At 67.1% G+C, this 52,314-nt stretch carries 47 protein-coding genes (2 of these 47 running past the window's edge); 35 read left to right on the top strand and 12 right to left on the bottom strand.

What is annotated here, in order from left to right; genetic code table 11:
• The 4 genes from AB4059_RS06845 to AB4059_RS06830 form a co-directional block, all read left to right on the top strand.
• Positions 1-1,467, top strand: a 1,467-nt coding sequence (locus tag AB4059_RS06845; RefSeq protein ID WP_498977782.1) for a hypothetical protein, incomplete at its 5' end; no start/stop codon positions are given.
• Positions 1,468-1,640: 173 nt separating this feature from the next.
• Positions 1,641-3,500: a ZirU family protein gene (locus tag AB4059_RS06840; protein ID WP_498977781.1), complete on the top strand. Its 1,860-nt coding sequence runs from the start codon at positions 1,641-1,643 to the stop codon at positions 3,498-3,500.
• 401 nt (positions 3,501-3,901) lie between these two features.
• Positions 3,902-4,657: a ZirU family protein gene (locus AB4059_RS06835; protein ID WP_498977779.1), complete on the top strand. Its 756-nt coding sequence runs from the start codon at positions 3,902-3,904 to the stop codon at positions 4,655-4,657.
• Between the two features lie 148 nt (positions 4,658-4,805).
• Positions 4,806-7,511 carry a hypothetical protein gene (locus AB4059_RS06830; protein ID WP_498977777.1) on the top strand — a complete coding sequence of 902 codons (2,706 nt, stop codon included), beginning with the start codon at positions 4,806-4,808 and terminating at the stop codon, positions 7,509-7,511.
• A 4-nt stretch (positions 7,512-7,515) separates the two neighbouring features.
• On the opposite strand, the gene AB4059_RS06825 is transcribed toward AB4059_RS06830, so the two are convergent.
• From AB4059_RS06825 to AB4059_RS06805, 5 genes are read right to left on the bottom strand one after another with little or no spacing between them, the layout of a single operon-like run.
• Positions 7,516-8,136: an ATP-binding cassette domain-containing protein gene (locus AB4059_RS06825; protein WP_498977882.1), complete on the bottom strand. Its 621-nt coding sequence runs from the start codon at positions 8,134-8,136 to the stop codon at positions 7,516-7,518.
• A gap of 8 nt (positions 8,137-8,144) precedes the next feature.
• On the bottom strand, positions 8,145-8,834 hold the full coding sequence (modB, locus tag AB4059_RS06820) for a molybdate ABC transporter permease subunit (protein ID WP_498977775.1): 690 nt from the start codon (positions 8,832-8,834) through the stop codon (positions 8,145-8,147).
• A 3-nt stretch (positions 8,835-8,837) separates the two neighbouring features.
• A complete protein-coding gene (gene modA / locus AB4059_RS06815) occupies positions 8,838-9,605 on the bottom strand; it encodes a molybdate ABC transporter substrate-binding protein (protein ID WP_498977773.1) in 768 nt (255 codons plus the stop codon).
• Between the two features lie 3 nt (positions 9,606-9,608).
• A complete protein-coding gene (locus AB4059_RS06810) occupies positions 9,609-10,472 on the bottom strand; it encodes an MBL fold metallo-hydrolase (protein WP_498977771.1) in 864 nt (287 codons plus the stop codon).
• 19 nt (positions 10,473-10,491) lie between these two features.
• Positions 10,492-11,379 carry a S1/P1 nuclease gene (locus AB4059_RS06805; RefSeq protein WP_498977769.1) on the bottom strand — a complete coding sequence of 296 codons (888 nt, stop codon included), beginning with the start codon at positions 11,377-11,379 and terminating at the stop codon, positions 10,492-10,494.
• A 95-nt stretch (positions 11,380-11,474) separates the two neighbouring features.
• On the opposite strand from AB4059_RS06805, the gene gap reads away from it, so the two are divergent.
• The 3 genes from gap to AB4059_RS06790 all read left to right on the top strand — a co-directional run bounded on the left by gap (position 11,475) and on the right by AB4059_RS06790 (position 15,620).
• Entirely contained in the window at positions 11,475-12,479 is a 1,005-nt protein-coding gene (gene gap / locus AB4059_RS06800; RefSeq protein WP_498977767.1) for a type I glyceraldehyde-3-phosphate dehydrogenase, read from the top strand.
• Positions 12,480-12,634: 155 nt separating this feature from the next.
• Entirely contained in the window at positions 12,635-14,368 is a 1,734-nt protein-coding gene (locus AB4059_RS06795) for a sensor domain-containing diguanylate cyclase (RefSeq protein WP_498977765.1), read from the top strand.
• Between the two features lie 55 nt (positions 14,369-14,423).
• Positions 14,424-15,620: a phosphoglycerate kinase gene (locus AB4059_RS06790; protein WP_498977763.1), complete on the top strand. Its 1,197-nt coding sequence runs from the start codon at positions 14,424-14,426 to the stop codon at positions 15,618-15,620.
• Here AB4059_RS06790 and AB4059_RS06785 read toward each other — a convergent pair.
• Entirely contained in the window at positions 15,599-16,108 is a 510-nt protein-coding gene (locus tag AB4059_RS06785) for a GNAT family N-acetyltransferase (protein WP_498977758.1), read from the bottom strand. The genes AB4059_RS06790 and AB4059_RS06785 overlap by 22 nt on opposite strands.
• Before the next feature lie 33 nt (positions 16,109-16,141).
• On the opposite strand from AB4059_RS06785, the gene pyk reads away from it, so the two are divergent.
• From pyk to AB4059_RS06770, 3 genes are all read left to right on the top strand, one after another.
• On the top strand, positions 16,142-17,614 hold the full coding sequence (gene pyk, locus AB4059_RS06780) for a pyruvate kinase (RefSeq protein WP_498977756.1): 1,473 nt from the start codon (positions 16,142-16,144) through the stop codon (positions 17,612-17,614).
• 135 nt (positions 17,615-17,749) lie between these two features.
• The gene (locus AB4059_RS06775) at positions 17,750-18,301 is read left to right on the top strand and encodes an energy transducer TonB (RefSeq protein WP_498977754.1); all 552 of its coding nucleotides are present in this window, start codon (positions 17,750-17,752) and stop codon (positions 18,299-18,301) included.
• Positions 18,302-18,380: 79 nt separating this feature from the next.
• Complete coding sequence (locus tag AB4059_RS06770) at positions 18,381-19,394, top strand: class I fructose-bisphosphate aldolase (protein WP_498977752.1); 1,014 nt, start codon at positions 18,381-18,383, stop codon at positions 19,392-19,394.
• Between the two features lie 45 nt (positions 19,395-19,439).
• Here the strand turns inward: AB4059_RS06770 and AB4059_RS06765 are convergent, their stop codons facing one another.
• Both AB4059_RS06765 and AB4059_RS06760 read right to left on the bottom strand, forming a co-directional pair.
• On the bottom strand, positions 19,440-20,069 hold the full coding sequence (locus tag AB4059_RS06765; protein WP_498977750.1) for a DUF6498-containing protein: 630 nt from the start codon (positions 20,067-20,069) through the stop codon (positions 19,440-19,442).
• Positions 20,066-20,584, bottom strand: coding sequence for an O-acetyl-ADP-ribose deacetylase (locus tag AB4059_RS06760; RefSeq protein ID WP_498977748.1), 519 nt, complete (start codon positions 20,582-20,584; stop codon positions 20,066-20,068). Before AB4059_RS06760 ends, AB4059_RS06765 begins: the two co-directional genes overlap by 4 nt.
• A 179-nt stretch (positions 20,585-20,763) precedes the next feature.
• Here AB4059_RS06760 and AB4059_RS06755 point away from each other — a divergent pair, with 179 nt between their 5' ends.
• Positions 20,764-21,306 (top strand): hypothetical protein, encoded by a 543-nt coding sequence (locus AB4059_RS06755; protein ID WP_498977746.1) that lies wholly within the window; start codon positions 20,764-20,766, stop codon positions 21,304-21,306.
• A gap of 14 nt (positions 21,307-21,320) precedes the next feature.
• Here the strand turns inward: AB4059_RS06755 and cysK are convergent, their stop codons facing one another.
• Entirely contained in the window at positions 21,321-22,274 is a 954-nt protein-coding gene (gene cysK / locus AB4059_RS06750) for a cysteine synthase A (RefSeq protein ID WP_498977880.1), read from the bottom strand.
• Positions 22,275-22,494: 220 nt separating this feature from the next.
• Here cysK and AB4059_RS06745 point away from each other — a divergent pair, with 220 nt between their 5' ends.
• The 6 genes from AB4059_RS06745 (at position 22,495) to AB4059_RS06720 (ending at position 31,050) form a co-directional block, all read left to right on the top strand.
• Positions 22,495-23,571, top strand: coding sequence for an efflux RND transporter periplasmic adaptor subunit (locus tag AB4059_RS06745; protein WP_498977744.1), 1,077 nt, complete (start codon positions 22,495-22,497; stop codon positions 23,569-23,571).
• 1 nt (position 23,572) lies between these two features.
• Positions 23,573-26,713, top strand: coding sequence for an efflux RND transporter permease subunit (locus tag AB4059_RS06740; protein WP_498977742.1), 3,141 nt, complete (start codon positions 23,573-23,575; stop codon positions 26,711-26,713).
• Complete coding sequence (locus tag AB4059_RS06735; protein WP_498977740.1) at positions 26,710-27,615, top strand: TrmH family RNA methyltransferase; 906 nt, start codon at positions 26,710-26,712, stop codon at positions 27,613-27,615. The genes AB4059_RS06740 and AB4059_RS06735 overlap by 4 nt, the downstream gene beginning before the upstream one ends.
• A gap of 182 nt (positions 27,616-27,797) precedes the next feature.
• Entirely contained in the window at positions 27,798-28,046 is a 249-nt protein-coding gene (locus tag AB4059_RS06730) for an XAC0095 family protein (RefSeq protein ID WP_498977738.1), read from the top strand.
• A 286-nt stretch (positions 28,047-28,332) separates the two neighbouring features.
• Positions 28,333-29,397 carry a DNA topoisomerase IB gene (locus AB4059_RS06725; RefSeq protein WP_498977736.1) on the top strand — a complete coding sequence of 355 codons (1,065 nt, stop codon included), beginning with the start codon at positions 28,333-28,335 and terminating at the stop codon, positions 29,395-29,397.
• A gap of 9 nt (positions 29,398-29,406) precedes the next feature.
• The gene (locus AB4059_RS06720; RefSeq protein WP_498977734.1) at positions 29,407-31,050 is read left to right on the top strand and encodes an NAD+ synthase; all 1,644 of its coding nucleotides are present in this window, start codon (positions 29,407-29,409) and stop codon (positions 31,048-31,050) included.
• A gap of 51 nt (positions 31,051-31,101) precedes the next feature.
• On the opposite strand, the gene AB4059_RS06715 is transcribed toward AB4059_RS06720, so the two are convergent.
• Positions 31,102-31,965 (bottom strand): outer membrane protein assembly factor BamD, encoded by an 864-nt coding sequence (locus AB4059_RS06715; RefSeq protein ID WP_498977732.1) that lies wholly within the window; start codon positions 31,963-31,965, stop codon positions 31,102-31,104.
• A gap of 129 nt (positions 31,966-32,094) precedes the next feature.
• Between AB4059_RS06715 and rluD the strand changes: the two genes are divergently transcribed.
• Both rluD and pgeF read left to right on the top strand, forming a co-directional pair.
• Positions 32,095-33,084: a 23S rRNA pseudouridine(1911/1915/1917) synthase RluD gene (gene rluD / locus AB4059_RS06710; protein WP_498977730.1), complete on the top strand. Its 990-nt coding sequence runs from the start codon at positions 32,095-32,097 to the stop codon at positions 33,082-33,084.
• The gene (gene pgeF, locus AB4059_RS06705) at positions 33,081-33,806 is read left to right on the top strand and encodes a peptidoglycan editing factor PgeF (RefSeq protein ID WP_498977728.1); all 726 of its coding nucleotides are present in this window, start codon (positions 33,081-33,083) and stop codon (positions 33,804-33,806) included. The genes rluD and pgeF overlap by 4 nt, the downstream gene beginning before the upstream one ends.
• A gap of 121 nt (positions 33,807-33,927) precedes the next feature.
• Here pgeF and AB4059_RS06700 read toward each other — a convergent pair whose 3' ends face one another.
• A complete protein-coding gene (locus AB4059_RS06700; RefSeq protein WP_498977726.1) occupies positions 33,928-34,656 on the bottom strand; it encodes a lysophospholipid acyltransferase family protein in 729 nt (242 codons plus the stop codon).
• 136 nt (positions 34,657-34,792) lie between these two features.
• On the opposite strand from AB4059_RS06700, the gene clpB reads away from it, so the two are divergent.
• From clpB to AB4059_RS06685, 3 genes are read left to right on the top strand one after another with little or no spacing between them, the layout of a single operon-like run.
• Complete coding sequence (gene clpB / locus AB4059_RS06695) at positions 34,793-37,375, top strand: ATP-dependent chaperone ClpB (protein WP_498977724.1); 2,583 nt, start codon at positions 34,793-34,795, stop codon at positions 37,373-37,375.
• A 31-nt stretch (positions 37,376-37,406) separates the two neighbouring features.
• Positions 37,407-39,260: an ABC-F family ATP-binding cassette domain-containing protein gene (locus AB4059_RS06690; protein ID WP_498977722.1), complete on the top strand. Its 1,854-nt coding sequence runs from the start codon at positions 37,407-37,409 to the stop codon at positions 39,258-39,260.
• A 29-nt stretch (positions 39,261-39,289) separates the two neighbouring features.
• Entirely contained in the window at positions 39,290-39,565 is a 276-nt protein-coding gene (locus AB4059_RS06685; RefSeq protein ID WP_498977720.1) for an FmdB family zinc ribbon protein, read from the top strand.
• Between the two features lie 10 nt (positions 39,566-39,575).
• On the opposite strand, the gene AB4059_RS06680 is transcribed toward AB4059_RS06685, so the two are convergent.
• Positions 39,576-40,646: a GGDEF domain-containing protein gene (locus AB4059_RS06680; protein ID WP_498977718.1), complete on the bottom strand. Its 1,071-nt coding sequence runs from the start codon at positions 40,644-40,646 to the stop codon at positions 39,576-39,578.
• Between the two features lie 117 nt (positions 40,647-40,763).
• Here AB4059_RS06680 and aspS point away from each other — a divergent pair, with 117 nt between their 5' ends.
• On the top strand, positions 40,764-42,542 hold the full coding sequence (aspS, locus tag AB4059_RS06675; protein WP_498977716.1) for an aspartate--tRNA ligase: 1,779 nt from the start codon (positions 40,764-40,766) through the stop codon (positions 42,540-42,542).
• The gene (locus AB4059_RS06670; protein ID WP_498977714.1) at positions 42,539-43,066 is read left to right on the top strand and encodes a GNAT family N-acetyltransferase; all 528 of its coding nucleotides are present in this window, start codon (positions 42,539-42,541) and stop codon (positions 43,064-43,066) included. Before aspS ends, AB4059_RS06670 begins: the two co-directional genes overlap by 4 nt.
• Positions 43,063-43,728 (top strand): alpha/beta fold hydrolase, encoded by a 666-nt coding sequence (locus AB4059_RS06665; RefSeq protein ID WP_498977712.1) that lies wholly within the window; start codon positions 43,063-43,065, stop codon positions 43,726-43,728. The genes AB4059_RS06670 and AB4059_RS06665 overlap by 4 nt, the downstream gene beginning before the upstream one ends.
• A gap of 9 nt (positions 43,729-43,737) precedes the next feature.
• Positions 43,738-44,457, top strand: coding sequence for a YebC/PmpR family DNA-binding transcriptional regulator (locus tag AB4059_RS06660; protein ID WP_498977710.1), 720 nt, complete (start codon positions 43,738-43,740; stop codon positions 44,455-44,457).
• A 21-nt stretch (positions 44,458-44,478) separates the two neighbouring features.
• A complete protein-coding gene (gene ruvC, locus AB4059_RS06655) occupies positions 44,479-45,003 on the top strand; it encodes a crossover junction endodeoxyribonuclease RuvC (RefSeq protein ID WP_498977708.1) in 525 nt (174 codons plus the stop codon).
• A gap of 37 nt (positions 45,004-45,040) precedes the next feature.
• The gene (gene ruvA / locus AB4059_RS06650; protein WP_498960992.1) at positions 45,041-45,631 is read left to right on the top strand and encodes a Holliday junction branch migration protein RuvA; all 591 of its coding nucleotides are present in this window, start codon (positions 45,041-45,043) and stop codon (positions 45,629-45,631) included.
• A gap of 13 nt (positions 45,632-45,644) precedes the next feature.
• Entirely contained in the window at positions 45,645-47,573 is a 1,929-nt protein-coding gene (locus AB4059_RS06645; RefSeq protein ID WP_498977706.1) for a potassium transporter Kup, read from the top strand.
• Positions 47,574-47,650: 77 nt separating this feature from the next.
• Complete coding sequence (locus tag AB4059_RS06640; protein ID WP_498977704.1) at positions 47,651-49,147, top strand: glycosyltransferase; 1,497 nt, start codon at positions 47,651-47,653, stop codon at positions 49,145-49,147.
• Positions 49,144-50,025: a Gfo/Idh/MocA family protein gene (locus AB4059_RS06635; RefSeq protein WP_498977702.1), complete on the top strand. Its 882-nt coding sequence runs from the start codon at positions 49,144-49,146 to the stop codon at positions 50,023-50,025. The genes AB4059_RS06640 and AB4059_RS06635 overlap by 4 nt, the downstream gene beginning before the upstream one ends.
• Positions 50,026-50,205: 180 nt before the next feature.
• A complete protein-coding gene (locus tag AB4059_RS06630) occupies positions 50,206-50,766 on the top strand; it encodes a hypothetical protein (protein WP_498977700.1) in 561 nt (186 codons plus the stop codon).
• 73 nt (positions 50,767-50,839) lie between these two features.
• A complete protein-coding gene (gene ruvB / locus AB4059_RS06625; RefSeq protein ID WP_498977698.1) occupies positions 50,840-51,901 on the top strand; it encodes a Holliday junction branch migration DNA helicase RuvB in 1,062 nt (353 codons plus the stop codon).
• Positions 51,885-52,314, top strand: partial view of a tol-pal system-associated acyl-CoA thioesterase gene (gene ybgC / locus AB4059_RS06620; protein WP_498977696.1) — the 5' portion only. Its footprint extends 2 nt past the window's final position; only the first 430 of its 432 coding nucleotides appear in the window; its start codon is at positions 51,885-51,887; only part of the stop codon is in view: it crosses the right edge, with 1 base visible at position 52,314. The genes ruvB and ybgC overlap by 17 nt, the downstream gene beginning before the upstream one ends.
• Positions 52,313-52,314 carry a 2-nt sliver of a protein TolQ gene (tolQ, locus tag AB4059_RS06615; protein ID WP_498960976.1) on the top strand. It continues 790 nt past the right edge of the window, so just 2 of its 792 coding nucleotides fall inside the window; the start codon is cut by the window's right edge — 2 of its three bases fall inside, at positions 52,313-52,314; its stop codon lies beyond the right edge, outside the window. The genes ybgC and tolQ overlap by 4 nt, the downstream gene beginning before the upstream one ends.

Here is a 52,314-nt window from a genome sequence, read left to right as displayed (position 1 = left end):
GTCGGCAGCAACCGCCGCGTGTGGTTCACTGTCGAGAAGGCCGCCACGCTGACCGGCGTGCCGAAGGAACGCCTGCGTCCGACCAGTCCGGAAGGCCAATGGCAGGCTGCGCGCCAGGGTGTGATCGAAGGCCGCGCGCCGACGATGACGCAGCCGCTGATCAACGGCGCCGTCGCCGTGGGCCAGACCTTGACCGCCGTGCCGCAGGGCTTCAACGACCTCGATGGCGACGCGCAAGGCACGCACTTGTACGCATGGTTCCAGGTCGACAATGCTGCGGGCGACAATCCGGTCGCAATCACGACCGCCACGAGCGCGACGTATAGCGTTGCAACAGCCGACCAGGCGAAGTTCCTGATGGTGCGCGTGACGCCGGTCAGTGCGACGGGCACGCCAAACACGGGCAACGCGGTCACAAAGGTCACTGCAATCGCGGTGCCGGGCACGGCACCGAACATCGAAAACGTGGCGATCAGCGGCGAGTGGAAGGAGGGCGGCGTCATCAATGCGACCTTCAACCTGGTCGATGCCGAAAACGATCAGATCGACGAAGCCAACATGCAGTACCAGTGGTTGGTCAGCAACGCAACGACGGGTGCGCCGACTGTCGTGCCAGGCGCCAACAGCCGCTCGCTCACGCTGCGCGCCGAAGACGTCGGCGCCAATCGCACGGTCTGGTTCAGTGTCGAAAAGGCGGCAACGCTGACCGGCGTCCCGAAGGAGCGTTTGCGTCCGACAAGCCCGGCGGGCATGTGGCAGACCAGCCGCAGCGGTGCCATCGCGCCGGCGAACGCAGCGCCCACCGCGACACAACTCAGCATCTCCGGCGAACTCGCCAAGGATCAGACCGTCGAGGCCATCTGGACTTATACGGATGCCGACAACGACAGTCATGGCACGCATACCTACCAGTGGTTTGTCGCAGACAACGCAACCGGGTCGAGCAACAAGGTCACGATCCCCAGTGCAACCGCGAAGACGTATGTCGTGCCGGCGGCGTATGAGGGCAAACACCTCGGTTTCTCGGTGACTCCGCGAGATTCCAGGGGCGGCGTGGGTACCACCGAGACGTTCTTCTCCAGCAATCAGATCAATTATCGCGTGTCCGGCAGTTGGGCCGTCAATGGCGGTAGGGACGCGACGCCAACCTATATTCCGATCAGCATTTCAAACCGTACCGGAAATGCGACCGCCAATCTGAAAGTAGGCGTATCGCGCTCGCCGTACTACATGAATGTGTTTTGGCAATACTACCGGCCGATTTGCACATTGATCGCGCCGAACGGTACGCGCTTCCCCATCACTTGCCCGATTTACGGCTCTACCGATATCACGACAATCAATGCTTCTGCAGTGCCTGCGAATGGAACCTGGACGCTCGAAGCGACATGGTCGAGAGATGATATGTCTTATACGGTAAAGGCGCATGCGTACATCACGAGCATCACCCTGGATTTCACTCCATGAGATTCGGTTGATATCCACTTCACGGCCCCCCGAATTTCGGGGGGTTTTTTTTCGCACCCCAAACCCCACGCAGACCTTTCCCGCAGTTCGAACCGACATCTTCCCCTGTCGAGCGCGGCGCCAGACCAGAACAATGCGCGCCACTTTGATGACCGTCGTAGGGGGCGCATCCGATGGCTGCGCAATTGCTCAAGCAACACCGCTCCAACCGCCTGGCGAAATCGATCGCCATGACACTCATGTTCTCGTTCGGCAGTCCGGTGGCGCTCGCCACCGAGGACAAGAAGCAGAGTGCGCAGGCCGCCAATGATGCGGCCACGGTCGAGGCCAAGACACGCACGCAGACGAAGAAGGCGCAGGCCAACCTGCCCGACATCGGCGGCGGCGCGTCGCCCGGCCCGAACCAGGCGAAGGAAACCACCGACGCGCTGACCGGCAAGCTGATCGCCGCGGCGCAATCGGCCGCCAGTACATCGGCCAACAACACCAGCGCCAGCAGCACCAGTGCGACCGACCAGTTCAAGGCCGACGTGGCGAACGCCGCGGTCGCCTCCGGCATCGGCGCGCTCAAGCAATCGGAGCATTCCTTCCTCCAGCGCATCGAGGGCGGCCTGACCTTCGGCACGGAAGGCGGCATCGACGTCGACCTGCGCACGATCGGCACGATCGTCGGCGGCGAAGACAAGCACCACTACCTGCTCACGCAGTTCGGCGTGCACAACGAGGGCGAACGCGCCACCGCGAACGTCGGCCTGGTCTATCGCTGGATCGCGCCGGAAGATGCCTGGTTGTTCGGCGCCAACGTCTTCTACGACCACGACTTCGACAACGGCGCGCATCGCGTCGGCCTCGGTGTCGAGGCCGCGACGCCGACGCTGCGCTACTTCGCCAATACCTATGCGCCGGCCTCCGATTCGTGGAAAACGATCGACGACCGGCCCGACTTCGAAGAACGCGCGGCCAGCGGTTACGACCTGGGCATGACGTGGAGCCCGCTCAAGGCGCCCGGCCTGGATCTCACGATCAAGGGCACGCGCTGGAAGGGCGACCAGGTCGACGTCTTCGCCAGCGGCCAGACGTACAAGAACCCCTTCGTGCTGACGAGCAAGATCAGCTATTCGCCGGTGCCGCTGTTCGACATCGCGCTCGAGCACGACAGCGCGATGGGCACCGGCACGCGCGATACGCGCCTGTCCTTCAACTTCAAGTACCAGCTCAACGAGACGCTGGGTGCGCAGAAGGCGCGGAAGAACGTCGCCCAGCGCAACGACATCCGCCAGCGCGCGACCGACTTCGTCGAACGCGAAGACAAGATCGTCACCGAGATCCGCGAGAAGGTCATTCCGCTCGCGTTCGTCGGCCCCGCGGTGGTCAACGACACCGTGATGTCCGATGCGATCTACAGCTACACGCTGCAGGTGACCGGTGCGCGCGATCCGTATTCCTTCACCCTCACCGGTCCGGATGCGGCGCTGTTCACGCTCGTGGGCAACGAACTGCGACTGGATCCGACGAAGATGACCTCCGCCGAACTGGCGAAGGACAACCGCTTCGAAGTGACCGTCACCGTCGTCGACCGCGGTCGCATCGCGCACAAGCAATTCATCATCGACGTGATCGACATCGATCCCGATAGCGACGGCCTGTCCAACGAGCAGGAAGAACACCACGGCACGGATCCGAACAACCCGGACACCGACGCCGACGGCATCGACGACAAGACCGAAGTCGATAACGGCAACAACCCGCTGGATCCGAACGATCCGGGCACCGGCAACGCGCCCACGGGCGTGGAAGTGCACTTCAACGGTGGCCCGTTGGCCGGATCGCCGATGGTGGGCTCGGTGCTCAACGCATCGGTGACGTGCAACGGCGACGGCAAGTGCCCGACCACGCTGACCTATCAGTGGCAGATCGAAAGTGCGGTGGGTTCGCGCACCTACGTCGACATCGGCGGCGCCACCGGCGCGACGTACACCGTGCAGGGCGGCGATCAGAAGCGTCGCATCCGCGTGCTCGTCACCAAGCCCTGACCGACTCCCCGGGCGTACCTGCCCTACCAGGTGCGCGCGTGGGGCGCCGGGCGTGGACGCAGGGTCCACGCCCGGCAATCGGGGATGGGTCGTGAGTCTCTGATCTCGCAACCGGATGTGCTCCTGCGACATATGTCGTGGCGGACGCATATCAGGGCAAGTACATCGGGGTCGCGCCGCTTCCTCCCCCTCGCAGAGTTTTCCTGAAGGTCAAAGAGGCATTTGCTTCTGTCGTGCTTCGCGCGCGCCACGAACAATGCGCGCCACTTCGATGCGCGTCATGGGGAGACGCATCTGCTGCTCCGCATCGAGTTTGTCCTGGAACCCCAATCCATTCCTGCGCTTGTTCTGCAAGCGCGTTCTTTGCAAGCCCCGCAATCTTCCAACCGGAGATCCCCCTGATGCAACGCAACAAAACTTCCAACAACACGCTGCGCAGGACGCTGCTCGCGACCTTCCTCGGCCTGTCGTTGTCGGGCCTGGCATTCGCGCAGACCGTCGTCACTTCGCCGGAGACCGATTCGGTCAAGGGTCGCGCGCCGGTCGTCGCCACGGCGACGATCACCGCGACGGGCTCGGGCGCCGGTGGCCAGATCCTCGCCGGTGACTTGCTCACCGCGAACTTCACCGTGACCGACCCCGACAGCGACACGATCGATACGGCCGCCACCAACGCGACCATCCAGTGGACCGTCGACGGCGCGAATGTCGGTGCAGCGGGCAGCCCGACCTACACCGTGCAGGCCTCCGACGCCGGCAAGGTCATCACCTACACCCTGATCCCGCACACCGATCCGGGCGTCACCGATCCCTACCAGGGCGTGCTGACGATCGCGGCCAACGTCGGTGCGGACGGCAGCGGTGGCAACGGCGGCGGTGGCGGCCCCGGCGACGGCGGCGAAATCAACCCGGCCGATCCGAACGCGCTGCTCTCGGTTGCGGTCACGCCGACCGGCAACCCGCTTGTGGGCACGGTGCTCACCGCGACCCCGACCTGCGTCTCGAGCTGCGGCGCCGGCATCACCTACCAGTGGCAGATCGAAACGGCCTCGGGCTCGGCCACGTACACCGATATCTCCGGTGCCACGGGTACGACGTACACGCCGGTCAAGGGCGATCAGAAGCGGAAGATCAAGGTCGTCGCAAGCCAGCCGTAAGGCCGCAAACGGCGCGTCGGTTTCCGGCGCGTCGATGCAACAACGCCGGGCGTGGAGATCCTCCGCGCCCGGCACGCAACCGGGCCTGCATGTCAGGCCCGCGTCGCGTTTCGCAGTTTTCTACTCAATCGAACAAAAGGTTGTGCGCATGGCGACTTCATCCCGCTCGTTCAAGTGGTCTCGCTCGCTGCTCGCGGGCTTGTTCATCGTCGCCTTGCTGTCGGTCGCCTCCGCGCAATCGGTGGCGCCACGCCTGGTGCAGGTGGACGCGATCACGCAGACGGTGATCGGCCGTGCGCCGGTGGTCACGGTCGCCGTCGAGAACACGACACGGCCGGGTGAAGCGCCCATCGTCGGCGACGCGCTGCGCGCGACCGCGAGTACGACCGACCCCGACGGCGACACGATCACCGCGACCAGTTACCGATGGTTGCGAGCCGGCACCGAAATCGCCAGCACCAATACCTACACCGTGGTCGAAGCCGACCGCGGTTTGACGCTTTCCGTCGAGGCGATCGCGACGACGGATTCGGCGATCACCGATCCTGCGAGCGGCACGGGCAGCACGAGCACGGCAATCGCGAACAATACCGCGCCCAGGGCGACGCCGACGATCACCGGTACGGTCGCGGTGGGCACGCAACTCACCGGCCACCCTGGCTACAGCGACGCCGAAGGTGATCCGGAAGGCACGCACCTCTATCAGTGGTATCGCTCGGACAACGCCAGCGGCACGCCGCGCACGCCGATCGCGAACGCGACCTCGGCGACGTACACGCCATTCACCATCGACCAAACCAAATATCTCGTGTTGGGCGTCATTCCCGTCAGCACGGTGGCGCCGACAACGGGCGAGGAAGCCTTCGTGGTCTCCGCAGTCGTGCCGGGCACGGCGCCGAACATCATCAACGTGACCGTCAGTGGCGACTGGCGCGTGGGCGGCGTCATCGAGGGCACGTTCAACCTGGTGGACGCCGAAGGCGATCAGATCGACGAAGCCAACATGCAGTACCAGTGGATGGTGAGCTCGTCGCCGACGGGCGGCGGCCCGGTGCTCGTGCCTGGCGCGAACGGTCGCACGTTCACGCTGCGCGCTGAAGACATCGGCAGCAACCGCCGCGTGTGGTTCAGCGTCGAAAAGGCCGCAACGCTGACCGGCGTGCCGAAGGAACGCCTGCGTCCGACCAACCCGGCCGGCCAGTGGCAGGCTTCGCGCCAAGGCGTGATCGAAGGCCACGCGCCGACGATGACCGAGCCGCTGATCAACGGCACCGTTGCCGTGGGCCAGACGCTGACGGCCGTGCCGCAGGGTTACGACGACCTCGACGGCGATGCGCAAGGCACGCACCTGTACGCGTGGTTCCACGTCGACAACGCAGCGGGTGCCAACCCGGTGGCGATCAGTGGTGCCACTACATCGACCCACGTTGTCGCGGCGACCGACCAGGCGAAGTTCCTGATGGTGCGCATCACCCCGGTCAGTGCGACCGGCACGCCGAACACCGGCAATGCGGTGTCGAAGGTGACTGCAATTGCAGTGCCCGGCACGGCACCGACGGTGACCAACGTGCGCATCACGGGCACGTTCGAGGCGGGTCAGTTCGTCACCGGCGAGTACGACGTGAACGATGCCGAAGGCGACCTGGAAGACCGCAGCGCAGGCGAGTACATGTGGTTCATCAACGACACCTTCGGCTTCCCGGTGCATATCCCGGGTGAGACCTCACGCACCTACCGCTTGCGCGCAGGAGACGAGGGCAACCGCACATTGTGGTTCCGGGTGACGAAGATCAAGACGTTGACCGGCACGCCGAACGAAGCCACGCGTCCGGGCAGCCCGAACACGGCCTGGCAGGTCGAGCAGCGGGTGACGATCAATGGCCGCGCGCCGACGATGACTGCGCCGTTGATCAATGGCACCGTCGGCGTGGGCCGGACGCTGACGGCCGTGCCGCAGGGCTATGAGGATCTGGACCTTGATGCAGAAGGCACGCACCTGTACCAGTGGTTCCAGGTGGACAACACGGCCGGCGACAACCCGGTCCAGATCGCGACGGCCACCAGCGCGACCTTTATCGTTCGAGTGGCCGACAAGGGCAAGTTCCTGATGGTGCGCATCACGCCAGTCAGTGCCACGGGCTCGCCGAATACAGGCCCGGCAGTGACGACGGTCACCGCGACTGCCGTGCCGACCGGCAACGTCGCGCCAACCGCGACGCAACTCAGCATCTCCGGTGCGGTCGACAGGGACCAGACGCTCGAGGCGATCTGGACCTATGCCGACGCCGAGAACGACGCCCAGGGAACGCACAGTTACCAGTGGTACGTCGCAGACGACGTGTTGGGCACGGTCAACAAGACCGCGATTCCCGGCGCAACTTCCAAGACCTATGTCGTGGCAGCGGCCTACCAGGGCAAGCACATCGGGTTCTCCGTGACGCCCAGGGACGTCAATGGCGGCGTCGGTGACATCGAAACAATCTTCTCCGACAAGGAAGCGCGCTATCGCGTCACGGGAACGTTCAACGTCAACGGGGTGGGCGTCACGCAGATCCCCCTCACCATTTCGAACCGTTCCGGAAATGGCCCGGCGAACCTGCGGGTGGGCGTGTGGCGGTCCAACTTCTTCCGCAACGGCAAGCAAACCTATCGCGTGAACTGCACGTTGAACGCGCCGGACGGCACGCGCTTCACGATTCTTTGCCCGCTATACGGCTCTGCCGAAATGACGACAATCGATGCTTCCGGTGTTCCGGTGAATGGCGTCTGGCGGCTCGATGCCGACATGAGCCAGGACGGCCAGAACGTCAAACAAGCGGAGATCACTCACTTCACCCTGGAGTTCACTCCATGACTTTTCACTCGAGCCGATGCACCGCATCGGCCAACCGCGCCGTGTCCTCCTGCGAATGACTGACCCACACCATCGGCAACGCGACTTCGTCGCGTAGCCGCTGCAGCCACGGCAACAACTCGTCTTTGCGTTCGGGGTCGAGCATCGACAGTGGCTCGTCGAGGAGCAGCAATTCGGGTTGCGAGAGCAGCGCGCGGCCGATGGCCACGCGTTGCGCCTCGCCGCCGGAGAGGCCGTCAATGTGGCGTCCGAGCAAGTCTCCGATGCCCAGCAGTTCGACGATGTGGTCGAACACGAAGCGCATTTCGCCGCCGCGTCCGCGCGGCGCGCCGAAGCGCAGGTTTTCGCGGACATCCAGGTGCGGAAACAGGCGCGCATCCTGGAAGACATAGCCGATGCGACGGTGATGCGCCGGCTCGTCCACGCGCGTCGACGAATCGAACAGGCATCGTCCACCGATCGCGATGCGGCCGCGTGCGGGCCGCACAAGCCCCGCGATCGCGTGGAGCAACGACGTCTTCCCCGCGCCGGAACGACCGACGAGCGCGATCACGCGCCGCGTACTTTCGAATCGCACGTTGCGCTTGAACGCGCCGCGCACCAGGTCGACGTCGATGGAAAACATCGGCGCGCTCATTCCGAAACTCCGCGCCGCTGCCGTTGTACAAGCCATTCCGAGCAGAACACCGCCGCGAAGGAAATCGCGACGGCCACCAGGCACAATCGCCACACGCTCGCTTCGCCGCCGGGCACTTGCATCAGTCCGTACATCGCCGACGACAGGGTTTGCGTTTCACCGGGAATGCTCGAAACGAAAGTGATCGTCGCGCCGAATTCGCCCAGGGCTTTCGCGAAGGCCAGCACCGCGCCGGCGACGATCCCCGGCCACGCGAGCGGGACGGTCACGGTGAAGAACACACGCCACGGTGGCGCACCGAGCGTCGATGCCGCTTGCTCCAAGCGCGCATCCACGGTTTCGATCGCGATGCGGATCGCGCGCACCATCAACGGAAACCCCATGATCGCGCAGGCGAGTGCGGCGCCGGTCCAACGGAACGCGAGCACGATGCCGAAGGTGTCGCGCAGGAACATGCCGATGGGGCCGCGCGCGCCGAAGGCCATCAACAACACGAAGCCCGTCACGACCGGCGGCAACACCAAGGGCATCACCAGGAGGGTGTCGAGCGCCAACTTGCCGGGGAAGCGCTTGCGCGCGAGCAGCCATCCCAACGCGATGCCGAACGGCAGGCTGCACGCGACCGCCGTCGCCGCCACCTTGAGGCTGAGCGCGATCGCGGCGGTTTCGGCGGGCGTGATTTGCACGTGTCAGAGCGACCGGAAACCGTGGCGCAGGAAAATCGCGCGCGCGTCTTTCGTCTGCAACCACTGCACGAACGCGCGCGCATCCGGATGCCGGCTCGCGGCGATGCGCGCGATCGGGTAAACGATGGGCGCGTGCGATGTGTCGGGGAAGGTGCCGACCACCTTGACCTTCGGCTCGGCCAGCGCGTCGCTGGCGTAGACGATGCCGAGCGGCGTTTCGCCGCGCGAGACCAGCAACAAGGCCGCTCGCACATTCTCCGCTTCGGCGGTGCGCGCCTTCACGCCCTCCCACGCGCCGAGCGCGATGAGCGATTGCTTCGCGTACTTGCCGGCCGGCACGCTGTCGACGAGTGCGACGGCCAGCCGCCCGTCCCCCAACGCCTTCGCCAGGTCGACGCCGGGTTGCAGCGCGATCGGCGCAGTTTTCGCGTCCGTGGGCGCGACGAGCACGAGCGTGTTGCCGAGCAGGTTGCGGCGCGTCGCCGGATCGATGGCCTTCGCGCGCGCGAGGTAATCCATCCACTCCGCGTCGGCCGAAACGAACACGTCCGCCGGCGCGCCTTGTTCGATCTGGCGTGCGAGTGCGGAACTTGCGGCGTAGGAGACGCGCACGGGCTGCTTCGTCTTCTGCTCGTAGGCGTGCGCTGCTTCATCGAGCGATTCCTTCAGACTCGCAGCGGCGAAAACCGTCAGCGGCTCGGCGGCGAATGCGGGGGCCAGGCAAGCGATCGCGAAACACAGAAACAGCACGCCACGGGCGATGCAACGCATTCGTCAAATCCTGTCGAGGGGAATGCGCAAATAACGCACGCCGTTGTCGGATGCGTCGGGCAACACACCCGCGCGCAGGTTGACCTGCAGCGACTGCAGGATCAACGCCGGCATCGGCAGGGTCGCATCGCGCGCCTGTCGCAGCGCGACGTAGTCCGCTTCGCTCGTGTCGCCGCGCAGGTGGATGTTCTCCCGCTTCTGCGCGCCGATGCTGGTTTCGCAGGCGACCGCGCGGCCATTCGGGCCGTAGTCGTGGCAGACGAAGACGCGCGTGTCGTCGGGCAGGGCGTAGAAGGATCGGATCGTGCGATACAAGGTGGCCGCATCCGCATTCGGGAAATCGGTGCGTGCGGTGCCCGCGTCGGGCATGAACAAGGTGTCGCCGCAGAACAGCGCATCGCCGATGCGATAGGCGACGCAATCGGCCGTGTGGCCGGGCGCGCCGATCACTTCCGCCTCGAGCTCGCCGATCGCGAAGCGGTCGCCGGCTTCGAACAGGCGGCCGAACTGCGAGCCATCCTGCGCCACTTCGTCGCCGAATCCGAACACCGGCGCGAAGCTGCGCTGCGTTTGCACGATGCCGCTGCCGATGCCGAGCGTCGCGCGCGGAAACCGTTCGAGCAGCCATTGCGCATCCGACAGATGATCGGCGTGCGCATGCGTTTCCAGGAGCCATTGCACGTCGAGTGCGTTGGACTGCACATGGTCAAGCAGCTTCTGCGTCGAGGCGTGCGCCGTGCGCGCGGACTTCGCGTCGAAGTCGAGCACCGGATCGATGATCGCCGCCGCGCGCGTCGCCGGGTCGGACACCACGTAGGTCCACGTGCCGGTGGCGGGATCGTGGAACGGGGCGACGTCGGGGCGCATGGCAATGCTCCTGCGAAGATCAGGGCGCGGACGCGCCCAGGGTGTCGTCGAGCAATTTGGCCAGGCGCCATGCGGCCTGGCGCACGCGTTGCTCGGCGAAGGGGCGCATCGTGTCGAGGTAGGTCTGATCGAGTTTGTGGCCCGTCGGATACAGCGAACGGCCATCGACGGCGCGGCAGGACTCGCCGGCCCACGCCAGCGGCGGGCTCACCGCGCCCGATTCCGGCGGCCACGGCATGGCATCGAGCCGATCGGCGTAGCCCTTCAGGCCGAGCCCCGGATGTCCCTTCCGGTCCACGCCCACCTCGCCGAGGATGTAGTAATCCCAGACCGAATGCAGGTTGGTGCCCATCACGCCGTCGACGTAATTCTTCTTCGCGTAGGCCTCGGGCTCCAGCTTCGTCGCCAGGCTGATCTGGTAATCGTTGCCGCCTTTGTCGGGATGGTTCGACGCATGCATCGGCTGGTGCACGTCGCCGACGAAATGCACGAGGAACTTCAGGGCTTCGCGGCGCGCCTGGATCGGTTGCGTGCGGTCGGCGAGGATCGCCCGTTGCTTCTCGATCGCACCGACCACGCACTGGCCGTCGGGACAGTCGCGCGCCAGGTCGAAGTTGCAGGTGCCGTCGTTGGTGTTGATGTAGTGCCAGCGCGAGGTCGCCCGGAAGCGTTCGCCGTCGCTGTTGCGCAGGTCGTCGGCCCAGGTGGCCACGCCGGCGAGGGTGGGGTCGGTCTCGCCCGCCAGCAGCGCGTCGATCTGCGCCTGCGTGGCCGGCTGGACGTGCCGCTGCGCCAATTCCCCCACCATCCTGTGGCCCAAAGCGCTCCAAGCCTGGGCCTGCGGGGCCGCGACCAGGGCGCCCACCAGCAGGGCAAGGGGGGCGAGGGCGTGCGGAAGTCGGGGCATCACGGTAGCCGTGGGGGAGGGTTCCTCTAAAATACCGGGCTTTCCCGGACGCGGGCCACCGCGGCCGTACCCTTTCCCCAGCTCCAGGAGTCGAAATGGCGATCAAGGTTGGCATCAATGGCTTCGGCCGCATCGGCCGCAACGTGTTGCGCGCTGCCGTGCAGAACTTCGGCAACGACATCGAGATCGTCGCCATCAACGACCTGCTGGAGCCGGACTACCTGGCCTACATGCTGCAGTACGACTCGGTGCACGGCCGCTTCAAGGGCGACGTGAAGATCGAAGGCGGCGCGCTGATCGTCAACGGCAAGAAGATCCGCCTGACGCAGGAACGCGACCCGTCCAACCTGAAGTGGAACGAAGTCGGCGCCGACGTCGTCATCGAATCCACCGGCCTGTTCCTCGACAAGGCCACCGCGCAGAAGCACCTGGATGCCGGCGCGAAGAAGGTGTTGCTGTCGGCGCCATCGAAGGACGACACGCCGATGTTCGTCTACGGCGTTAACCACCAGAAGTACAACGGCGAGGCGATCGTTTCGAACGCGTCGTGCACGACCAACTGCCTGGCCCCGCTGGCCAAGGTGCTGCACGACAAGTGGGGCATCAAGCGCGGCCTGATGACCACCGTGCACGCGGCCACCGCCACGCAGAAGACCGTCGACGGCCCGTCCAACAAGGACTGGCGCGGCGGCCGCGGCATCCTGGAGAACATCATTCCGTCGAGCACGGGCGCGGCCAAGGCCGTGGGCGTGGTGATCCCGGAGCTCAACAAGAAGCTGACCGGCATGTCCTTCCGCGTGCCGACCTCCGACGTCTCGGTCGTCGACCTGACCGCCGAACTCGAAAAGCCGGCCACCTACGCCGAGATCTGCGCCGAAATGAAGGCCCAGTCGGAAGGCGCGCTCAAGGGCATCCTCGGTTACACCGAAGACAAGGTCGTCGCCACCGATTTCCGCGGCGACGCGCGCACTTCGATCTTCGACGCCGATGCCGGCATCGCGCTGGATTCGACCTTCGTCAAACTCGTGAGCTGGTACGACAACGAGTGGGGCTATTCGAACAAGTGCCTGGAAATGGTCAAGGTCATCGCCAAGGGCTGACCCCTGCGCCGGCCCCGTCCCGCGGACGGGGTCACGGACACGTCTTCACATGCGACCCCGCTTTTGCGGGGTCGCGCATTTCTGCGACGTAGTGCCGCCGCCGACGGGCGTTTCCCCGTTGCCGACCCCGCGCGGCCCCGGTAGCTTGCGAGGCTATGGCGGCGGCAGTTCCCCTCGAAATCCGGTCGGCAGGGCCCGACTGGGCGCTGCGGCGAGACTTCGCGCGCCTGCTGGTCGTCGCGGTGGTCCTTCCCGCGCTGATCCTGTGCGCCTTGCTGGCCTGGAGCCAGTCCGCCTCGCAACGCGCCGATGCCACCGCGAACCTGCATTCGGCCGCCGAAATCACCGCGCGCGACTTCGACGACTCCCTGCGCATGCACGCCGCCGTCGCCGCGGTGCTGGCCGCGCGCCGCAGCAGCGAAAACACGCTCGGCGATCGCGCACGGTGGTCCGACGACCTGCGCCGCCTGCGCGAGCACTATCCGGGTTTCGCCACGATGCGCGTGCTCGATGCGCAGGGGCGCGTCATCGCCGCCGATCCCGTCGAGCGCGCGGCGTCCGATCCCGGCCCCTGCTTCGCGACCGCGCAAGGACAGGATGCGCCGACGATTTCCGACGTCTACCGCGCCGCCCCGAACACCCCGCCGCTCTCCTGCGTCGCCGCACCCCTGCGCGTGAACGGGCGCTTCGCCGGCATCGTCGAAGGCGCGATGCGCGTGGAGAATTCCGGCCAGCGCATCGCCTGGCTGCGCATGCACGGCTACGAAGCGGTGCTGCTCGATCGCCAGGGCCAGGTCGCCTACGCCAGCAGCGGCCTGCCGCTCGCACCGATGGACCGGCTCGACGCAACGCCGAACGGGAAAGTCCTGGGCACGGTCGAACCCGGCGACTCCGACGCCGGCTGGCACCGCGTCGATGGCGTGTTGCACGACGGCGAAGACGCCTATGCCATCGCGATGCCGCTCGAATCGGGCTGGCGCCTGCTGGTGCTGATGCCGAAGGCGACGCTGGATGCCGAACTGTTCCGCACCATCGCCACGATGCTCGGCCTGCTGATCGCCGTCGCCGCCGGCGTGCTCGGGATCGCGTGGTGGCAGATGCGGCGCCTGTCGACCAGCGTGCACCGGCTGCTGGTGCAGATGCAGCGCTTCGCGCTCGAACATGCGTCCTCGCCCATTTCCGCCGCATCGATGCCGCAGGAACTGGCGCCGCTCGCCGAAGCGATGAACCAACTCAGCGATCGCATGGCCGATGCGTATCGCGCGACCAGCCGCAGCCTGGAAGAACAACGCCGCCTGCGCTCCTCGCTCGAACAAGTGGTCGACGCGCGCGAACGCGAGATCGCGCTGCGCACCGCCGAATTGCGCAACGCCGTCGCCGAACTCGACCGCCTCAGCCGCACCGACGCACTCACCGGCTGCCTCAACTATCGCGGCTTCCGCGAAGTGGCCAACCAGTTGTGGCGCGACACGCACGGCAGGGGCGGCATGTTGTCGGCGCTCGCGCTGGATATCGATCACTTCAAGGCCTACAACGATCGCTACGGCCATCCGCGCGGCGACAACGCGCTGAAGCGTTTCGCCGGCGCAGTGCGCAGTGCGCTGTATCACCGCGAAGACGTCATCGTGCGTCCGGGCGGCGAGGAGTTCATCGTCTTCCTGCCCGACACCACGCTCGAGCAGGCCATCCGCGTCGGCGAACGCATCTGCGCGAGCGTGCTGCATGCCGACATCGCGCACGCCGGTTCGCCGATGGGCGTGCTGACGGTGAGCATCGGCGTGGCGACGAACCTGCCGGACGACGGCGACGACCCGGAAGTGATGCTGGCGCGCGCCGACGCCGCGCTGTACCGCGCCAAGCACGCGGGCCGCAATCGGGTGTCGCTGTAGGGGCCCGCCGCGCCCCGCTACAATGTGCGCCCCCGAAAGACCCAAGGCGCCACAGATGCCCATCGTCCGGATGTCCGAGATCGACCTGCGCGACAAGCGCGTCCTGATCCGTGAAGACCTGAACGTGCCGATCAAGGACGGCAAGGTCGCCTCCGAACAACGCATCACCGCCGCGCTGCCCACGCTCGTCGCCGCGCTCGACCAGGGCGCCGCGGTGATGGTCATGTCCCACCTCGGGCGCCCGACCGAAGGGCACTTCAGCGAAGCCGATTCCCTCAAGCCCGTCGCCGAACGCCTGAGCGAGAAGCTCGGCCGCGAAGTGCGCCTGGTGCGCGACTGGCTGTCCGCCGACTTCTCGGTGAAGCCCGGGCAGATCGTGCTGCTCGAAAACTGCCGCATGAACATGGGCGAAGGCAAGGACGACCCGGCGCTGGCGAAGAAGTACGCCGAGCTCTGCGATGTGTTCGTCATGGATGCCTTCGGCACCGCGCACCGCGCGCAGGCCTCCACGCACGGCGTGATCCAGCAGGCGAAAATCGCCGCCGGTGGTCCGCTGCTGATGGCCGAACTCGACGCGCTCGCGCGCGCGCTCGAAGCGCCCAAGCGCCCGCTGCTCGCGATCGTCGCCGGCAGCAAGGTCTCGACGAAACTCGAACTGCTCGGTTCGCTCGCGCAGAAGGTCGACCAGCTCATCGTCGGCGGCGGCATCGCCAATACCTTCATCGCCGCGATGGGGCACGGCGTGGGCAAGTCGCTGTACGAAGCCGACCTCATCGACACCGCGCGCAAGATCATGGCCGAGGCCAAGGCGCGCGGCGCCGACATTCCGCTGCCGAGCGACGTCGTCGTCGCCCCCGCGTTCGCGGCCGACGCGCCGGCGACGGTGAAGCCGGTCGACCAGGTCGGCACCGACGAGATGATCCTCGACATCGGCCCCGACACCGCCAAGCGCTACGCCGAGTTGATCAAGAAGGCGGGCACCGTGGTGTGGAACGGGCCGGTGGGCGTGTTCGAATTCGATGCCTTCGGCAAGGGCACCGAAACGATGGCGCGTGCGATCGCGGCCTCCGACGCGTTCTCCATCGCCGGCGGCGGCGACACGCTGGCGGCAGTCGACAAGTACGGCATCGCTAGCCAGGTCGGTTACATCTCCACCGGTGGCGGCGCGTTCCTGGAATTCCTGGAAGGCAAGACGCTGCCTGCGGTCGCGGCGCTGCAGGCGCGCGGCGCTCAGGTCGCCGACAAGCAGTAACGATCCTCGGCCACGCGCGCGAAACCCGCGCGCGCCAGCAACTGTTGCGAGGCCACGTTCGCAGGCGCGACCGTGGCCTCGATGCGTTCGACGGCCAATGTCCGGAACGCCCACGCGGTCGCCGTGCGCACCGCGTCGCCCGCAAGCCCGCGCCCGCGGTGTGCCGGCAACAGCGCGTAGCCGATCCACGCGCTGCATCCGGGTTCGATGTCGTACAGCGTGCACGTGCCGATGGCCGCGTCGTCGTTGGGCAGGGTGACGATCCAGTCGATCCGGTCGCCGCTTTCGAACTGCCCGGCGCATTCGTCGATGTAAGCGGCCGCCTCGTCGATGCGCTGCATCGGCGCGCGCGGCCAGTGGCGCATCGTGTGGGGATCGGAGAACAGTGCGAAGACCGGCGCGGCATCCCCGGGCGCCGGCGCACGCAGGCGGACGCGTCGCCCTTTCAGCGCGGGGAAGCCGGGGATGGAAAACGTATGCAACGCCATGGCCGCTTCGGGTGGCTGTGGTAGAAACACGGTATGACCCAGAGTACACAACGTCGCCGTACCCGCATCCTCGCCACCCTCGGCCCGGCCACCGATCCGCCGGGCGTGCTCGACGCACTGCTGAAGGCCGGCGTCGATGTCGTCCGCCTCAACTTCTCGCACGGCGATCCCTCCAGCCAGGTGGCGCGCGCGCAGTCCGTGCGCGAGGCCGCGCAGCGCGTCGGCGTCGAAGTCGGCTTGCTCGCCGATCTGCCGGGGCCCAAGCTGCGCATCGAACGTTTCGCCGAAGGCCGCGTGCAATTGAAGGCCGGCGAGCCCTTCGACCTGGTCGCGCGCGCGGATGCACCGCCCGGCAACGCGCGCGAAGTCGGAATCAGCTATCTGGGCCTGGTGAACGACGTGCACGCGGGCGACACGCTGCTGCTCGACGATGGCCTGCTGCAATTGCGCGTGGACAGCATCCAGGGCGATCGCATCCGCACGACGATCCTCAACGACGGCGCGCTGTCGGATCGCAAGGGCCTCAACCGCCTGGGCGGCGGCCTGTCGCTGGGCGCGCTCACCGATCGCGACCGCGAGCTCATCGGCGTGGCCGCGCAGATCGAAGCCGACTTCATCGCCGTTTCCTTCTGCCGCAATGCAGCCGACATGGAAGAAGCGCGTGCCATCGCACGCAGCCACGGCAGCGATGCGGCGTTGGTCGCGAAAGTCGAACGTGCCGAAGCGATCGAAAACCTGGGCGAGATCGTCGACGCCAGCGACGTGGTGATGGTCGCGCGCGGCGACCTGGGCGTGGAAATCGGCGACGCCGAACTGCCGGGCCTGCAGAAGAAGATCATTCGCGAGTCGCTGGCGCGCAACAAGGTCGTGATCACCGCGACGCAGATGCTGCAGTCGATGGTCGAAAGCCCCATCCCCACGCGCGCCGAAGTGCTCGACGTCGCCAACGCCGTCATCGACGGCACCGACGTGGTGATGCTCTCGCAGGAAACCGCGGCGGGTGCGTATCCGCTGCGCGCCGTCGAAGCGATGTCGCGCATCTGCCTGGGGGCCGAGCGCCAATTCGAGATGGACACCGATTTCGAAAAGGCACCGCGCAACCTCGAACGCGTGGACCAGGCCATCGCGATGGCGGCGATGTTCCTCTCCGAACACATCGGCGTGCGCGCGATCATCGCGATGACAGAGTCGGGCGGCACCGCGCGTTTCCTCTCGCGTTTCCGTTCGCCGGCGCCGGTCTACGGCTTGTCGCGCTTCGTTCGCGCGCGTCGCCGCATGACGATGATGCGCGACGTGTTCCCGGTGGAATTCGACAGCCGCGGCCTGGCCTCGCGCGACGCGGCGCGCAAGGCGCTCAAGTTGCTGTACGACCAGGGCCACCTGGATGTCGGCGACCGCGTGATGTTCACCAGCGGCGACCACATGGAACACCACGGCGCGACCAACACGCTGCGCATCCTCAAGGTCGGGCCCGACGGCGGCGCCGAAGGCCTCGGCGATCTCTGAACGGCAATCCCCCGGGAGAATGGCTCCAGCCGGTTCCCGACAAGCGGTCGTTGCCCGCCGCAACCGCCGGTGCTATTCCGGACACACGGAGACTCCGCCGGGAGATCGACGATGTGCAAGGTGCGATTGGCCGTCATGTTCATGCTCGCCCTCGCGGGCCCCGCGAGTGCGCTGGACAAGATCGAGGTGACGAACGAAGGCGGCATCCGGGACCACTGGATGCTGGCGCCGGGGGTTCCGCTGGCGGTCCCGCAATATCCCGCGCAATTCGCGCACCGCCACGACTCGGTGTGCATCGGCGTGGGCTATCTGCTCAAGCCCGATGGCACGACCTCGGATTTCGCGCTGCTGAAAGGCTGGACCAGTGCAGGCAGTAGCGAACCCGAGCCCGGCTACTGGTCGGCGTTCGCCGAATCGGCGGCCGATGCGCTCAAACAATGGCGCTTCCAGCCGCGGCCGGAAGTCGCGCAGGCCAAGCCCGTCTACACGGTGGCGACCTTCGTTTTCGGTAACGGACCGGGCGTGGCGTCGGCCCAGCGTTCCAAATGCGCCGTCCCCAACCTCGTCGCGCGCCTTCGCGAGCTGAAGGCCTCGCGCGACCACCGCACCGCGACGGGCGATGTGCTCGACGATCTGGACCTGCAAACCCGCGGCTACCAGAACGACGTGGCGGGCATGCGCCCGTAGTCCCCGGGCCGCGTCGGCGGCGGCGTCACGGGGGAGGGGCGGTATAATTCCGCCTTTCCCCAACGCCGTCAGGACGCCAATGAGCATCGAACAGCTTGCCGAAACCGCCCAGGCCATGGTCGCCGCAGGCAAGGGCATCATCGCGATCGACGAATCCAATGCCACCATCGCCAAGCGTTTCGCCGGCGTGGGCATCGAGAACTCCGAGGAAAACCGTCGCGCCTACCGCGAGATGCTGCTGACCACGCCGAAGCTCGGCGACTACATCTCCGGCGCGATCCTGTACGACGAAACCCTGCGCCAGTCGACCAAGGCCGGCGTGCCCTTCACCAAGGTGATGGTGGACAACGGGATCATCCCGGGCATCAAGGTCGACAAGGGCACCTTCCCGCTCGCCGGCTTCCAGGGCGAAGTGGTCACCGAAGGCCTCGACGGCCTGCGCGCGCGCCTGGAGGAGTACTACAAGCTCGGCGCCCGCTTCGCCAAGTGGCGCGCGGTGATCAACATCGGCGACGACATCCCCTCGGGCACCTGCATCGAAGCCAACGCCCACGCGCTCGCGCGCTACGCCGCGCTGTGCCAGGAGCAGGGCATCGTGCCGATGGTCGAGCCCGAAGTCCTCATGGACGGCGATCACGACATCCAGACCTGCTACGAAGTCACCGAAGTCACGCTGCGTTCGCTGTTCGACGCGCTGTACAACCAGAACGTCATGCTCGAAGGCACCATCCTCAAGGCCTCGATGATCGTGCCGGGCAAGGACAGCGGCGAGAAGGTGAGCGTCGAAGACGTCGCCGAGAACACCCTGATGTGCCTCAAGACCGCCGTGCCGGCGATCCTCCCGGGCATCGTGTTCCTCTCCGGCGGCCAGAGCGACGAGGCGGCCACCGCGCACCTGGACGCGATGAACCGCATGGGCCCGAATCCGTGGCCGCTGTCGTTCTCCTACGGCCGCGCGATGCAGTCGGCCGCGCTGAAGATCTGGTCGCAGGACCTGGTCAACAACGTGCGCAAGGCGCAGGAAACCGTCTACGCCCGCGCCCGCGACAACGGCCTGGCCGCGCTGGGCCAGTGGAAGCAGAAAGCGGCGTAACGCTCGTCTCCCTCCCCTGCTCCGCAGGGGAGGGCCGGGGTGGGGTCAAGGCGGCGAAGCCGCCGTTTCCTCCGCTTCCACGCGATCGGCGTGTCTTTCCGCCAACCGCCGATCCACCGCATCCATCCCCACGTCGCTCGCCGTCTTCAACACGGTGAACAACACCAGCAACCCCGCACCACCGCCGAGCGCTGCGCCCAGCAGGATCGCCAGGTGCATCGGCAACACCCGCAGGTAAGGGGTGAACATCAGGGTGCCGAGGTTCGGCCTGCCGCGCAGGTCGGCGTCGTGCTGCACCGCGTAGGTCTGCCGCTGCGACAACACGAACGACGCCGCGCACGCACCGAGCACGGGCAGATCCCAGCCCGCTTCCAGCGGATGCTCGGCGCACAGGAAGATCAGATAGCAGAAGTGGAAGAACCCGTAGTGCAGGGTGAAGAAGTTCGCCGTCGAACGCTTGCCTTGCGCGTTCTCGGGCACGGGCTGGTCGTTGGACGTGAAGCCCTCGGTGCTGAAGCGATACAGGCCCAGCATGCGCTTGCGCGCGAACCAGCCGATCACCACGCTCTGGATCCAGTACGGCCACAGCAACCAGCCCGCGGGCCACTGCAATACCAGGGCCGCCACCAGTGTCCCGGCGTTGGCGAACAACAGCGAGCGCGTGGAAGGACTCATGCGAGCGCCAACATCGCGCGGTAGCGCGCGGCCATGCCGGGGTCGAAGCACGAGAACACCACGCGCGAGGGTTTCGCGCCTGCCCACGCACGCACGGTGCGCACCGCGATGGGCACCGCGAGTTCGACCGGATAGCCGAACACGCCGCAGCTGATCGCCGGGAAGGCGATGGATTCGACGTCGTAATCGGCCGCCAGCGCGAGCGATGCGTTGTAGCAGGCCGCCAGTTGGGCGGGCTCCCCGCCACGGCCGCCGCGCCAGACCGGACCGACCGTGTGGATCACGAATTTCGCGGGCAGGTCGTGCCCGTGGGTGATGCGCGCCTCGCCGGTCGGACATCGCATGCCGGCGATGTAGGCGGGCAGGGCCTCGCATTCCTCCCGCAACCCCGGGCCCGCGGCGCGGTGGATCGCCCCGTCGACCCCGCCGCCGCCCAGCAGCGCGTGGTTGGCCGCATTGACGATGGCGTCGACGGGCAGGGCGGTGATGTCGCCTTCCAGGACTTCGATCTTCATTCGGCAATTCCCGGCGCAACGGCCGCTACCAGCGCATTCATGAGGATGGCGTGAAATCGTGTTGGAATGCGCGCCTCGTGGGGAATTCCAGAGTTGTGACGCGCCGCCCGGCGACGCGCCGGCCCCGCTGCGAACCTCGCCCCTGCAACCGCTCGCGCTTCGAACACGTCAGTCTCTCCATGAAGTCGCCCATTACATTCCTCAACGTCGACCGCCTGCAATCGAAGGTCGATGTCGCCGCTCGTTTCCATCGCCTCGGCCTGGTCCTGTTCGTGCTCGCCTGTGTGTGCGTCACGCTGCCCAAGGGCATGGGCCTGCCCTCGTGGGTGCCGCTGGCGGGCTTCAGCGCCACGCTGCTCGGCTTCATCATCAAGGGTGCGGGCACCTTGTACGAAATCCGCCTGGCCGATTCGCTCGCCAAGGTCATGGGCCTGCCCTACCGCCGCGGTTTCCACGGCAAGGGTGTCGACCAGACCGCATGGTCGGCGATCCGCAAGTACGTGATCGTCTCCGTCGCGCTGACCGTCGCCGCCGCGCTGACGCCGAGCATGCTCGCCGCCAACGGCGAAACCGCGCTGGCCAACTTCACCGTCGCGATGAGCATGGCCGCGCTGGCCATCCAGTCCTTCGACAACCCGCGCCGCATGCGCAACCGCGTCATGGCGATCTGCCACGGGCGCGTGGATCCGCATGCCGCCGAGGGCGGGACCTTCGTCGCCTGACGTTCGGCGGGTCCTCAGAGGCCCGCCAGCCAATCGTCGTCGGACCCTTCGTTGACGCCTTCGAACAGGATCGTCGAGAAATAGCGTTCGCCCGTATCGGGCAGCATCGCCAGGATCACCTCGCCGTCCTTCGCGGACTTGGCCACTTCCAGCGCGCCGGCCACCGTGCCGCCCGCCGAGAGCCCGACGAACAAGCCTTCTTCCTGCGCCAGCCGCCGCGCGACATCGCGCGCGAGCATCTCGTCGATCTTCATCAGCGAACCGGCGACCTCGCGATTGAGCACTTCCGGCACGAAGTCCGGCGTCCATCCCTGGATCTTGTGCGGCACGAATTCCGCGCCCTGCAACAAGGCCGCGCCCGCCGGTTCGCACGTGGTGATCTTCACTTCGGGCCGCGCCACGCGCAGCACTTCGCCGACGCCGGTGAGCGTGCCGCCCGTGCCCCAACCGGTGACGAAATGATCCAGGCGATCACCGGCGAAATCGCGCAGGATTTCCGCGGCCGTGGTCTGGCGGTGATACGCCGGGTTGGCGGGGTTGGTGAATTGGCGCGCGAGGAACCAACCGTGTTGCTTCGCGAGTTCTTCAGCGCGACGCACCATGCCGCTGCCGCGTTCGGCGGCGGGCGTCAGGATCACCTTCGCGCCATAGGCGCGCATCAACTTGCGGCGCTCGATCGAAAACGAATCGGCCATCACCGCGACGAACTTGTAACCGCGCGCGGCGCACACCATCGCCAGCGCGACACCGGTGTTGCCCGAGGTCGCTTCGATCACCGTATCGCCGGGCTTGAGCAAGCCCTTCGCTTCGGCATCCAGGATGATCGCGATCGCGAGCCGATCCTTGACCGAACCGCCCGGGTTGAACGACTCGACCTTCGCGTACAACGTGACGTGCTTCGGCGCGATGTGGTTGAGGCGGACGACCGGGGTGCGGCCGATGGTGTCGAGGATGCTGTCGTAGCGCATGGTCTTGGGCCTCGTGGGGGATGGATAGGACAACGCGAAGATGCCGCGCCGCAGGACGCTCGGGCGCCGCGCGCCACTGTCATTGGTCATGGAACATCCGGGGTCCTTCGGGGTCAACCCCGGGCCTGCGCAGGCGTTCCAGACCGGTTCGCGGGAACGCACGCGATATTTCGTGCCCGCGGTAACCGAACCCTCGCACCGGACGGCCTAGAATTCGCGAATGACGCATTTTCCCCGCACCCTCCCGCTCATCGCCCTGCTCGCGCTCGCGGCCGGTTTGTCCGCCTGCGGCAAGGACGAAGCCGCCGCTTCCAACCGCGGCAAGGACGCGGCCAACGCGCCGGTCCTGGTCACCACCACCGTGCTGCAGCCTAGGTCCTTCGCCGACTCGATCGTCGCCATCGGCACGGCGCGTGCGCGCGATTCGATCACCGTCACCGCGAAGGTGAGCGAGATCGTGCAGGCCGTGCATTTCGACAGTGGCGATGAAGTCGCCAAGGGCGCCGTGCTCGTCACGCTCAGTGGCCAGCAACAGCAGGCCGCGCTCGCGCAGGCAGAAGCCGCGGCGAAGGAAGCGCAGCAGATGTATGCGCGCCAGCAGGAACTCGCGCAGCAGCAACTCATCGCCACTTCGCAACTGGACACGCAACGCGCCACGCGCGACCAGGCGCAGGCGCAGGTGAACCAGGTGCGCGCGCAGCTGAGCGATCGTTCGATCCGCGCGCCCTTCTCCGGCGTGCTCGGCATCCGCCAGGTGAGCCCCGGCACGCTGGTCACGCCCGGCACGGCGATCGCCACGCTCGACGATCTGGCGCACATGTACGTGGACTTCCCGGTGCCCGAAGCCGCGCTCGCGCAACTGGCCACCGGCCAGCACGTGTTCGGCCGCACGGCGGCGTATCCCGATGCGCGTTTGACCGGAACGGTCACGACGGTGGAAGCGCGCGTGGATCCGTCGACGCGTTCGGTGACCGTGCGCGCCGATTTCCCGAACGACGAACGCAAGCTGCGCCCCGGCATGCTGGTGAACGTCGAACTGCAACGCGCGCAACGCACCGCGCTGCTGTTGCCGGAGATCTGCGTGGTGCAGGTGGGCGATCGTACGTTCGTGTATCGCGTCAAGCCCGATGGCAGCGTCGAACAGGCCGATGTGCAGATCGGCACGCGCACCGATGGCCGGGCCGAAATCCTGAAGGGCGTGCGCGCCGGCGACCGCATCGTCGTCGATGGCACCGGCAAGCTGCGCCCCGGCGCGAAGATCGCCGAAACGGCGGCGGCACCGGCGGACAAGGGCTGACATGCGCCTGTCCGATCTGTCGATCAAGCGCCCGGTCTTCGCGACCGTCATCAGCCTGTTGCTCATCGTGCTGGGCATCATGGCGTTCACGCGCCTGACGCTGCGCGAACTGCCCGCCATCGACCCGCCCGTCGTCTCGGTGGAAGTCAACTACACCGGCGCCTCGGCGCAGGTGGTCGAAACGCGCGTCACGCAGATCCTGGAAGACGCGCTGTCGGGCATCGAAGGCGTTGAGACCATTTCGTCGAACAGCGTCAACGGGCGCTCCTCGGTCACCATCGAATTCACGCTTTCGCGCGACATCGAAGGCGCCGCCAACGACGTCCGCGGCGCGGTCAGCCGCGTGCTCAACCGCCTGCCGGAAGAAGCCGATCCGCCGCAGGTGAGCAAGGTCGAAAGCGATTCGGATCCGATCATCTGGCTCAACATGAGCTCGACGTCGATGGATTCGCTGCAGCTGTCCGACTACGCGGAGCGCTATGTCGTCGACCGCCTGTCGAGCATCGATGGCGTCGCCGCGGTCCGCATCGGCGGCCAGCAGCGTTATGCGATGCGCGTGTGGCTCGACCGCGATGCACTCGCCGCGCGCGCGCTGACCGTCGAGGATGTCGAGAACGCGCTGCGGGAAGAGAACGTCGAACTGCCGGCCGGTCGCATCGAATCGGCCGAGCGCGACTTCACCCTGCGCGTGGCCCGCGATTACCAGAAGCCCGAAGACTTCGCGCAGATCCCGCTCGGCAAGGGCCCGGATGGCTACGTCGTGCGCCTGGGCGATGTCGCGAAGGTCGAGCTCGCTTCCGCAGAACGCCGCGCGTATTACCACTCCAACGGCGAAAACAACATCGGCCTGGGCGTCGCGCGCACTTCGACGGCGAACGCGCTGGACGTCGCGCGCGCCGTGCGCGCCGAAGCCGAGCGCATCGCGCCGTCGCTGCCGCAGGGCACGAAGATCTTCGTCGCCTTCGACACGACCACCTTCATCGACGCCGCGGTCGAGCGCGTCTACCACACGCTGATCGAAGCGGTGGTGCTGGTGCTGATCGTCATCTGGATCTTCCTGGGCAGCGTGCGCGCCGCACTGATCCCCGCGGTGACGGTGCCGGTGTGTCTGATCGCCGCCTTCCTGCCGCTGTATCTGTTCGGCTATTCGATCAACCTGCTGACGCTGCTCGCGTTGGTGTTGTGCATCGGACTGGTGGTCGATGACGCGATCGTCGTGCTGGAAAACATCCAGCGTCGCGCCGATCTTGGCGAGCCGAAGCTCGTCGCGGCGGCGCGCGGTACGCGCCAGGTGGCCTTCGCGGTGATCGCGACGACCGCCGTGTTGGTCGCGGTGTTCCTCCCGATCGGTTTCATGGAAGGCAACACGGGCCGCCTGTTCCGCGAGTTGTCCGTTGCGCTCGCCGGTGCGGTCGCGCTGTCGGCGTTCGTCGCGCTGACGCTCACGCCGATGTTGTCGTCCAAGCTCGTGCGCCCGCATTCGGAAGAGAAGGGCAACCCGGTGCACCGCTGGGTGAACAAGCGCCTGGACTGGGTGACCGCGCGCTACAAGCGCTTCCTGGAAGGCAGCGTCGAACGCCCGATGATGTTCGGCCTGGTGATGCTCGTGGCGCTGGCGGCGAGCTTCGCGCTGTTCAAGTTCGTGCCGTCCGAACTCGCGCCTCCGGAAGACCGCGGCAGCTTCAACGTCTCGCTCACCGGCCCGGAAGGCGCGGGCTACGACTACACCGTGCAGCAGGTGAAGCAGGCCGAGAAGATCATCGCGCCGGAGATCGGCCATGGCCCGATCGAACGCGCGAACGCGCGCGTGCCCGGCGGTTTCGGCGCCAGCGAAGAGATGCACACCGCGCGCTTCAGCGTGTTCCTCAAGGACTGGACGCAGCGCAGCGAGAACACCGCCGACGTCGCGCAGGACCTCAAGAAGAAGCTCGACAAGATGCCGGGGATGAAGATCTCCACGCAGGTCGCCGGCGGGCTGGTGCGCACGCGCGGGCAGCCGGTGCAGATCGTGCTGGGCGGGCCGGATTACGCGGAACTGGCCAAGTGGCGCGATCGCCTGCTCGAGCGCATCGATTCCAACCCCGGCCTCGTCGGCGCCGACAGCGACTACAAGGAAACGCGGCCGCAGATGCGCGTGCAGATCGATCGCCAGCGTGCGTCGGATCTCGGCGTGAGCGTCGAATCGATCGGCCATGCGCTGGAAACGATGATGGGGTCGCGGCGCGTCACGACCTTCGTGCGCGGCGGCGAGGAGTACGACGTCGTCGTGCAGGCGAACAAGACCGGCCGCGCGACGCCCGCCGACCTCGCCGCGATCCAGGTGCGCGCGCGCGATGGTGCGTTGATTCCCCTGTCGAACCTGGTGACCCTGCAGGACGTCGCCGAGGCCGGTTCGCTCAATCGCTTCAACCGCCTGCGCGCGGTGACGATCAGCATGGGCCTGGCGCCGGGCTATCGCATGGGCGATGCGATCACCTGGCTCAACCAGGTCGTCGCCCAGGAATTGCCCGAACAGGCGCAGATCGACTGGAAGGGCGAGTCGCGCGAATACCAACAGGCGGGCGGTGCGGTATTGCTCACCTTCGCGCTCGCGTTGCTGGTCGTGTACCTGGTGCTCGCGGCGCAGTTCGAAAGTTTCATCCATCCCTTCGTGATCATGTTGACCGTGCCGCTGGGCGTGCTCGGCGCACTGATCGGCCTGTGGATCACCGGCGGCACGCTCAATCTCTTCAGCCAGATCGGCATCGTGATGCTCGTGGGCCTGGCGGCGAAGAACGGCATCCTGATCGTCGAGTTCGCCAACCAGCTGCGCGATGAAGGCCGCAACGTGCACCAGGCGATCGTCGAGTCGGCCGGCGTGCGCCTGCGCCCGATCCTGATGACCTCGATCGCGACGATGGTCGGCGCGGTGCCGTTGGTCGTCGCGGGCGGCCCGGGTTCGGCGAGTCGTGCGACGATCGGCATCGTGGTGATCTTCGGCGTCGGCTTCTCGACGCTGCTGTCCTTGTTCGTCGTGCCGGCGTTCTACGCGCTGCTCGCGCCCTACACGCGTTCGCCCGAGGCCGTGGCGCACGAGTTGAAGGAACTGGAAGCCACCGTGCGCCCGGTGGGCGACACGCATCCGGTCGAGGAGGCTTCGTGAGCGAGCGGGAATCGCCCTGGAAATCGCGCGGTCCGAAGCGCCCGGCGCAGGACGCGCGTGTGCCGCGTGAAGTGCGTGCGCCGCGAGAGGCGCATGCGCCGCGCGAGCCGCATCCGCCCGTGCATCGCGAAGAAGTGCCATCGGAAGGGCATCAGCACGCGCGCGAGCATCGCGACACCGAGTTGCGGCTGTACGGGGTGAATGCGGTGAAGGCGGCGTTCCATCGCCGGCCGGAGGCCTTGCGCAAGTTGTATCTGGTGAATGCGCGCATTCCGCAGTTGCAGCCGATGTTGCGTTGGTGCGTCGCGCATCGCATCGGGTATCGGGTGGTCGAGGACGATGAGGATCTGCGTCGCCTGACGGGCAGCGAGCATCACGAGGGCGTGGTCGCGGATCTGTTGCGCGAGCCGCAGGCGACGTTGACGACGTGGCTGCAGCATTTGCCGGCGGGTCCGGTGTGTGCGTTGTGGCTGGATGGCGTGGGGAATCCGCACAACGTCGGCGCGATCCTGCGTTCGGCGGCGCATTTCGGTGTGTCGGCGATCCTGTTGCCGAAGCATTCGAATCTGTCGTTGTCGGGCGCGGCGGCGCGCGTGGCCGAGGGCGGCGCGGAAGTGGTGCCGTTCGTGCGGTTGGGGCGCGAGGACAATTCGCTGTCGCAGTTGCGGGGCGCCGGGTTTTCGCTGGTCGCCACCGTGGTGCGCGATGGGTTGCCGTTGTTCGAGGCGCCGATTCCCGAGCGCGTGGTTTACGTGCTGGGGGCGGAGGGGGAGGGGATGTCGAGTGCGCTCGCTTCTTTGTGCGACTTGCGTGTTTCGATTCCTGGGAGTGGGAAGGTCGAGAGTCTGAATGTTGCGGCTGCGACTGCGGTTTTGCTGGCTGAGTGGGGTCGTCGGCTTTAAGAGCGTTCCTCCGTCATTTGGCGCGCCGCCGGGGCATCACCTTGCGGGTCGCTTCGATCACCGGCCGGTTTCACACTTTTGCCAGTCGCGAGATTTGTCCCGCGCGGAACGGGCGTTCGTCTGATTGGTTGCACCCACGCCCACTTGCAGCATGGACGTCCACTGTGATCGCGGAGGTCCCCATGAGTCGCACCCCCACGCCCAAGGTTCTCATCGTTCCGGAATCGGCGCAGCGCAAACTGGTCCACGTGCACGAGCAATTGCGGTTTCTCACGAGGGCGACGGAGGCCGAGAATTCCGCCAGCGCATTCGACAATCTGTTCCGCGATCGGTCGGTGTCCTGGTGGTTCACGCGCCTGGCGCACGACCTGGACGAAATCGTCGAAGAAATCGATCGCGAAAACGGGATCGCAGTGCGGCAAGCGCAGTAGCTCGCCGCTACCTCGGCGCCCCCGCCGTTCCCGCAGTCCCCGCTCTCAATGATCGGCCCGGTGCGAAGCTTGCTTCGCGCCCACCAATCACTGCCCAGCGAAAAGCCCCGATCGAAGCGACCCGCAAGGTGATGCCCCAGCGTGAGTCGTTTCAAATTTTTTTCCCAAAAAAATTTGGAACGACTCGCGTTCGGGCGGCGCGCAAACACTGGAGCCGCTCTTCAATGCGCGAAACCTCGAGGAGAACTAACAACAACTTGACACCCAACCCCCCAGCCTCCAACGGATGCGCATCGACCCGAACGCGAAATCCGCAGCCCAGGGAGGCCTGACCTACGTCGGCGACAACGCCCCCGGCATCCGGCGCAAGCGTGCCGGCAAAGGCTTCGCCTACCTCGATGCCCGAGGCCGCACGCTCCGCGACAAACGCACCCTCCAACGCATCCGCACCCTGGCCGTTCCACCCGCGTGGACCGACGTCTGGATCTGCACCCAACCCGATGGCCACATCCAGGCCACCGGCCGCGACGCCCGCGGGCGCAAACAGTATCGCTACCACCCCCGCTGGTCCCACGTCCGCGGCGTCGAGAAATTCGACCGCATCGTCGACTTCGGCAAAGCCCTGCCCAAACTGCGGCGCGCCCTGCGACGCGACCTCGCCCTCGACGGCCTCCCGCGCGAGAAAGTCGCGGCCATCGTCGTGGCGCTCCTCGGCGGCACCCTCGTGCGCGTGGGCAACGACGAATACGCCGAAACCAACAACAGCTTCGGCCTGACGACGCTGCGCAATCGCCACATCGCCTTCCTCAAGGGCGGCCGGGCCCGCATCGCGTTTCGCGGCAAGGCCGGCAAGGACCACGAGATCGTGCTCGACGACGCGCGCCTCACGCGCCTGGTCCGCCGCATCCAGCAACTGCCGGGGCAGCAGTTGTTCCAGTACGAAGACGACGACGGCAAACCGCAGCCCGTGGGCTCGGGGACCGTCAACGACTACTTGCGCGACGCGATGGGCGCCGACTTCACCGCGAAGGATTTCCGCACCTGGGGCGGCACGATCTCCGCGCTGCGCCTGCTGGCCGATGCGCCGGTGCCGCTGAAGGACGACGGCAGCCTCAACCAGCGCGTGGCGAACGCGCTGCGCAACACAGTCGTCGAACGTGTCGCCAAGCGACTGGGCAATACGCCGGCGGTGTGCCGCAAGTCCTACATCGACCCCGGCATCTTCGCCGCCTGGGAAGACGGCCGCCTGCACCGCGCCTGCGCCGGTGCGCGGGGCCCGCGCCAGTGGGAACAGGCCGGACTGCGCGTGCTGCGGGCCGCCCACCGCGGCAACGGGACGCCGGTTCGCTAGACTGCGCGCATGACGCTCCGCATCGCGCTCGCGCAGTTCGACTTTCCGGTGGGGGCCGTCGCCGCCAACGCCGACCGCATCGCCGCCCTGATCGCGCAGGCGCGCGATCTCCACGGCGCCGACATCGTGTTGTTCCCCGAATTGGCGGTCAGCGGCTATCCGCCCGAAGACTTGTTGCTGCGGCCGCGCTTCCTCGCCGATTGCGAGGCGGCGGTGGCGCGCATCGCACAGGCCGCGGACGGCATCGTCGCCGTCGTCGGCTGGCCGCAGGCGGTCGGCGCGGTCGTCTACAACGCCGCGAGCGTGTTGCGCGATGGCGCGATCGAACAGACCTATCGCAAGCGCGAGTTGCCGAATTACGCGGTGTTCGACGAGCGTCGTTACTTCGACGTCGATCCCGACGGCGAAGCCTGTGTCTTCGAAGTCGACGGCACGCGCGTGGGCCTGGTGATCTGCGAAGACCTGTGGTTTCCCGAACCGCTGTCGCGCACGGTGGATGCCGGCGCGCAACTGGTGCTGGTGCCCAACGCCTCACCGTTCGAACGCGACAAGCATGCGCAGCGCGATGCGCTGATCGCCGATCGCGTGCGCGAGTCGGGTTGCGCGCTCGCGTATCTCAACGTCGTCGGCGGGCAGGACGCGGTGGTGTTCGACGGCGCGTCGGTCATCGCCGATGGCGACGGCCGCGTGCATCCCGCGGCGCGCGCGTTCGAGGAACATTGGCTCGTCGCCGATTTCGATGGCGCCACGCGCAAGTTCGTGCCGGTGTCATGGCCGGTCGAAGACGAGGAAAGCCGCGACGCGCTCGCGTGGCGCGCGATCGTGCGCGGCATCCGCGATTACTGCGGGAAGAACGGTTTCCGCAACGTGTGGCTCGGGTTGTCGGGCGGCATCGATTCGGCGCTGGTGCTCGCACTGGCGGTCGATGCGCTGGGGGCGGAGAACGTCACCGCCGTGCGCTTGCCTTCACGCTACACGGCGGAGATGTCCAACGATCTTGCGGCCGAACAATGCGCGTCGCTCGGTGTGAAGCTGCATGCGGTGTCGATCGAGAAACCCTTCGCCGGTTTCCTCGAAGCGCTCGCGCCGATGTTCGACGGCAAGCCGGTGGACGTGACCGAGGAAAACCTGCAGTCGCGCAGCCGTGGCGTGCTGCTGATGGCCTTGTCGAACAAGTTCGGCGGCCTGCTGCTGACGACCGGCAACAAGAGCGAGTACGCGGTGGGTTACGCGACGATCTACGGCGACATGTGCGGCGGTTACGCGCCGATCAAGGACCTGTACAAGACCGAAGTCTTCGCGCTCGCGCGCTGGCGCAATGCGTCGGGCGGCTCGGCGCCCAACGGCGGCATGGTGATTCCGGTGGCGGTGATCGATCGCCCGCCGTCGGCGGAATTGCGCGAGAACCAGAAGGACCAGGATTCGCTGCCGCCCTACGACGTGCTCGATGCGATCCTCCTGCGTTACGTGGACCTCGAGCAATCGCCGGAGGAAATCATCGCGGCGGGCTTCAACGAACAGACCGTCGAACGCGTCGTGCGCCTGGTGCGCATCAGCGAATGGAAGCGCCACCAGGCGGCGCCCGGACCGAAGGTCTCGCGCCGTGCCTTCGGACGCGAGCGGCGTTACCCGATCACGAATGGCTACGGTTGAAACAAGAACGGCGCCGAAAGGCGCCGTTTTCGTTCAAGGACCGGGCGTGCCTCAGTCCCCGTGCTCCGCACCCGACTTCTCGCCCGCGAACGGGTTGAGGCGGCGGAACGTGGACGGGTAATCCGGCCAGTCGCCCGAGAAATACGGGTGGTTCGGCTCGTTGGCCTGCAGCACGCGCTTGGCGTCGGCGGCCAGCACCTGGTTGCCGAGGTGCTCGTAGCCCACGATCAGCGTGGCCACTGCATCGTCCTGCGAGGCGCTCTGCGGATAGGTTTCCAGCAGGTACTTCGCGCGCGTGATCGCGGCGACGTCCGCGCCGCGGCGCAGGTAATAGACCGCCGTGTCCAGCTCGTGCTTCGCGAACAGGTTGCGCAGCGAGATCATCCGCTGGGCCGCGTCGGCGGCGTAGCGGCTGTTCGGGTAGCGCTCGACCACGATCGAGAAATCGTTGTACGCCTGCATCGGCGTGCTCAGGTCGCGGTTGCTGGTCTGCAGCGAGAACACGCGCGCGAGGAAGATCGCGTTGCGCGTGGCGTTGGACAGGCCGCGCAGGTAATAGAAGTAGGCGACGTTGCGGTGCGTCGGATACGTGCGGATGAAGCGGTCGATGGTCGACACCGCGTCGTCGTGCTTGCCGGCCTTGAACTCGGCATACGCCATTTCCATCTGCGCCTGCTCGGTGTACGGGCCATACGGGTACTGGGCGATCAGCCGCTGCCAGGTTTCCGTCGCGCTGGCCCAGCGCTCTTCGAGCATCTGTTCGTGCGCCTTGTCGTACAGCACTTCGACCGGCTGGCCCTCGTTGGGGTCCTTCTTCTTCCAGAGCTTGCTGATCGAGCTGCAGCCGGACATCGACAGCACCAGGGCGACGAGCAGCAGGATCAGGGCAGGGCGCTGGAACAGGGGGCGGCGCATGGAGCGTGGGGTCATGGGCGGGACGCAGCTTCGTTCAGGGGCGCCGGGAGGGCACGAAGGACCGATAATACCAGTCCGAAGAACCACGCCGGACCGGGCCATGCCTCCGGCGGCTGAACCGGAGTACCGATGACACCCAACGATCCACCCGCGGGCGACGCCGCGCGTACCGCCGTCGTCCCCCACGCGGCCGCGGGCCGTCGTTTCGACGCCGTCCTGGCCGATTTGTTCCCCGAATTCTCGCGTTCGCGCCTTTCGGAGTGGATCAAGTCGGGCGACGCCCTGCTCGACGGCCGCCTCGTGCGCGGGCGCGATGCGGTGCGTGGCGGGGAGTCGGTAACCCTCACCGTGGTGCTGGAAGTGCAGACCCACGCCGTGGCCGAGGACATCCCGCTCGACGTCCTGTACGAAGACGCGGCCGTGTTCGTCATCGACAAGCCGGCCGGCCTGGTCGTCCACCCGGGCGCCGGCAACCCGGCCGGCACGCTGGTCAATGCGCTGCTGCATCGCGATCCGAGCCTGGCCAACCTGCCGCGCGCAGGCATCGTGCATCGCCTCGACAAGGACACCTCCGGCGTCATGGTCGTCGCGCGCACGCTCGAAGCGCACACCGCGCTGGTGGAGCAACTCTCCGCACGCGGCGTGCATCGCCAGTACCTGGCCGTCGTCGTCGGCGCGCTGGTCTCCGGCGGTACCGCGAATGCGCCGATCGACCGCCACCCGCGCGACCGCATCCGCATGGCCGTGCGCGAAGACGGCCGCGAAGCGATCACCCACTACCGCCTGCGCGAACGCTTCCGCGCGCACACCGCGCTCGAATGCCGCCTGGAAACCGGCCGCACGCACCAGATCCGCGTGCACATGGCGCACCTGAAACACCCGATCGTCGGCGATCCCCTGTACGGCGGCCCGCTGAAACTCCCGCGCGGCGCGACCCCGGAATTGATCGAAGCATTGCGTGGTTTCAAACGTCAGGCCCTGCACGCCGAAACCCTGGAGTTCGCGCACCCCGTGACGGGCGAACCGATCCGCTGCACCGCGCCCGTCCCCAGCGACATGCGCGCCCTGATGGATGCCTTGCGCGACGACCAACGCGCGGCGACGGAGTTCGGCCGGTGACAGTGTTGCGTGCCGATTGGCCGCTGCGCGGAAGGGTCGAAGCCGTCACGACCCTGCGCCACGGCCTCGGCCACTCGCGCGCGCCCTTCGACAGCTTCAACCTCGGTACGCGCAGCGGAGACGACATCCACGCCGTCGCACGCAACCGCGCAGAACTGATCGAACACTTCGCACTTCCCTCGGAGCCGCGCTGGCTGCGCCAGACCCACGGCACGCACGTCGCGATCGAACCGGGCACCGACGAACCCGAAGCCGACGCCGCCCTCACGAGAACGCCCGGCACCGTCCTGGCCATCCTGACCGCCGATTGCCTGCCGGTCGTCTTCGCCTCGCAAACCGGCGACGAACTCGCCGCCGCCCACGCCGGCTGGCGCGGCCTGGCAAACGGCATCCTGGAAGCCACGCTCGATGCAATGCGCACCCCGCGCGACGCCATCACCGCCTGGCTAGGCCCAGCAGCGGGCCCGAATTCCTACGAAATCGGCCGCGAAGTCCACGATGCATTCGTCGCGCACGACAGTGCAGCCGAAGCGGCCTTCGTCCCCACGCGAGAAGGCCACTGGCGCGTCGATCTGTACGCACTGGCACGCCAACGCCTCACAGCCGCAGGCGTGACAAGCATCCAGGGCGGCGGCCTCGACACCATCGCCGACACCCGCTTCTACTCACACCGCCGCGATCAAACCACCGGCCGCATGGCAACAATCGCCTGGCTCCGCTAAAAAATGATCGGCCAGTGCGAAGCCCGCTTCGCACCCATCAACGAATGCCCGGGCGAACCCCCCGATCGAAGCGACCCGCAAGGTGATGCCTCAGCGGCGCGCCAATGATGGAGTAGCGCGCTCAAGCAGCCCGCACCCCAAGCATCCCCACAATCTGCTCCCGAGCCAGCCGCGTCAGCACATTCCGCTCATTCGCCGCCAACCCGGCCGTCTCGATCGGCGTCCCGAAGCGCACCCGAATCACCCCCGGACGCACCAGAAACCCCGAAGGCGGCAACACCTTCCCGGCCCCCTCGATCGCCACCGGCAACACCTGCACCCCGGCCTCCAACGCAACCTGCAACGCCCCGGCCTTGAACGGCCCGACCACGCCATCCTTGCTGCGCGTCCCTTCCGGAAACGCAGCGAACGTCGCATCCCCGCGCAACTTGTCCGCCGCGGCCACCAACTTGCGCTTGGCATCCCGCGCATTGCCGCGATCGATGAACACCATCCCCATCATCCGCGCATACCAGCCGACGAGCGGGATCTTCGCGATCTCGTGCTTGAGCACGAACCGCAACGGCACCGGCACCGCGCGAAACAACGACGGAATGTCGATCATCGACTGATGATTGGCGACCAGGACCATCGGCCTGGACCAGTCGATCGCCTCGGCCCCCTCGACCTCCAGCCGCGCCCCCGCACCGGCGAACAACAACGGCGCCCAGTACCAGGCGGCCATGCGCAAGGCCAACCGCGGCCCGAGCACCAGCGCCAGCAGGAACGCCACCGGCATCCCCAACACCGTCACCACGACCGTGAACAACGCCTGCAGCGCGTTGAGCGCCCCCCACATCCACCGCGCCATGCGAACCGAACCTGCCGAGCCTGAAAAGCGGCCGACAGGATACCCGCCCCGGCGCTTGCATCCGGCATCCACGCCCGCATCTCCACGCTGTTCGCCGGCCGCCGGGCCGGCCCATGCATCCAGAGGTCGAATCCCCATGCGAATGGACAAGCTCACGTCGCGGTTCCAGGAAGCGCTGTCCGACGCGCAGTCGCTGGCCGTCGGCCGCGACCACAGCGTGATCGAACCGGTCCACCTGCTCGCCGCGTTGCTCGACCAGCAGGGCGGCACCGCCCGGTCGGTGCTCACTCAGGCGGGCGTCAACGTGCCGCTGCTGCGCGAGCGCATCGGCGAGACGCTCGAGAAACTCCCCAAGGTCTCCGGCCAGGCCGGCAACGTCAGCCTCGGCAACGACCTGGCGCGCCTGCTCAACGTCACCGACAAGTTGGCGCAGCAGCGGGGCGACACCTTCATCGCGAGCGAACTGTTCCTGCTCGCGCTCGCCGACGACGGGAGCGAGGCCGGCCGCGCGCTGAAAGCCGCCGGTGCGTCGAAGCAGAAACTCGAAGCCGCCATCGACGCCATTCGCGGAGGCGAGAAAGTGCAGAGCGAAAACGCCGAAGACCAGCGCCAGGCGCTGGAGAAATACACCATCGACCTCACCGAGCGCGCCGAGAAGGGCAAGCTCGATCCCGTCGTCGGCCGCGACGAGGAAATCCGCCGCACCATCCAGGTCCTGCAGCGCCGCACCAAGAACAACCCGGTGCTCATCGGCGAACCGGGCGTGGGCAAGACCGCGATCGTCGAAGGCCTCGCGCAACGCATCATCAACAACGAAGTGCCCGAAGGCCTGCGCGGCCGCCGCGTGCTGTCGCTCGACATGGGCGCATTGATCGCCGGCGCGAAATTCCGCGGCGAATTCGAAGAACGCCTCAAGGCCGTGCTCAACGACCTGGCGAAGAACGAAGGCCAGATCATCCTGTTCATCGACGAACTGCACACGATGGTCGGCGCCGGCAAGGCGGAAGGTTCGATGGATGCCGGCAACATGCTCAAGCCCGCGCTCGCGCGCGGCGAGCTGCATTGCATCGGCGCGACCACGCTGGACGAATACCGCAAGTACGTCGAGAAGGACGCAGCGCTCGAGCGTCGTTTCCAGAAGGTCTTCGTCGGCGAACCCAGCGTCGAGGACACCATCGCGATCCTGCGCGGCCTCAAGGAAAAGTACGCCGTGCACCACGGCGTGGAGATCACCGATCCGGCGATCGTCGCCGCGGCCACGCTCTCGCACCGCTACATCAGCGACCGCCAGTTGCCCGACAAGGCCATCGACCTGATGGACGAAGCAGCATCGCGCATCCGCATGGAGATCGACTCCAAGCCCGAGGAACTGGACCGCAAGGAACGCCGCCTGATCCAGCTGAAGATCCAGCGCGAAGCCCTGAAGAAAGAGAAGGATGCCGAGTCCAAACAGCGTCTGCAGGACCTGCAGGAAGAAATCGATCGCCTCGAGCGCGAATACAACGACCTGGAAGAAGTGTGGAAGGCCGAGAAGGCCACGCTGCAGGGCGCGACCAAGATCAAGGAGCAGATCGAGCAGGCCAAGCTCGAACTGGAAGGCGCGCAGCGCAAGCAGGACTTCGCGACGATGAGCGAGATCCAGTACGGCCGTTTGCCGGAACTGGAAAAGCAATTGCAGGCCGCGCAGGAAGTCGAATCCAAGGGCTTCACGCTGCTGCAGGACAAGGTGACCGCCGAAGAGATCGCCGAAGTCGTGTCGCGTTGGACGGGCATCCCCGTCAACAAGATGCTCGAAGGCGAGCGCGAGAAGCTGCTGCAGATGGAATCGGTGCTGCAAAAGCGCGTCGTCGGCCAGGCCGAAGCGGTGCGCGCGGTGTCCGATGCGATCCGTCGCTCGCGCGCGGGCCTGTCGGATCCCAACCGGCCGAATGGTTCCTTTCTTTTCCTCGGCCCGACGGGCGTGGGCAAGACCGAGCTCACCAAGGCGCTGGCGGATTTCCTGTTCGATTCGCCCGACGCGATGGTGCGCATCGACATGAGCGAATTCATGGAGAAGCATTCGGTCGCGCGCCTGATCGGTGCGCCCCCGGGCTACGTGGGTTACGAAGAGGGCGGCTATCTCACCGAAGCGGTGCGTCGCCGTCCCTACAGCGTGATCCTGCTCGACGAAGTGGAGAAGGCGCATTCGGATGTCTTCAACATCCTGCTGCAGGTGCTCGACGACGGGCGCCTGACGGACGGGCAGGGGCGCACGGTCGATTTCCGCAACACCGTGATCGTGATGACCTCCAACCTCGGCTCGCAGATGATCCAGGAACTCTCGGGCGAAACCCCGGAGGCCTACACGCAGATGAAGGCCGCGGTGATGGGCGTGGTGCAGGCGCATTTCCGGCCGGAGTTCATCAACCGGCTCGACGAGATCGTCGTGTTCCACCCGCTCGACAAGGCCCAGATCCGCGAGATCGCGCGCATCCAGACGCAATACCTGGGCAAGCGCCTGGGCGAGCGGGGCATCCGCATCGAGCTCTCCGATTCGGCGCTGGCCTTGCTCGGAAACGTGGGGTTCGACCCGGTCTATGGCGCGCGGCCGCTCAAGCGGGCGATCCAGCAGCAGCTCGAAAATCCGCTGGCGCAGAAGATCCTGGCCGGCGAATTCGTGAGCGGCGATACGATCCGGGTCGAGGCCGAAGGCGGGAAATTGGCGTTCAGCAAGGGCTGAGCGCCACCGCGGCTGCTAAAATCCCGGGGCTATGATCTCCTTCCGCAATTTCTCGCTCCGCCGGGGCGAACGCCTGTTGTTGTCCAACGTCGATCTCGCGATGCACGCGGGGTATCGCGTGGGCGTGGTCGGGCGCAACGGCACCGGCAAGTCCTCCCTGTTCGCCGCGATGATGGGCGAGGTGGAAGCCGACAAGGGCGACATCGACATGCCCGGCAAGGCGCGCATCGCCACCGTCGCGCAGGAGACGCCGTCGCTGCCCGATTCGGCCATCGACTTCGTGCTCTCCGGCGACCAGGCCGTGCACGACGCGATCCAGATGGAAGCCAACGCCTTCGCCAACGAAGACTGGGAAGCGGTCGCCGTCGCGCATCACAAGCTCGAAGAGCTCAACGGCTACGACGCCACCGCGCGCGCGGGCCGTCTGTTGCACGGCCTGGGTTTTCCGCCGGAGACGCATGCGAAAGCCGTTTCGGATTTCTCGGGCGGCTGGCGCGTGCGCCTCAACGTCGCGCGCGCGCTGATGACCCCGAGCGATTTGTTGCTGCTCGACGAACCGACCAACCACCTCGACCTCGACGCGGTGCTGTGGCTCGAACAGTGGCTGCTGCGCTATCCCGGCACGTTGCTGGTGATCTCGCACGACCGCGAATTCCTCGACAACATCTGCACGCACACGCTGCACCTGCACGAACAGCGCGCCAAGCTCTACGCCGGCGATTACACCGCCTTCGAACGCCAGCGCGCCGAGCAGTTGCGCCAGCAGCAGATCGCCTTCGAAAAGGAACAGGCCGAACGCGCGCACCTGCAGTCCTTCATCGATCGCTTCAAGGCCAAGGCCAGCAAGGCCAAGCAGGCGCAGTCGCGCATGAAGCGCCTGGCGAAACTCGCGGGCACCGAAGCCGTGCGCGCCGAACGCTCGTTGCACATCACCTTCCCCGAACCGCAGAAGCTGCCGACCTCGCTCGTGCGCCTGCGCGATGTCGATGCCGGCTACGGCGACGTGCAGATCCTGGGCAACGTGAACTTCGGCCTGGAAGCCGGCGATCGCGTCGGCCTGCTCGGCCCGAACGGCGCGGGTAAATCGACGCTCGTGAAAACGCTCGTCGGCGAATTGCCGTTGCTGGCCGGCGAACGCATCGCGCATCCCGACATGCGCATCGGTTACTTCGCGCAGCACACCGTCGAATCGCTGATGGCCGGGCAAACGCCCATCGATCATCTGCGCAAGGTCGCCGGCGACCTGCCCACGCAGGTGTTCCGCGATTTCCTCGGCAAGTGGAATTTCCCCGGCGACCGCGCGTTCGAATCGATCGACGGTTTCTCCGGCGGCGAGAAAGCGCGCCTGGCGCTGGCGATGATCGCGTTCAAGCAACCCAACGTGTTGCTGCTCGACGAACCGACCAACCACCTCGACCTCGACATGCGCGAAGCGCTCGCCGAAGCGCTGAGCGATTTCGACGGCGCGATCGTGCTCGTGTCGCACGATCGTCATTTGATCGGCCTGGTCTGCGACCGCTTCGTGCGCGTGGCCGACCACAAGGTCGAGGATTTCGACGGCGACCTGGATCAATACGCCGCGTGGTTGCGTTCGCGTCCGGGCAGCGAGTCGTCGAAGGCCGAAAAGGCCGCGAAGGCGCAGCCGGTCGCGGCGCCGCCGCCGCCCAAGGCGCCGGCGAAGAAGATCAACACGCACGCCCTGCAGAAGGCCGAGGCGCGGGTGGCGGAGCTGGAGGCGAAGATCGCGCAGCTCGACGCGCAACTCGCCGATCCGAAGGCCTATGCCGACGGCCGCGCCACCGACCTGGGCAAGCAACAGTCGAAATTGCGCGGCGATCTCGAACGTGCCGAAGCCGATCTGCTGGCCTTGTACGACGCCGCCTGACCTTTCAACGAACCGAATCGAAACCCGCCATGCCCATCTACGCTTTCGAATGCACCAACTGCGGCCACACGTTCGACCGTCTGCAGAAGATGTCGGACGCCGATCCGACGACGTGCCCGAACTGCGGCAAGGAAACGGTGAAGCGCAGCATCACCGCGCCGTCGTTCCGTCTGTCGGGCAGCGGTTGGTACGAGACGGATTTCAAGAAGGACGGCGACAAGAAGAAGAATTTGACCGAGGCGAGCAAGCCGGCGGAGTCGAAGCCTGTCGAAGCGAAGCCTGCGAAGCCGACGTCGTCCGAGTAGCAAGACGCTCTCAAGCCGCCACCCCCGCACTCCACTGCACGATGCGGTTGCGTCCCCCACGCTTCGCCGCCAACAACGCCAAGTCCGCGCGATGCAGCAAATCGGACAGCGTTTCGCCGGCGTGCCACTCCGCGACACCCACGCTCGCCGTGCACGAAAATCCATCGACCGCCAACGCACCGATGCGCTCGCACACCACGGCGATGAACTGCTCCGCCTCCAGCGCATGCATCCCCGGCAGCAACAGCGCGAACTCCTCGCCGCCCACGCGCCCGATCAAACGCCCTTCGCCCTGCAACTCCAGCAGGCAATGCGCGACCGCCGCGAGCAATTGATCGCCGATGCGATGCCCGCCCTCGTCGTTCACCCGCTTGAAATGATCCAGGTCGACGAAGCAGGCGCTCAACACCTGCCCGGGCCGCATCCGCATCAACATGTCTTCGCCCGACTCGATGAAATGGCGGCGATTCAACACCGAGGTCAACGCATCGAGTCGCGCGCGTTGCTCGAGCTCCTCCTCGGCGAGGAAATACCCGCGGCGCGCGTTGTCGACCGTCGCGTGCATCGCCATCGCGATCACCCCGCCGGCGACCGCCTGGATCCCGTAGGCCATCCACACCGTGCTGCCCGCGGCGCTGTGCCAGAGCGCGAGCGCGCCGGCGAGATAGGCGCAGACGATCGCGATGAACACGGTCCGCGCGCGCGCCCAGAACGGCGCGGTCACCAGCGGCGTGGCGACGAACATCGGCAGCAGCAGTGCGAGGCCGCCGTGGCCCGGGTGCGTGCTCAGCGCGCAGAACACGAGGAACAAGGTCTGCAGTGCCACGCCCGCCCAGGCGAACAGGTCGGCGCTGCGCACGGTCCGCATCCACAGGCCGATGGCGCCCAGCAGGAAGAAGCCGATCCACGTGAGGGGCGCCCACAGCCAGTCGGCCAGCGGCGCCGGCATCAGCAGCGCCTGGATGCCGATGAAGATCAGGAAGAACAACGGCGCGAAAAGCACCAGCCGTCGCAGGCGCGTGCCCTGCCAGCCGAACATCCGTTGCACGTACGCCGCCTCGCGTTCCGGCGGAAATACCATCGGCTGCCCCTCGCGGCCCCTTGTCCTGATCCAAACGGGGGCAGCGGCCGGAGGAGGACGGGCTAGAATGGCGCCCTTTCCGGCGCCCGCGCCGGTGGCAACTCGAACGGAACCCCCATGCGTACCCACTTCTGCGGCCTCGTCGACGAGGCGCTGATCGGCCAGACCGTCACCCTGTGCGGCTGGGCCGATGTCGCCCGCGATCTCGGCGGCCTGTGCTTCATCGACCTGCGCGACCACGAGGGCATCGTCCAGATCGTCGCCGAACCGTCGGAAACCGCCGGCAACGCCGCGGTCGTGGCGGCCGCTTCCCTGGTCGGTTATGAGGATTGCCTGCGCATCACCGGCACCGTGCGCCGCCGCCAGAGCGTGAACCCGAAGATCAAGACCGGCCAGGTCGAAGTCGTCGCCACGCAGATCCAGCTGCTCAACAAGGCCGAGCCGCTGCCCTTCCACGCGCACGAGAACCCGGGCGAAGACGTCCGCCTGAAGTACCGCTACCTCGACCTGCGCCGCCCGGAAATGCAGCAGATGATGCGCACGCGCATCCAGCTGGTGCAGGCGCTGCGCCGCTGGCTCGACGCGCGCGGCTTCCAGGACATCGAAACGCCGATCCTCACCAAGGCCACGCCCGAAGGCGCGCGCGACTTCCTCGTGCCCGCGCGCATGCACCACGGCGAGTTCTACGCGCTGCCGCAGTCGCCGCAGTTGTTCAAGCAGATCCTGATGATGGCGGGCTTCGACCGCTACTACCAGATCGCGCGCTGCTTCCGCGACGAAGCGCTGCGCGCCGATCGCCAGCTGGAATTCACGCAGCTGGACATGGAGTTCGCGTGGGTGTCCGAGCGCGAGGTGCAGGACACGGTCGAGGAAATGATCCGCGTGGTCTTCCGCGAAGTGATGAACGTCGAACTGGCGAATCCCTTCCCGCGCATGACCTACGAAGAAGCGATGCGCCGCTACGGTTCGGACAAGCCGGACCTGCGCAACCCGATGGAATTCACGGACATCGCCGAGTTGGTGAAGACCTGCGAATTCAAGGTCTTCACCGATTGGGCGAACCACGCCGACGGCCGCGTCGTCGCGTTGCGCACGCCGGGCGGCGCGCAGTTCTCGCGCAAGCAGATCGACGACTACGCCGCGCACGCCGCGAAGTACGGCGCGAAGGGCCTGGCGTGGATGAAGGTCGACGATCTGGCGAAGGGCCGCGAAGGCATCAACTCGCCGATCGCCAAGTTCCTGGATGACGCGACGCTGGACGCGATCCTCAAGGCCACCGGCGCGCAATCCGGTGATGCGATCTTCTTCGGCGCCGCCACCTACAAGTCCGCGTCCGACTTCATGGGCGCGCTGCGCCTGAAGCTCGGCAAGGACCTGGGCCTGGTCGCCGACGGCTGGACGCCGCTGTGGGTCACCGATTTCCCGATGTTCGAATGGGACGACGAAGAAAACCGTTTCGTCGCGCTCCACCATCCGTTCACCGCACCGGCCGTGGATTCGATCGAAGACCTGCGCACGAACGCGAAGACCGCGGTCTCGCGCGGCTACGACATGGTGCTCAACGGCAACGAGATCGGCGGCGGTTCGATCCGCATCCACAACTCGAAGATGCAGAGCGCGGTGTTCGAACTGCTCGGCATCGGCGCCGAGGAAGCCGAAGGCAAGTTCGGCTTCCTGCTCGACGCGCTGAAGTACGGCGCGCCGCCGCACGGCGGCATCGCCTTCGGCATCGACCGCATCGCCGCGCTCATGGCGGGCACCGAATCGATCCGCGACGTCATCGCCTTCCCGAAGACCACGACCGCGCAATGCCTGATGACCGGCGCGCCGTCGCCGGTGCCGGATGCGCAGCTGGCCGAGGTACACATCCAGGTCCGCGAGAAGCCGGCGAAATGAGCGCCGACGTGATCCGCCGCGCGACGCCCGAGGACGCCGCGGTGTTGTCGGATGTCGCCGAGCGCGCGTTCGTGCGCGCGTTCGGACATCTGTATCCGCCGGCGGATCTCGCGCAATTCCTGCAGGACAGTTATTCGGTCGAGCAACACCGGAAGTTCCTCGCCGATCCGAAGTGCGCGATGTGGATCGCGCAGCGCGACGGCGTCGCGGTGGGTTACGCGCTCGCCGGCCGCCCGTGCACCTTGCCGCACGCCGACGTGCGCCCCGAAGACGGCGAACTCAAGCGCATCTATCTGTTGCCCGAGGCGCAGAACGGTGGCCTGGGTTCGCGCCTGATCCAGACCGCGTTCGATTGGCTCGAGAAGGACGGCCCGACCACGTTGTGGATCGGCGTGTACTCGAAGAACTTCGGTGCGCAGCGTTTCTACGAGCGCCTGGGCTTCGAGAAGGTCGGCAATTACGAATTCCTCGTCGGCAGCGTGCGCGACCCCGAATTCATCCTGCGCCGCGCGCCCGCCGCGTGAAGCGCACCGTCGTCCTGCTGCACGGCCTGTGGATGCCGGGTGTTGCCATGCATTGGCTGGCGCGGCGCCTGGAAGAGGCGGGCTACGACACCGAAGTGTTCTCTTACATGAGCGTGGCCGACGGCCCCGATCGCGCCGTGCAGGCCCTGGTCGAGCGCATCGGCGCGCGTGAAGTCGACCTGGTGGCCCACAGCCTCGGCGGCCTGATCGCGATGCAGGCCTTGCGCCAGGCGCCGCAGCTCAAGGTCGGACGGCTTGTCTGCATCGGTTCGCCGCTCAGCGGTAGCGGCGCGGCGTCGGGGCTGTTGCGGCTGCCGATGGCGGCGGTCCTCCTGGGCCAGAGCGCCACGTTGCTGCGCGAAGGTTTCCCCGATTGGGAGGGCACCACGGAGGTCGGCGTGGTGGCCGGCAATTCGCCGCATGGGCTCGGGGCCTTGTTCGCAGGCTTCGGCGGCGAGCACGACGGCACGGTTGCGGTGTCCGAAACCCACCTGCCGGGCGTGAAGGACCACGTGGTCATCCCGGCCAGCCACAGCGGCCTGCTGTTTTCCGAGCAAGCCGCCGACCGCACCATCGCATTCCTGCGAACCGGCCGCTTCGAAGGGCAGGGCGCTGGGCCGCCCCCGCCTGTAGAATCCGCGCCTTCGCAACGCAGCTCCTAGGTTTCCAGCATGGGTCGTGGCCCTTCCATCGAAGCCCGCAAGAACGCGGTCGACGCGCAGCGCGGCAAGATCTTCACCAAGGTGATCCGCGAAATCGGCGTGGCCGCCCGCGCCGGCGGCGGCGACCCGTCGGGCAACCCGCGCCTGCGCGCGGCGATCGACCGCGGCCTGCAGGTGAACATGTCCAAGGACGTCATCGAGCGCGCGATCAAGAAGGCCACCGGCGAACTGGAAGGCGTCACCTACGAAGAGATCCGATACGAAGGCTATGCCCCCGGCGGCGTCGCGGTGATCGTCGATTGCCTCACCGACAACAAGGTCCGCACCGTCGCCGACGTGCGCCATGCATTCGGCAAGTTCGGCGGCAACCTCGGGACCGATGGCTCGGTCGCGTTCATGTTCAGGAAGCTCGGGGTCCTCTCCTTCGCGCCGGGCGCGGATGAAGAGCGCATCACCGAGATGGCGATCGACGCCGGCGCCGACGACATCGTCGTCTATCCCGAAGACGGCGCGATCGACGTGCTCACCGCGCCGGACGCTTTCGAAAGCGTCAAGGCCGCGATGGAAGGCGCGGGCCTGAAGGCCGACCTGTCCGAAGTGACCATGCGCGCCGACAACGACATCGCGGTGACCGGCGAAACCGCCGAGCAGGTCGGCAAGCTCCTGCGCTGGCTCGAAGACCTGGACGACGTGCAGAACGTCTACGCCAACGCCGACCTCAACGCGTAAGCACCGGCGTAGACTCAAAACGTGACCCGCATCCTCGGCATCGACCCCGGTTCCCAGCGCACCGGCGTGGGCGTGATCGACGTCGACGACGCCGGGCGTTGCACGTTCGTGCATTGCGAGGCGCTGGTGCTGCTCGATGCCGCCGATTTCCCCGCGCGCCTGGGCCGCCTGTGCGAAGGCCTGGAAGCGGTGATCGACGGCTACCGGCCCGACGAGGTCGCGATCGAAACCGTCTTCATGGACAAGAACGCGTCCTCCGCGCTGAAGCTGGGCCACGCCCGCGGCGCGGCGCTCGCCACCGTCGTGCGTCGCCACCTGGCGGTGCACGAATACGCACCGCGCCTGATCAAGCAATCGCTGGTCGGCCGCGGGGCCGCCGAGAAAACGCAGGTGCAGCACATGGTGCGCCTGCTGCTCAAACTGCCCGACACCAGACTGCAACCCGACGCCGCCGACGCGCTCGCCGTCGCACTCACGCATGCGCACATGAACGCCACCGCGTTGCGCGCCGGCGCGAGCGTGGCCTTGTTGCGCCGCCGCCGTTGATCGACGCCGCGATCGACCTCCAACAGGACCCAGCCACGTGATCGGACGCCTCAAGGGAATGCTCGTGCACAAGCAGCCGCCGTGGCTGGTGGTGGACGTCAACGGCGTGGGCTACGAGCTCGAAGCGCCGATGAGTACGTTCTACGACCTGCCCGAGATCGGCCGCGAAGTCGCGTTGTTCACGCATTACGCGCAGAAGGAAGACAGCGTGTCGCTGTACGGCTTCCTGCGCGAGAACGAGCGACGCCTGTTCCGCGATGTCCAGCGCGTCTCGGGCGTCGGCGCGAAGATCGCGCTGGCCGTGCTCTCGGGCGTGAGCGTCGAGGACTTCGCGCGCATGGTGCAGACCAGCGATGTCACCGCGCTCACGCGCATCCCCGGCATCGGCAAGAAGACCGCCGAACGCATGGTGGTCGAACTGCGCGACCGCGCGGCCGACCTCGGCGGTGGCGGCGGCCCGCTCGGCTCCCCCGGCGTGCCGGGCGATCCGCAGTCCGAGGCCACCGTGGCGCTCCAACAACTCGGTTACAAGCCTGTCGAAGCGGCGCGGATGGTGCGCGACGCGGCTGCGACGGGCGATGACGCCGCGACCATCATCCGCAAGGCGCTAAAGTCCGCGCTCCGCTGAGGCACCCCGGTCCATGGCCGATACCCGCCAAGCTTCCTCCACCAACCACGCGCATGCCCACCATGCCGGCAAGTCCGGTTTGTTCGGGCTGGCCGTCGGTGCGGTCGGCGTCGTCTTCGGCGACATCGGCACCAGCCCGCTGTACACGCTGAAGGAAGCCTTCTCGCCGCACTACGGCCTGGTGGCCAACCACGACACCGTGCTGGGCATCCTCTCGCTCGTGTTCTGGGCGCTGATGATCGTGGTGACGCTCAAGTACGTCACGATCATCATGCGCGCCGACAACGAAGGCGAAGGCGGCATCATGGCCTTGATGGCGCTGGCCCAGCGGACGCTGCCGAAGGGGTCGCGCTCGGCTTACGCGGTCGGCATCCTCGGCATCTTCGGGGCCTCGTTGTTCTTCGGCGACGGCGTGATCACGCCGGCGATCACGACGCTGTCGGCGGTCGAAGGCCTGGAAGTGGTCGCGCCGCAACTGGATTCGTGGGTCGTGCCGATCACGCTGGGCATCATCGTCTTCCTGTTCGGCACGCAGCGCTTCGGCACCGCGCGCGTGGGCAAGGTGTTCGGGCCGGTGATGGTGGTGTGGTTCATTTCGCTCGCGGGCATCGGCGTGTTCAACATCCGCCACAACCCCGAGGTCTTCCACGCGATCAATCCGTGGTGGGCGATGAACTTCTTCGTGACGCACGGCGGGCACGCGATTTTCATCCTCGGCGCGGTGGTGCTCGCGGTGACGGGCGGTGAAGCGCTGTACGCGGACATGGGCCACTTCGGCGCGCGGCCGATCCGGCATGCGTGGTACTGGTTCGTACTCCCGGCGCTGATGCTCAACTACATGGGGCAGGGCTCGCTGCTGCTGCTCGATCCCAAGGTCGCGGCCAACCCGTTCTATCTCGCCGTGCCCGCCATGGTCCGCATCCCGATGGTCGTGCTGGCCACCGCGGCGGCGGTGATCGCCTCGCAGGCGGTCATCACCGGTGCGTACTCGGTCGCGCGCCAGGCGATGCAGCTGGGCTACATCCCGCGCATGCGCATCCAGCACACCTCGAAGGACACGATCGGCCAGATCTACATCCCGTGGATCAACTGGGTGCTGGCGATGGCCGTGATCGCGGTGGTGCTGATGTTCCGCAGCTCCACGGGCCTGGCGTCGGCCTACGGCGTGTCGGTGTCCGGCACGATGCTGATCGATACGCTGCTGCTCTTCATCGTCGCCCGCGCGATGTGGCCCAAGGCGCGCACCTGGGTGTTGCCGCTGTGCGTGTTGTTCGGCGTGATCGACGTGGCCTTCCTCGTCGCCAACGGCGTGAAGTTCCTCGACGGCGCTTGGTTCCCCGTGGTGCTGGCGATCATCGTGTTCACGGTGCTGCGCACGTGGCGCCGCGGCCGGCAGTTGCTGTACGAGGAAATCCGCAAGGAAGGCATCCAGCTGGATTCCTTCCTGCCCGGCCTGATGCTTGCGCCGCCCACGCGCGTGCCGGGCACGGCGATCTTCCTGATCGCGCAGTCGGGCATGGTGCCGCACGCGCTGCTGCACAATCTCAAGCACAACAAGGTGCTGCACGAGCGCAACGTGTTCCTGACCGTGCAGACGCTCAACGTGCCGCACGCGCCGAAGGACCGACGCTTGAAGATCGAAGCGATCGGCGACGACTTCTATCGCATCACCGTGCGCTTCGGCTTCATGGAAGTCCCGGACGTGCCGCTGGCGTTGATGCGCTCGTGCGACATGGGGGAGAGCATCGGTATCCCGTTCGACCCGATGGACACGACGTATTTCGCCAGCCGCGAAACCATCGTCGCCGGCCGCCATCGCGGCATGCCGGTCTGGCGCGACCGCCTGTTCGCCTTCCTGCATCGCAACGCGGCGCCGGCGACGGGCTTCTTCCGCATCCCGGGCAATCGGCTGGTCGAACTGGGCGCGCAAGTCGAAATCTGAACGGGCAGGCGTAGCGGCGATCACAAAATCGCGTCTGGCGATTGCCGCATCCGCGCAACCGATGCCATGCTGGTCGCATGGGGAAACAATCGCAGCGCGCGTTGCGCATCCTGATCACGGACGACACCGCGGCTTCGCGTGCCGGTTGCGGTCCCAGCCTCATCGATTTCGCCCGCGCGCTATTGCGGCGGGGGCACCATGCGGTCGTGTACGGCGCGGTGCCGCCTGACGTCGCGCAGGCCCTGCGCGATGCGACCGTGCCGGTGGTCGACGACCTGGCCGCGCTCAACTTCGTGCCCGACATCATCCACGGCCAGCACCATCTGGAAACGATGACGGCCGCGCTGCATTTCGCCGGCACGCCGGTGGTGGCCGCGTGCCATGCCTTCTCGTGGGAACAGACGCCGCCGGTGTTCCCGACCATCGCGCGCTGGATCGCGCTGGATGAAGCGTGCGCGCAACGCCTGGCCACGACCGCCGGCGTCGACGCCACGCGCATCCGCGTGCTGCACAACGGCGTGGACATCGCGCGCTTCGAACCGCGCGCGCCGCTGCCCGCCACGCCGCGCCGCGCGCTGCTGTGCAACGCGCACGGCCTGCGCGACGCGTGCGCGGCCACCATCGTGCGCGCATGCCGCCAGGCGGGCGTCGCGGTGGACCTGGCGACGAACGACGTGCCCGCCGAACTCTTGCGCGACTACGACATCGTCTTCACCCAATCGCGCCGCGCGCTCGAAGCGATGGCCACCGGTTGCGCGACCATCGTCGCCGATCGCGCGGGCCTCGCCGGCCTGGTCACGACCGCGAATTTCGACCGCCTGCGCGCGCTGGATTTCGGCATGCGTTCGATGCAGGCCGCACCGGTGACCGAAGCCGGCGTCCTCGCCGCGATCGCCGCCTATGACGTCGACGATGCCGGGCGTGTCTGCGAGCGCGTCCGCGCCGAGGCGAGCATCGACGTGCTGGCCGACGCGACGCTCGCGCAATACCGCGAAGCGATCGACGCCGGCCGGTTCCCCGATCCGCAGGATTGCACGCAGGCCGCCGCGCGTTACCTGCGCGATGTGGTTTCGCCGACGGTGAAGTCCGTCGAACAGGCGCGCACCGCGCAACGCCAGGCCGAGGATGCGCGCGACGCGCACGTCGAAGCGGGCCGTGCGGCCGCCGCCGCCGCGGAAAAACGCATCGAAGCGGCGCTCCAGGCGCGCGAAGCCGCCGTCACCGAACGCGCGGTCGCACTGAAGGCGCACGACGAAATGGAAGCGCGCCTGGCCCGCGCGATGCAGCGCGCGCTGGATGCGGGCATCGAACGCGATGCCGCCTTCCTCGCGCGCGACGAAGCCAAGGCGGCGCAACTGGCCGCCACCGGCATGCAGGCGCGCACGGCCGATGCCTACGCCGATGCGTTGCGCGCGCAGGGCCAGCTCGCGCTGGATCTGGCCGATGCACGCGCGCGCCTGCTCGTGCTCGAGAACGACCTCGACGCGGCCAAGCGCGCACAAGCCGACCTGCGCGACACGCGTGCCTGGCGCGCGGTCTCCGCGTATCGCCGTTTCTGGGCGAAATTCGCATGAGCCCGGCCGTCGGAACGCACGCGATCGCCGTCATCGGATTCGGCCGCATGGGGCGCCTGCATGCGCAGGCCCTGCACGCGAGCCCGGAATTCCACCTCGCCGCGATCGTCGAACCCGATGCCGCCTGCGCGCAGGACATCGCCGCGCTGGGTGCGACGTGGCATGCCTCCATCGAGATGCTGCCGCCGTCGATCCGCCACGCGATCATCGCCGTGCCGCCATCGCGCCACGCGCAGGTCGCGTGTGCACTCGCGCGGCGCGGCGTGCATTGCCTGATCGAGACACCCGGCGGCGCACGCGCCGACGACACCGCGTCGATGATCGCCGCCGCCGACATCGACGGGACCTGCATGCGCGTGGCCTTCGGCGAACGCTTCAATCCGGTGATCGCGCAATTGCTCGCCGCGCCGTCGCCGGCGACGCTCGCGATCCGCCGCCACGGCTCGCACGCGCTCGACGTCCCGCGCGAAGGCGATGTCCTGCAGGACGTGTTGCTGCACGACCTGGACTGGGTGTGCGCGCTCGCCAAAGCCAGCCCGGTGCAGATCGACATGCTCGACGCACGCCGCCACTACCAGCGCTGGGAAGCCATCCGCTGTCGCTTGCGATTCCCGAACGGGATGGACGTCGACCTCTCGGTCAGCCGCATCGCACCGCGCGCCGAATACGCCATCCACGTCGCGGGGCAGGGCGTGTTGCCGCTGGAGGATCTGCGCGAAGCCCCCGACATGCTGGCCGCGCAGGCGAGCGCGTTCCTGCGGGCGGCCCGCGACGAAGACACCCCGCTGGCCACGCTCGAACGCGCGTTCGACACGCACCGCCTGTTGGAGCGGATCGCACGCGCCGCCACCGAGTTGGAAGCCACGCGCGCGGCGTGAACCGCGCGGAAGCGGCGACCGAACGCACGAGGCGATTCCAGCCGCGCGTATGCGCACTTCCGATGCCGTGGTTCGATGTGGCTGCGTAGCCTCGGAATGCGTCGAAACGCGACGCTTTCCGCTGAGGTCCAAATGACCCGTTTCGTTCTCCTGCTTTTGTGTGCGTGGGCGCCGGTTGCAATGGCACAGCACTTTCCCGAATCGGTGCGCATCGGCATCTATTCACAGCCTCCGGATACGAGCGGTTCGCCTGCCGCGGGGCAGTGTTTGATCCGCGGCAACAACGGCAATGGCGAGTTCGTTCGCTACAACTGGGGCAGGGGGCCCGAGCAATGGTGCGGATTCCCCACCAAGGCGGAGTTCCTCGCGAACCGCCAGGGCGTCTTCGACGTGGTCTACGTCGCCGCCCAGAACGCGTATCTGATCTGGCAGGGCGCAGATGCCTGCCTGATGGCCAAGGCCGACGGCACCACCGGCGTCGCCTCGTGCAGTCAGGCGATGCAGGACCCGCGTGGCATGTGGCGCATCGACCGCGGTCTCATGTCCGGCGGCGTGGTCTACGCCTCCATTCGTTCCCGATTCGACGACCGATGCCTGATCTTCGGCAACAACGGTTACGACGAACGCCCGACGTTGTATCGATGGGCCAATGCGCCGGCCGATCAGCTGTACTGCGGCCTGGGGATCGACAAGCTGGTGCGGACGGGCCAGGGGCTGTGGATGTTCACGCCGCTTCAGTGAACGCGCAGCAAGGCATCGGCGGACGGACATCCCGCCGATGCCTTGATCGGCGGCTCGTGTCACCATGCGCCCCATGACAGAGGACCGCATCATCACAGCCGCCTCCACGCGGGAAGACGAGGCCATCGAAGCCTCGATCCGCCCCAGGAAGCTTTCCGAATATCTCGGCCAGGTGCCGGTCCGGGAGCAGATGCAGATCTACATCGAGGCGGCGAAGGCGCGCGGCGAGGCGCTCGACCACGTCCTGATCTTCGGCCCGCCCGGCCTGGGCAAGACCACGCTCTCGCACGTGATCGCCAACGAACTGGGCGTGGGCCTGCGCCAGACCTCCGGCCCGGTCATCGAAAAGGCCGGCGATCTCGCCGCGCTGCTGACCAACCTGCAGCCGCACGATGTGTTGTTCATCGACGAGATCCATCGCCTCTCGCCGGCGATCGAGGAAGTGCTGTATCCGGCGATGGAAGATTTCCAGATCGACATCATGATCGGCGAAGGCCCCGCGGCCCGTTCGATCAAGCTCGACCTGCCGCCCTTCACCCTGATCGGCGCGACCACGCGCGCGGGCCTGCTCACCGCGCCCCTACGCGACCGCTTCGGCATCGTCCAGCGCCTGGAGTTCTACACGCCCGAAGAGCTCACCCGCATCGTGCGGCGCTCGGCCAACATCCTGGCCATCCAGTGCTCGCCCGAAGGCGCGGCGGAAATCGCCAACCGCTCGCGCGGCACGCCGCGCATCGCCAACCGCCTGTTGCGCCGCGTGCGCGACTTCGCGCAGGTCCGCGCGGCCGGCATCATCGACCGCGACGTCGCCGATGCGGCGATGCAGATGCTGAAAGTCGACCCGCAGGGCTTCGACGAACTCGACCGCCGCATGTTGCGCACCATCGTCGAATCCTTCGACGGCGGCCCGGTCGGCGTGGAATCGCTCGCCGCCGCGCTGAGCGAAGAACGCGGCACGCTCGAAGACGTGATCGAGCCCTATCTCATCCAGCAGGGATACCTGGTCCGCACCGCGCGCGGACGCATGGCGTCGGCGAAGGCGTATCGCCACCTCGGTCTGCGCCCGAAAGCGGGCGCGCAGGACCTCTTCGCCGCGCCTGGACCCACGGATCCGGATGATGCAAGCGGTGAATGACCCCGTGTTCAGTTGGCCGACACGGGTGTATTGGGAGGATACCGACGCCGGTGGCGTGGTCTACCACGCGCAATACCTGGCCTTCCTCGAACGCGCGCGCACCGAATGGATGCGCGCGCAGGGGCACGGCCAGGACCGCCTGCGCACCGAACACGACCTGGTGTTCGCGGTGCGGGCGATGCAGATCGACTTCCGCCTCCCGGCGCGGCTGGACGATGCGCTGCAAGTGTCCGTCGCGTTGCGCGAATGCCGTCGCGCGAGCCTGGTGCTTGCGCAACAAATCCGCCGCGACGGGGAACTGTTGCTCGACGCGCAGGTCCGTGTCGCTGCGTTGTCGGCTTCCCGCTTCAAACCCGTTGCCATCCCCCAACCGTTGTTCGATGCATTGAACCGCCTCGTGGAGACCCCCGCAT

It is taken from the genome of Lysobacter sp. 2RAF19 (assembly GCF_052115395.1).
Lineage (GTDB): Bacteria > Pseudomonadota > Gammaproteobacteria > Xanthomonadales > Xanthomonadaceae > Noviluteimonas.
The sequence above is the reverse complement of the archived record's forward strand: the minus strand, read 5'-3'. Positions and strand labels throughout refer to the sequence as shown.

Coding starts and splice junctions, on each gene's coding strand:
- AB4059_RS06840 (WP_498977781.1), top strand. CDS start 1,641: ATGGCTGCGCAATTGCTCAAGCAACACCGCTCCAACCGCCTGGCGAAA.
- AB4059_RS06835 (WP_498977779.1), top strand. CDS start 3,902: ATGCAACGCAACAAAACTTCCAACAACACGCTGCGCAGGACGCTGCTC.
- AB4059_RS06830 (WP_498977777.1), top strand. CDS start 4,806: ATGGCGACTTCATCCCGCTCGTTCAAGTGGTCTCGCTCGCTGCTCGCG.
- AB4059_RS06825 (WP_498977882.1), bottom strand. CDS start 8,136: ATGTTTTCCATCGACGTCGACCTGGTGCGCGGCGCGTTCAAGCGCAAC.
- modA (WP_498977773.1), bottom strand. CDS start 9,605: ATGCGTTGCATCGCCCGTGGCGTGCTGTTTCTGTGTTTCGCGATCGCT.
- AB4059_RS06810 (WP_498977771.1), bottom strand. CDS start 10,472: ATGCGCCCCGACGTCGCCCCGTTCCACGATCCCGCCACCGGCACGTGG.
- AB4059_RS06805 (WP_498977769.1), bottom strand. CDS start 11,379: ATGCCCCGACTTCCGCACGCCCTCGCCCCCCTTGCCCTGCTGGTGGGC.
- gap (WP_498977767.1), top strand. CDS start 11,475: ATGGCGATCAAGGTTGGCATCAATGGCTTCGGCCGCATCGGCCGCAAC.
- AB4059_RS06795 (WP_498977765.1), top strand. CDS start 12,635: ATGGCGGCGGCAGTTCCCCTCGAAATCCGGTCGGCAGGGCCCGACTGG.
- AB4059_RS06790 (WP_498977763.1), top strand. CDS start 14,424: ATGCCCATCGTCCGGATGTCCGAGATCGACCTGCGCGACAAGCGCGTC.
- AB4059_RS06785 (WP_498977758.1), bottom strand. CDS start 16,108: ATGGCGTTGCATACGTTTTCCATCCCCGGCTTCCCCGCGCTGAAAGGG.
- pyk (WP_498977756.1), top strand. CDS start 16,142: ATGACCCAGAGTACACAACGTCGCCGTACCCGCATCCTCGCCACCCTC.
- AB4059_RS06775 (WP_498977754.1), top strand. CDS start 17,750: ATGTTCATGCTCGCCCTCGCGGGCCCCGCGAGTGCGCTGGACAAGATC.
- AB4059_RS06770 (WP_498977752.1), top strand. CDS start 18,381: ATGAGCATCGAACAGCTTGCCGAAACCGCCCAGGCCATGGTCGCCGCA.
- AB4059_RS06765 (WP_498977750.1), bottom strand. CDS start 20,069: ATGAGTCCTTCCACGCGCTCGCTGTTGTTCGCCAACGCCGGGACACTG.
- AB4059_RS06760 (WP_498977748.1), bottom strand. CDS start 20,584: ATGAAGATCGAAGTCCTGGAAGGCGACATCACCGCCCTGCCCGTCGAC.
- AB4059_RS06755 (WP_498977746.1), top strand. CDS start 20,764: ATGAAGTCGCCCATTACATTCCTCAACGTCGACCGCCTGCAATCGAAG.
- cysK (WP_498977880.1), bottom strand. CDS start 22,274: ATGCGCTACGACAGCATCCTCGACACCATCGGCCGCACCCCGGTCGTC.
- AB4059_RS06745 (WP_498977744.1), top strand. CDS start 22,495: ATGACGCATTTTCCCCGCACCCTCCCGCTCATCGCCCTGCTCGCGCTC.
- AB4059_RS06740 (WP_498977742.1), top strand. CDS start 23,573: ATGCGCCTGTCCGATCTGTCGATCAAGCGCCCGGTCTTCGCGACCGTC.
- AB4059_RS06730 (WP_498977738.1), top strand. CDS start 27,798: ATGAGTCGCACCCCCACGCCCAAGGTTCTCATCGTTCCGGAATCGGCG.
- AB4059_RS06725 (WP_498977736.1), top strand. CDS start 28,333: ATGCGCATCGACCCGAACGCGAAATCCGCAGCCCAGGGAGGCCTGACC.
- AB4059_RS06720 (WP_498977734.1), top strand. CDS start 29,407: ATGACGCTCCGCATCGCGCTCGCGCAGTTCGACTTTCCGGTGGGGGCC.
- AB4059_RS06715 (WP_498977732.1), bottom strand. CDS start 31,965: ATGCGCCGCCCCCTGTTCCAGCGCCCTGCCCTGATCCTGCTGCTCGTC.
- rluD (WP_498977730.1), top strand. CDS start 32,095: ATGACACCCAACGATCCACCCGCGGGCGACGCCGCGCGTACCGCCGTC.
- AB4059_RS06700 (WP_498977726.1), bottom strand. CDS start 34,656: ATGGCGCGGTGGATGTGGGGGGCGCTCAACGCGCTGCAGGCGTTGTTC.
- clpB (WP_498977724.1), top strand. CDS start 34,793: ATGCGAATGGACAAGCTCACGTCGCGGTTCCAGGAAGCGCTGTCCGAC.
- AB4059_RS06690 (WP_498977722.1), top strand. CDS start 37,407: ATGATCTCCTTCCGCAATTTCTCGCTCCGCCGGGGCGAACGCCTGTTG.
- AB4059_RS06685 (WP_498977720.1), top strand. CDS start 39,290: ATGCCCATCTACGCTTTCGAATGCACCAACTGCGGCCACACGTTCGAC.
- AB4059_RS06680 (WP_498977718.1), bottom strand. CDS start 40,646: ATGGTATTTCCGCCGGAACGCGAGGCGGCGTACGTGCAACGGATGTTC.
- aspS (WP_498977716.1), top strand. CDS start 40,764: ATGCGTACCCACTTCTGCGGCCTCGTCGACGAGGCGCTGATCGGCCAG.
- AB4059_RS06670 (WP_498977714.1), top strand. CDS start 42,539: ATGAGCGCCGACGTGATCCGCCGCGCGACGCCCGAGGACGCCGCGGTG.
- AB4059_RS06660 (WP_498977710.1), top strand. CDS start 43,738: ATGGGTCGTGGCCCTTCCATCGAAGCCCGCAAGAACGCGGTCGACGCG.
- AB4059_RS06645 (WP_498977706.1), top strand. CDS start 45,645: ATGGCCGATACCCGCCAAGCTTCCTCCACCAACCACGCGCATGCCCAC.
- AB4059_RS06640 (WP_498977704.1), top strand. CDS start 47,651: ATGGGGAAACAATCGCAGCGCGCGTTGCGCATCCTGATCACGGACGAC.
- AB4059_RS06635 (WP_498977702.1), top strand. CDS start 49,144: ATGAGCCCGGCCGTCGGAACGCACGCGATCGCCGTCATCGGATTCGGC.
- AB4059_RS06630 (WP_498977700.1), top strand. CDS start 50,206: ATGGCACAGCACTTTCCCGAATCGGTGCGCATCGGCATCTATTCACAG.
- ruvB (WP_498977698.1), top strand. CDS start 50,840: ATGACAGAGGACCGCATCATCACAGCCGCCTCCACGCGGGAAGACGAG.